Below are 57207 nucleotides of genomic sequence, written 5' to 3' on the forward strand. Positions count from 1 at the left end.
CGAGTGGATCAGCCTGCCGATTTCGCAGGAACAGGCAGATCAGGCGGCAAATCGACAAAACGAGGTTTGCATGGAAGACTGTGTTTATTTCGACATGGAATCCGCCATCCCACAGATCGATGACCAGGTCTTCGACAGCATGGATCACTTTGCCCGGTTGAACCAGATTGCCATGCAGTATCAGGCCATGGACGAACCGGAGCAGATTAAATACAAGGCGGTACTGGAGGCCGAGCCGCACCTGACAATGGAAAAGGCCCTGGAGCTTGCCTCTCATCTTCCAGAGTATGAATTCACACCTCTGCCCTGTGATGAGGCGAACTTTTTCAAAGAATATCTGTCCCATCACTTGGACGCCCGCATGGATCGGAGGTGGCTGTCCACCATTGCAACACAGGCCGAAGGAGCCAGATTGCTGCAAAGTCTGAGCGCATCACAGACAGAATATGGAATCCTATCGGCCCGCGGGCATTCCCTGTACGAATTGGTTCCTTATGGGGAGTCGTCCAGAGAACTATCCACCCAGGCCCTGACGGATGAAAAGCTGGAAGTGGTGGAGGTGCTTGGGCAGACCGCCCTGTTTACCAATGGCCGGGTAACCGAACAGGAGCTTCCGGATGGGCTTTACCGCTATGACCTGCGGGAAGGAGAAAATCTGGCTTTCGCCACCATTGAAAGGAACGTGGCGGTAAATCACGCTGGTACGATCCTGACCAAAGCGCCGCTGGACTTTGGCGGCCAGGAATATTTTGTATTCGATGACGATACCAGACCTAACTTCCTGGGCTACGACCTGACACCGGAGGAATTCCTGCAAACAGATTTTACCCAGACGGATGCCCAGGAGGAAGACACTGCCCCACAGATGGGAGGTATACAGTCATGATGTTTGCTCTGGATTTTGTTCTTGGCCTGATCCTGGGAGCGGCGATTACCGCCCTGGCAGCCATGGCCTTGTTCAGTTATCGGGAATATCAGCGGGAAACCGCTGCGGAAATTGAAAAGCTGAGTAAGCGCCTGAATGAAACCCAGGCGATGATAAACCAAACAGAAATGGAGAGAAGGATTCATGGCAACAATCACTGAAATCAAAGCCGAGCAGCTCCGGCGTCCGGATACTCCGGAAGGGCTGATCCTTCAGGGCTGCGGCGGGGATCTGCAGGAATGGGTAACCGGCATCAATGACATGCTGACGGAGGAAAATATTCTGCTGGACGGGAGCCGGTTTGAACAGGCTTCTGTTTTTGAACATCAGGGCCTGACCAACCTGTTCCTCCCCTTTGACGATGTCAAGCTGGACATGGGAAAGCTGGCGATCTGGCGCTTGAACACCCGTGAGCAGTTCGGGAGCATGTGGTGTTCTGACTACGTGGATAACCGGCTGGGCGGCCCTTTGGAAGAAAACGCCCCGGCACAAAAGCCGGACTGTCCTCTCATTGGGCAGAACGGAAACATCTTCAACCTGATGGGGATTGCCAGCCGGACACTCAAGGAACATGGCATGGAGGAACAAGCCAGGGAAATGCGGAGCCGCATTATGGAATCCGGCAGCTATGATAAGGCCCTGGTAATTATCGGAGACTATGTCAACATCACTTCTATCGATGAGACGGATGAGGATTTCGAGGAAGGGATGGACATGGACTTATAAACCATTTGAAAGGAAGGAGAGGTGAAGAAAGATGGCTGCATTTTTATCTGGAACTGTGGTTGGAGGGATCATGGGGATTGTGATTTTATGCCTCTGCCAAGCGGCATCCCGTGCTGACCGGGAAATGCCAAAACTTTAAGTATCGCTAAAATTACGCCGGTATCAATCGCCCTTTAAGACGGTTGGTACCGGCTTTTTTGCTTTCCGGGCGGTTGGTGCCACCAAGGAGGTGGCGAATATCAAAACACCTGTGAGCTGGGTGGGCAATAAAACGTCCATCCTCCACATTCTCTATGCGCTGTTCCCGATCCGCTATGAGCGGTATATAGAACCCTTCGGCGGCTCCGGCGCAGTGCTGCTTGGCAAGGCTGAGCCGGATAAATTCGAGGTTTACAACGACTACAATGGGAACCTGGTGAACCTGTTCCGCTGTATGCGTGACCGGCCTCTGTCCTTTATCCGGGAGCTGGGCTTTCTGCCCTTAAACGCCAGGGATGACTTCCTGGTCTTAAAGAAGTTCTTTCAGAAGGAAGAATTCACCGATGAATTCTTAAATCAGGAGCTGGATCTGACCACGATTGTCCTGCCGGAGATCAAGGCGGAGGAAATCCGTGAGCTGTATAAAAAGGCCATGCATGATTATGACCTGCGCCGTGCGGTGATGTTCCTAAAACTCATCCGCTACAGCTATTCCAGCTCAGGAAAGAGCTTCGCCTGCCAGCCCTTCTCCGTCCGGAGCCTGTTCGGGCTGATCCAGGATTTCAGCATCCGCATGGAGAACGCTGTCATCGAAAATCAGGACTTTGAAGTGCTGATCAGCCATTATGACCGCCCGGATGCCTTCTTTTACTGTGATCCGCCCTATTTCAGCAGCGAGTATGTGTATGAGTGCGGATTTACCTGGGAGGATCATGTGCGTCTCCAAAGCACCTTGGCGGATGCGAAGGGCAAATGGCTGGTGTCCTATAATGACTGCCCGGAAATCCGGGATCTGTACCGGGGATCGGAATTCTTTGATTTTAAGCGTATCCACTCCATGGTGCAGAAATATGAGGCGGGCAAGGAATTCCCGGAGCTGCTCATCGGCAACTATGACCTGTATGAGAGGGAGCGCCGGAAACCGCATCAGATGACGCTGTTTTCCGATCCCAGCTTCGATTACGAAAAAACCTTAAAGGAGTGTATCATATCATGCAAGAAAAAATTGTAAAGGGATTTATTTTCATGCCTGTACCCGCCGATCTGTTCATGGCCTCCGGCATCGAGCCGCTGTCGCTGCTTCGTTACTCCGCCTCGGAGGGCCGGATCGTCATTGAAGTGATGGATGGCATGGAAGACGATATCGCCTGCGATGGCGATTGTGAGAACTGCCCTCATGCGGATGCTTGCGAGGAAAGTGAGGTGTTCTGATGGGGCCGATGTACCGTGTCCTCGGTAAACGGGGGCGCATTACCATCCCCTTTGAAATCCGCAAGCGTGTGGGCTTTGCCTACAATGACATTCTGTCCTTCACCGAGCAGGATGACCGCACCGTAGTGGTAAAACGGGAAAAGATCTGCGATGAGTGCAAAGCAAAAGAACGGGCCAAGGATGACGAGGTATCGCTGCTGGAATTCCTAAACAGTCTTACCCCGGAGGAACAGCATGCGGCCCTGATCCATCTGTCTGTCAAATGGGCGGAGAAAAAGGGCGGTGATTTTTATGGATAGCCGAAAGCCCCTCTATCGCCATTCTCTGAAGGAGGCTGTCCGGCATGAGGAAAAAGATCTCTGGCGGGAAAGTTATAAGATCAACTGCGACTGCGCCAGGGCCATCGAGCGGATCATTGCCGAAAACTATGATGGCAAGAAGCTGGGGCCGGATCTGGCGGAGCCGATTATCCAGCAGTATGGCTTCAACCGTGTGAACTGGGTGCTGGCCAATACCGTACAGCAGAAAAAAGAAGATGGCCGTATCTCCCCGGAAAACCGGCAATGGGCAGAAACCTTCCCGATTCCCCAGGAGGATCATAACTGGCAGTTTGAAGTAAGTTCCCATCCGGGGCTGACGGATTTGTTCATAGGCGATGTGCGGAAGGCATGGCAGGCCCTGGGCCTGTTTACCGCCGCTCACTGTGTGGAGAACAGCCAGAATCAGGACTATACCGGGAAACTGCTGGTGCTGAACCCTCATATCCTGGGCAGCGCCTACCAGACACCGGAGCGTCAGCTCTTCCTTGCCAAGGATGGATGGGGATGCATCCCCGGCGCTCCCAGGCAGACCGTGTTCGGGAGATTCTTAAGCGAGGAAAAGGATCAGATTACCTTTTTCAACCGCTCCGATTTTATCGGAGTCCTGAGCGCAGAATATCTGCCGGATTGGGCGAAGGAAAAACTTGCGGCAATGGAGGTGCCGGAGACGGAGGAAACCCCGTCCGATGGCATGACTTTGCAATAAATCAAACAGGAGGAAAACCATGGCAACGAAACAATCAGAAAACGGGCAGAAGAAAAAAGCCCCGGCCTTCAGCGCCAAGATCGATGCCCTGTGCGACACCGGCTCCAGCACCAAGGCGTTTGCCAGTGTCTGCATTTCCGGGCGCTTTGTTGTCCGTGACATTGCGGTGATGGAGGGCAAGAACGGACTCTTTGCCCGGATGCCGTGCCGCTCCTACCAGGACAGGCATGGAAACACCCACTATTCGGACACCTTCTTCCCGCTGAACGCAAATGACCGCACTGCCATCAATGAGGCGGTTCTGTCCGCTTATCAGCAGGAGCTGGAACAGAGCGAGGCGGAAGGGCTGGACGAAAGCGAGGACGCATCCGAAGGGATGGCTCCTCAGATGTAAAGTGGCCGGAGTATTCCGGCAAAGTGCGTAACGAAAACTGAATCAGGCAGCATGGAGGGATATATCTGCGGATGCGTCCTTTTTTGTTTGCCAACAAGGAGGAAAAATTAATGTCGAAAACAAGCGTTTTCAAGAGGGGCCTCACCGCATTTATGGCGATGCTTCTGTGCCTCTCCAGTTTTATCGGTCTTGGAACGACCACTGCCTATGCCGCTGGCGAGCAGGCGGAGGTCTATATGATCTCGTTCCCCCGTGACGGGGATGCCAACTATGGCGGCGATTGGGGCCATCCGAACCTCCACTATATGAATGGTTGGACAAGTGGAAGTTCCGACAAGACAACGATCCGGGCCATGGGCTCCTATACGGGAATCGCCTGCTACTGCATCGAGCCTGGTGTCACACAGAACACCGGGGATGTGCTGACCAAGTGGGATGAGAACTTTTGGGATAACTATCCCTCGAATCTCAACAGCACCATCTCGCCGGATGAGATCAAGACCTTTATTGGCCGGATCTTCCAGTATGGCTATACCGGCAACATCTCTTTGGACTGGCGCAGCCAGAATGCAGGTGCGGATAACCTGGCCCACCTGATCGCTACCCAGCTCCTCGTCTGGGAAACCGTGGTCGGGGAACGGGATTCCAACTTCCAGAAGGTGGACACCGGCGGCTATGACGCAGTGCTGGATCAGATCAGCACCGGCCATCCGCTGTATAACCAGATCATGAGCTACTACAACAGCATGGCCACAAACGTACAGAATCACACCAAGCTGCCCAGCTTCATGAGCAAGAGCGCAGACAACGCCCAGACTTTTGAGTTTGAATGGGATGGCAGCCAGTACAAGGCAGTTCTCACCGATGAGAACAACGTAGTGGGATCGTTCAGCTTCTCTGCCAGTGAGTCCGGCGTCAACTGTTCTGTGGAGGGCAACCAGCTCGTCATCACAGCAGCCGAAGCGCCCAGCGAATTCATGACCATCACCGCCTATAAGGAGGCCACCCGCTATGGCGTGATCACCTGGACGGATGGAAATGTGGGCGGCGGTGTTCAGGACGTGGCTACGTTTGCCGAAACGGTCAGCGATTCCGTCCAGGGCTTTGTGAACCTGAAAGTAAGTTACGGTTCCGCCAAGATCATTAAGACCTCTGAGGATGGCATCGTGGAGGGCCTCTCTTTCCAGATCACAGGGAATGGCGTAGACCAGACCGTCCAGACTGGCTCCAATGGGGAAATCCAGATCGATAACCTGAAGCCTGGGGATTACACCATTACCGAGCTGTCGGAAGACCGCTATGTGCCGCAGGATTCCCAGACCGTGACGGTTTATGCCGGTCAGGTGGCCACTGTGGAATTCTCCAATATCCTGAAGAAATTCACGGTGGAGCTTACCAAGAGCGACAGTGAAAAGGGCGAGGCCCAGGGCGATGCAACCCTCGCCGGAGCCAAGTATGGCCTTTACAATGGAGAGGATCTTGTGGACACCTATACCACCGATGAAAATGGCTCCTTTACGACAGCAGAGTACATTTGCGGCCCTGACTGGACGATCCGTGAGATCGAGCCGAGTCCGGGCTACCTGCTGGATGAAACCGTCCATGAGGTGGGTGCTGATGCCGGGAACTTTACCATCGAGCATAATACCATTCCGGTAGGCGTAGGCGAAGATGTGATCAAGGGCGATATTGCCATCATCAAGCACACGGACGATGGCAGCACTCAGATCGAGACACCGGAGGAAGGGGCTGAATTCCAGATTTACCTGAAGTCAGCAGGCAGCTACGATGCCGCCGATCCGGATGAGCGGGATATCCTGACCTGCGATGCCGATGGCTTCGCACAGAGCAAGAAGCTCCCCTATGGGGAATATGTTGTGGAGCAGACCAAGGGCTGGGATGGCACCGAGTATATGCCTGCTTTTACTGTGACCATCGATGAGAATGGAAAGACTTACAAATATCTCATCAACAACGCTGAGTTTGAAGCCTACCTGAAGATTGTCAAGGTGGATGCGGAAACGGGAGAAACCATTCCCTACGCCGGAGCTACCTTTGAAATCTACGATCCCGATGGCAACCTGGTTACCATGACCACCACCTATCCGGAGGTGCAGGAGCATACCCAGTTTGTAACCAATGAGGAAGGCTGGCTCATCACGCCGGAGGTACTTCCCTTTGGCGAGGGCTATTCCATCGTGGAAGTTGAAGCGCCCTACGGATATGTCCTGAATTCCGATCCCGTGTTCTTTGATGTGACACCGGAGAATGCGGTCAGCGAAGATGGCATTGTCCTGGTCATTGCGGAGAAAGAAAATGCCCCGCAGAAAGGAACCATCACCATCGAGAAAACCGGCGAGGTGTTCTCTTCCGTGGAGATCCAGGAAGGAAAGCTGCAGGATCGGTATAAGCCGATTTACGCAGAGTCCGGGCTGGAAGGAGCCGAGTTTGAGATCCGGGCTGCGGAGGACATTACTACGCCGGATGGCACTCTCCGTTACAGCGCAGGCGAGGTTGTGGATACCCTGACCACTTCGGCGGATGGCACTGCCACCAGCACGGAACTGTACCTGGGCAAATACGAAATCGTGGAAACCAAAGCGCCTTATGGCATGGTACTGAATGAGGAACCCATTTCTGTGGAGCTTGAGTACGCCGGACAGGAAGTGGCGGTCACCAGCACCTCCGTCTCTATCTACAATGAGCGCCAGAAAGTCCTGGTGAAGCTCTATAAGGATTTGGAGAAGGATGAACTGTTCGAGATCGGCACCGGCGATGAAATCCTCAATGTTTACTTCGCCCTCTACGCATCCGAAGACCTGACTGCCGCCGATGGCACGACTATCCCGAAGGATGGCCTGATTGAGATCGCTGGCGTACAGGCGGACGGTACCCTGACCTTCTCGGCAGATCTGCCCATTGGCTCCTACTATGTGAAGGAATACTCCACCAACGAGCATTACCTGATTTCTGAGGAAACCTATCCGGTGGTCTTTGAGTATGGCGGCGAGGACACCGCTGTGGTGGAGATCGTGGTCAATGATGGCGATGCAATCCTCAACGAGATCATCCGTGGCAGCATCAGCGGCATCAAGGTGGATGAAAACGGAGAGCCGCTCCCCGGCGCAGTCTTTGGGCTGTTTAAGGCAGACTGCACGGAGTTTACCGAGGAAAATGCGATCCTGACTGCGGAATCCGCGGAGGATGGCAGCTTCTCCTTTACGGATGTGCCTTACGGAATCTGGCAGATCAAAGAGATTTCTACCGTGGAGGGCTATGTCCTTTCCGATGAGATCTTTGAGGTACAGATCGATGAGGACGGCCAGGTCATCGAGCTGGGCAACATTGAGAACAAGCCAATCACCGGCGAGCTGGAAATCACCAAGAAAGACATCGCAGATGGCAAACTCCTGCCGAATGCGGGCTTCCGCATCAAAGACGAGGATGGCAACGTGGTGGCCGAGGGCTATACCGATGAGAACGGGATCGCCCGTTTCACTCTGGAGTATGGAAAATACACTTACGAGGAATTCGATGCGCCGGATGGTTACCAGATTGACACGACACCGCATTCGTTTGAGATCAGAGAGGATGGTGAGATTGTGAAAGCGGAAATGACCAACGAAAAGATCCCGACTGTGGATGTGCCGCAGACCGGAGACAGCAGCATGACTGGCTTCTGGATCGGCCTGGGTGCCATCGCCCTGGGCGGCCTGGTTGCCCTTCTGATTATCCGTAAAAAGAACAAGGATGATGAGTAAGATGAAAAAGGTGTATATCTGCTCCCCGCTGGGCGGCGATGTTTCCGCTAACCTGGAACGGGCCAAGCAGTATGCCAGATATGTATTCTCCTGTGGGGCAGCTCCGGTTGTCCCTCATTTTTATGCCCTTGTTCTGGAGGATGGCAATCCAGAGGAAAGGCAGCTCGGCATGCAGGCCGGAAGGAGTCTACTCTGGCTGTGCGATGAGCTGTGGATCTTCGGGGATCATGTTTCGGCGGGCATGCGGGAGGAAATCCGCTTCTGCCAGAACTTAGGTCTGAAGATCCGGACAATCACGGAGAAACAATTCGCAAGCGGCAAAGCGCCGTAAAATGTAGCTTCGACACAGAGGAATCGTTTTGTGCGGCAGACGTTATAAAGCGGTTCCTGTATGCCGAAGGCGTCTGCCGCCAGACATTCCTCCCCATTTTGATAGGAGGATAATGCAACTTATGAAGAAAAAAACTACGAAGATTCTTCTGTCTGCGGCCATGGTGACCTTGCTGGTGGCAGCCAGCGCCATGCCCGCCTTCGCCGCCGGTGACGTGGCCGGAGCCATTGAACAGACCTGGACGCAGGCCCAGACACAGATCAAAACGGTCGTCAACAACGTGGTCTTCCCGGTGGTGGATATGATCCTGGCTATCCTGTTCTTCGTAAAGGTTGGCACCGCTTACTTCGACTACAGAAAGCATGGGCAGTTTGAATTCGCAGCCCCATGCATCCTGTTCGCCTGCCTGATCTTTACCCTGACCGCTCCCATGTACATCTGGTCGATTCTCTGATGGAAGGGGGCAATTAAGGAATGGTCATATTCCATCGATGTGAGATCCGCTTAAAACCTGGAGAAACCATGCTGGATCTGTTCGTGCCGGACAGCGGAGAATTGGATCAGCACCCGGCGATTCAGGAGATGCTTGCCAGGGAGCAGCCCCGCAGTTTTCAGATCGTAGACCATCCCTGTTGGTATGAAAACGGGGAGCCAAACCGGAACGCTACCCTGGAGGAAATCGCCGCATGGACGAAAGAGGATGCCTATCTGCACATGCCGGGGATGACCGTCCTGCCGCCGACTCACTATTACCGCTACTTTGGCAATCCGGAGGTATTGGATACGCTGCATCCGAAACTGCAGGCAGAATACGAAGCCTATCGGGGCCAGTGGAACACTGCTTTCTCGCAAGGGAAAGATGCCTTCTATGAAAAGCTCCCTGAGATTTGTGTGGTGCAGACCGTCTATCGCAACCTGGAGCAGTGCAGCGCTAGCTACGATCAGGGCTATTTAGCGGCCCTGACAGAAGAAGAAACACCATTGACTACACTGGCGCAGGCATATGACCAGGGCGGATATTTTGAAATCGGCCCTAACGCAAGTCTCCTTTTGGAAGATGTGGAATTAAACCGGGAGAACCTGGCGGAGTATTACAAGCTGGATGAGGTCGCAGTCGGTATGACCGATCATGCGGCCCTTATGGAACTTTTGGATGCCCATCTGGATCAGGAATATGCCGTACTGGAACAGCAATGGTCTTCCCTGGATTTTAACGGAGCGTTGGATCACGCTGTCGAAATGTATACCTTCCGGCAGTTTTATCAGACCTTCCGGTTTGAGAAAGACGAATATCCAGCCAGCAGCCTGGATCTGATGGCGCAATTAAAAGAGCCAATGCAGGAAAATCAGGACTGGATGATTGGGGAACGAGTCTTATATGAGATGAGCCTGGATGAAATCAGCCAGCTCCTGCCTCGGTTATATCCGGATGTTGTCCCGGAGGACGATCCCTGGGGCAGGTTCAGCAACCGGGAACTTTTTACCCGAAAGGATATGTTATCTGATCCGGGAACCAGCTCTGTTCCGCCTTTTTGCATCCGGGATGGAATGGAAAAAAACTATCTGGAACTGAGAAAAGAAAAAGGCAGTGACGGGATCGTCCGCTATGCCGAGCGTTGGAGCCAGATGATGGAACAGGAAATCAAAGGCGGGGCTTCTGTAGCGGAGGCCGCCGAGCGCACCAACCATTCAGCGGATACGGATGGCATCACCGGATATATGTACGGACAGGCAGTCAGGCTCCTGAGTAACTATTGGGAACATGGCGAGGAACTGCGGCAATGGCATAATCAAAGGTTGGGCTACAGCGGAGAGGGCGTTATCAATCCAGCAATCCTGGCTCCTCCAGCAAAGGAGGATGCCTTGCCGGATATGCAACCGGAAGAACCCGGCCCTGCCATGAGCCAGTGAAAAGGCAGAAAGGAAACAGCATGAATTTTTACGAAAAGGAAATGCGGAATTTCTTTGGAAACAGCGAACTTTTACAGGATGCCCACTTCTGCGGGAGAACCTGTCTGGCCCGGTTGGATGAGGATCTGAGGGTAAAGCTACAGCTTACGACCACCGGCATCATAGACCAATACGATGCCATCAATCTGTCCATCATCAACCGGACAGATGGCGTGGTGGATCAGCAGCTTTTCCGATTCTCTGACATCATCGGGAAACAGCTCCGAAACGGAAGGGATGTCATCGAACCGCACATATGGGAATACGATGGCAAGCCCTCCTGGTATCTTCCCATCACCCAGGCAAACCGGACGCAGATCGCGGATACGATCTTTGACTATGTGGGAATGTATCAGGACGAATCCATCGGTATGACCGGACCGGGAATGTAAGTTCAAAAACAGACAACATGGCGGGAAGGCTGCCTGATCCGTAAAAGCAGCCTTTCCCTTTGGAGGTGATTACAATATTTGATTGGTTAGGTGACCTCATCGGCGGGATTGGCGATGCCATTGGCAGCGTGTTCAGTTTCCTCGGTGAGCAGATCTCCAACGTGATCTGGGATACCATGCTCCAGTGGTTCTACACCACCATCTATGATGCGGTGGCGCAGTTCTTTACCATGATGGGAAATATGGGAGCCGAGATCTTTGAGCTGGATTGGGTGCGCGCCACTGTGGAACTGTTTACCCTGTTCGGCTGGGCGCTCTTTGTGGCAGGCGTGGTGGTGGCGGTGTTCGATGTGGCCATCGAGTACCAGCACGGACGGGCCGACATCAAATCCGCCGCCATCAACGTGTTGAAAGGCTTCTTTGCCTGCTCCCTGATCGGCGTGGTACCCATTGAACTATATAAGTTTTGCATCAGCCTGCAGAACACCTTTGCCGGGGATCTCACCCGGATTTTTGCCGGACAACAGAGCCTGGGGCTGGCCGGGGAAAGCACCAACGTGCTGGTAGGCAGTTTTATGATTGGAAATGAAATCAGCGCCAGCCTGTTCAATATCCTGTCGCTGATCGCATTCGCCTACTGTGTGATTAAGATCTTTTTCGCCAACATCAAACGTGGCGGCATCCTGCTGATCCAGATGTCCGTGGGCGCATTGTATATGTTCAGTGTTCCCAGGGGCTATACAGATGGCTTCGTACAATGGATGCGGCAGGTGGCGGCCCTTTGCCTGACCTCCTTTATGCAGACCACACTTCTGTTCTTAGGGCTTTTGACCTTCCCCGGAAATATGCTCCTGGGGCTTGGCATCATGCTGGCAGCCAACGAGGTACCTCGGATTGCCCAGCAGTTCGGCCTGGACAGCTCGGTGCGTGTCAACGTGATGAGCGTGGTTCACGCCACAACCACGGCAGTCAACCTGACCAGGGGGCTGGCCCGCTCCGTAAGATAAGGAGGAAATCGTATGAGTATGAAAATCAAACCAGAAGCTGTGGCCAGCATCCGAAAGATGGCGGCGGTCTGCCAGGGGAAACATCTGTCCACCAAACAGGCCGGACTGGATCGCTTCGTACAAGGATATCTGACCATCTTTCATCTGTGGGAGGATGAAGAAGCCTTAAGAGAAATGGCGGGCTATGTGCCGCCCGGAAGTTTACAGGACGATCTGCTGGAACGGGCTGAAAATTTATCAAGGAATGGAGGAATCTCATGACAACCTATCTTTACCCGCAAAACTTAAAAGCTACCGCCAACCTGTGGCTGTGGGGGCTGCGGGATTTTGCCATCCTGTGTATCGCAACACTGCTGTCGGTGCTGGCCCTGGTGCAGCTCGGCTTTTTTGTCCCGGCTGCGGTTACCCTGTGCTTTGGATTTTTAAGCATCCGGATGGATGACACCACTGTCCTGGACTTTATGCGGTATGCGGTACGTTACTTTATTTCTACCCAGCAATACTTTGAATGGAGGTGATCCCTGTGGCGAAGAAGGAAAAAGGAACCCGCCAGAAAAAGAAAAAAGGGCGCTCCACCCAGGAACTTCTCGGCATCAAAACCTTTACCAAGTATGGGCTTGCGGTGGGGAAATATGAGCTTTTATTTTATATGATTGCGCCCACCAATATCTCCGTGCTGTCCAGGGCCAATATCGAGATCAAGATCCATCACCTGATGATGGTGCTGTCCGCCGTGCCGGATATCGAGGTTACCTGTACCGACTCCTGCGAGTGCTTCGACGATAATAAAACCTATCTGCAGGCTCGGCTTGAGGAAGAAACCAATCCCAAGGTACGGAAGATCATCAAAAAGGACATTGATTTCCTGGATGATATCCAGACAGAAATGGCTACCGCCAGACAATTCCTGCTCATTGGCCGCTGCCGAAATCTGAAGCCGGAACAGGTATTTAATACCGCCAACCGGATCGAAAAGGTGGTCTCTGAGCAGGGCTTTGAAACCCACCGGATGAAGAAGGCGGAGATCAAACGTTTCCTGGCGGTCTACTTTGAAGCATCCATGAATGGTGACCAGATGCCGGACACGGATGGAGAGCAGTTCTTTGACGGGGAGGATTCCGATGAAGAAGAAGCCTAAAATCCCCAGGGCGGTCATCGGCACTGTCCTGGTTTTTGTTGTTCTGCTGTCGGTTTTCATGGCAGGCCATGACCTGTGGAGGCAGAAACAGGCGCAGGATACCTTCGAGGATCTGGCGGATCTGGTCACTGCGCCGGAAGATCCGGAGGAATCACAGGCGGAATCCTCTGCGCCGGAGGAATCTGCAGAAGCTCAGGAGCCGCAGGAGGAACAGAGAAATCTCTCCTTATTGTTCGAGCAGAACGCAGACTGCATCGGCTGGATCTGCATCCCCGGCACAGCGGTGGACTATCCGCTGATGCACACCCCGGAGGATTCTGAGAAATATCTTCGGAAGGATTTCTATGGGGCGTACAGCATAAATGGCGTCCCCTTCCTGGATGGCCGGTGCAGCCTGGAGAGCGCAAACTTAATCATCTACGGCCACAACATGAAGAATGGCACCATGTTCGGGAGCCTGAAAAACTATACGGATGCCAGTTACTATGCTGAGCATCCCACCATTGAGTTGGAAACTGCCGCTGGCAAAGCACTCTATACCATTTTTTCCGTGATGAAGGTGCAGAAGGAGGATGCCTGGTACCGTTTCCTTACCGTGGATACAGAAACGGATTTCCTGCACCATATCCGCTACGCCAGGGAGTGTGCCCTCTATGACACCGGGATTATCCCGACATATGGCCAGCAGCTCCTCACCCTGTCTACCTGTTATGGTTCATCCGGCGGGGATGGGCGTCTGCTCATTGTGGCTGCGAAAACGGAATAACCAATCAACTATCGGTCGTTTTGCATCAGGCAAAGCGGCCTTTTCTGATCCCCTTGCCGGTGCAAAGCGGCGGCAAGGAGGTAAGAAATGTTCAAACGAAAACCCAAGGTGCTGACACCGGAGCAGATGGAGGAAATCCGCACCAAGGACTTCTTCGACTGCATCCTGCCGGGTACCATCAAGTTCCTTTCCGACCACTATATCGTTGGAGACAGTTACCGCTGCGTGTGGGCCATCAGGGAGTACCCGCCCTCCACCGAGGAACAGGCCATCCTTTCCCAGCTTGCTGACCGCAATGGCGTGACGCTTCGGATCTACCACCGGCTGGTGGAGGCCATGGAACAGAGGAAGATCCTGCAGAACGCCACCCGGAAGAACAAGCTGATGAGTACCGGCAGCGATGTGAATGAAACCATTGAGGCCGAAGGGAATCTGCAGGATGTGGTGGAGCTTCTGGCCAACCTTCGGAAAAACAAGGAACCGCTTCTCCATTGCTCCGTGTTCATTGAGCTGAAAGCCAAGGGCATGGATGCCTTAAAGGAGCTGCAGTCAGAGATCGCTATGGAGCTGACTCGCTCCAAGATCACGGTTGACCGGCTCACCCTCCGGCAGAAGGAAGGATATCTTTCTGTTCTGCCTGTGGGGGCCAATCAGTTCGGGGCGCAGTTCGAGCGTGTGCTGCCCGCCAGCTCCGTAGCCAACCTGTACCCCTTTAACTTTTCCGGCAAGACCGATCCACGTGGTATCTACCTGGGCCGGGATAAGTATGGCACCAATATCCTGGTAGACTTTGACCGGCGCAGCGAGGATAAGACCACCAGCAATATCCTGATCCTTGGCAACTCCGGCCAGGGGAAATCCTATCTCTTAAAGCTGATCCTGACCAACTTAAGGGAGGCAGGAAAGCTGGTCATCGCCCTGGATGTGGAAGCGGAATACGAGGAACTGACGGAGGCCCTGGGCGGCTGCTACATCGATTTCATGTCCGGCGAGTACATCGTCAATCCCTTAGAGCCAAAGGCATGGGGCGATGGTACGGAGGGCGAGATCGATGCCACTACACCGCTGGCCTTCCGGAAAGTGACCAGGCTCTCCCAGCACATCGCTTACCTGAAGGACTTCTTCCGGGCCTATAAGGATTTCACGGATGTGCAGATCGACACTATTGAGATCCTGCTGGCCAAGCTGTATGCCCGGTTCGGCATTACCGACAGCACAGACTACAGTGCCAAAAAGCCTACGGATTTTCCTATCATGGAGGACTTCTATAAGCTGTGCGAAGAAGAATTCATGACCTACGACAATCAGCGGAAGTACCTGTACACAGAGGAAACCCTCCAGCAGGTATGCCTCGGCATCCATTCCATGTGCGTGGGATCGGAAAGCAAGTATTTCAATGGCTACACCAACATCACGGACGATGCCTTCCTGTGCTTCGGCGTGAAGGGGCTGATGGATACTAACCGCAGGTTGAAGGATGCCATGCTTTTCAATCTGCTTTCTTTTATGTCCAACCAGCTCCTGGGTAAGGGGAATACCGCAGCCGCCATTGACGAGCTGTATATGTACCTGACCAACCTGACCTCCATCGAGTATATCCGAAACGCCATGAAGCGTGTCCGGAAGAAGGAGTCAGCGATCATCATCGCCAGCCAGAACATCAATGACTTCCTGATGCCGGAAGTCTGCGAGATGACAAAACCGCTGTTTAGTATCCCCACCCATCAGTTCCTCTTTAACCCCGGCCAGATCAACCCGGCAGAGTTTATGGATGCCCTCCAGGTGGAGCCATCGGAGTTTGAACTGATCAAATATCCGGAGAGAGGCACCTGCCTATACCGGTGCGGAATAGAGCGATATCTTTTACAGGTCATTGCGCCGGACTATAAATCGGCCATCTTCGGAAAGGCCGGAGGCCGATGAGCGCCACAGTGGGTGCGGCACTCAAAAAGATTGCCGTATCCCTCCTCACAGATAAAAAGGTACTCAAGGTGGTGGGCGGGATCGTCTTGGGCATCATTATCATCATTGTGATGCCCATCGTGGCTATCGTCTCCATCTTCAACGGTACCATTGAATTTGATACCGCTGAGCTTCAGCAGATGGTGGAACAGAACCTCTCCGCCGAGGAACTCGCCAAGCTCCAAGGCGTAGAGGACACCATGTATGCCATCGAGGATGCCATGACCGCCGCCGGTTATGACTGGCAGAAGGTGCGGGAGGCCCAGGTGCTTTATACGACTGCCCTCTATGAATTTTCCTTTGAGCCGGATTTCGTGAGTAAGTTGGTAGGCTGCTTCGCACCGGATCAGACGGATGAACAGCTCATCGCCGCCGTCAATGCCGCCTTCGGGACGGACATCGATGCGGCAGAGTTTACCCAGCTCATCGTGGGCGTCAATCAGGAGATCGTCTCCGTGGCCCAGTCTCAGCTCGGCAACGAAGGCGGGCAGCCCTACTGGAGCTGGTACGGATTCGAATCCCGTGTGGAATGGTGCGCCTGCTTCGTCTCCTGGTGCGCCGATCAGTGCGGTTACATTGACCGTGGTATCTGCCCGAAGTTCTCCCTCTGCTCGGATGGCGTCAATTGGTTCCAACAGAGAAATCAATGGCTGGCGGGAACAGAAACCCCTTCCCCCGGCATGATCATCTTCTTTGATTGGGCGGACAATGGGCAGGATGGCGTGTCCGACCATGTGGGGATCGTAGCCAGCGTGGAGAATGGAACCGTCCACACCATCGAAGGAAATTCCGGGGATGCCTGCCGGGAGCGATCCTACAGCGTGGGCTATTATGAAATCCTGGGCTATGGCGTTCTGCAGGTGGGCGGCGAAACTGACAACAGTAATACAGAAACACCAACACAATAGGAGGATGTTATGGAACGGAAACGACAAGGAACTCTGGTTTACGATGAGGAAAGCGGACGATATGATATCCGCTTCTCCCTGGAGCGTTACTATGGCGGCCTGCACTGTGGGGAATGCTTTGATGTCCTCATCGGCAGCCGATGGGTGCCTACACGCATTGAAATGGATGAACGCTGGTATCTGGTCGGCGTAAAAACGGATCAGCTTGCGGGGCTTCGAGTACGGATGTGACGGATGAACATGGGGAGCTGCTCACTGCTCCCTGTGGGAAAGGAAGGAAATGCTGTTAAAAGACTTTATATTGAAAACATCAGACATGGTGGATTCCGAAAATAAGACACCGGTGCTTGACTGGATCGAGTTTGCCTGTGATATGGCGGATAGCTGCGGCTCCCGTATGGAGCAGGAACTGGATGACATCTTCCGATCCCTATGCTATGTGAAAAACAATTTCTGTCCGGAAACCTTTCAGGAGAGTCTCCGTATTCTTTGCCTTTCCAATGAGATTATTTATGGGGCCATGTTTTCCGATGCCGGAGTTGCTCCGGAAACGATAAGAAAGCTGGCGGACGATGGCGTCCTGGAGTGCGGATACATCCCAGCGGATACCTGGGAGCTGGCATCCCTCTCCCTGATCCAGATGGAAGAACCGGAAAGTATGCTTTGGATTGTAGAAAATGAAGAACCGCTTCGGATCGAAAAACTACTCCAGCGCATTGCTTTTCAGGCCAGACAGGAACAGGTTCCGCTCAAGGAGCTTTTGGACAATCAGAAGCTGCGGATACAGAAAGTCGGAAATGAAGATCTGGCCCAGGCACTTTTGAATGCCTTTACATCCAGCAGCGCCATTGACAGGCTCTATGTATACCAGCCCCAGGAACATCGATTCTCCCAGACAGTCTGCCCTGCGCTTCGGGAAGATCAGGATTTGGATAAAGAACCTGCTACGGAAGGCCCCGAAAGCATTGCCGGATTTACTCCGGGAATGTGACAGATCGGTTATATCGAAAGCTATCGGGCGGCACGAAAAAGGCCGCCCCATTTTTATGAAATGGAGCGAACAACATGAGTAAGAAAAAACAATTCACGGCCAGAGAGATTGCGGATGTCCTCGTCCGGGAAGGAATCAGCCAGACAACAACTGGCAGGTGGTCAGTAGGCTTCGAGGAAATCCAAAATCGGTTTGGGCTTGACCTCTCCGCCGACAGTGATGCCGGAAGGTTGATAGTGATTGCGTTAAAACAGGAAGAAGAAATCAATGAGCTGATCATGACAGAGGATCATATTGAAATGTCTTACCATCTGGAATACTGTCCGTCCTGTAATCAGGGCGGCGCATCCGGTATGGGGAGTGTATTCTCTCTGCTGGGCTGTAATATCTACGATGACCATCTCCACCAGGAGAATGCAGGTGTACCAGAGAATCCATCAGAACCGGACGCAACCAAGGAACAGACTGAGGACGTGACATCGGATCTTGTTATGCGGTAAAGGAGGTGACAAGAATGGATCTCTATGCTTTTTTCCATCGCAAGGATGAAGAAATCCGCTCTCAGCATTGTGTGGTAGAGAAAGTGTTGGAGCTGTCTGAAAGCGAGTATGCCCGCTTCTACCAATCACCGCTGGCGGAGTATGATTTTATTGCCAAACACCGTGGAGTCATGCGGCAGGATGCGGACGGAACCCGACACTGCCTATTGGTGCTGGGAGAAAACCAGGAGGATGGTATTCTTGTTGACGCAGAGGGATATAACTATGCCCGCTACCATGCTTTTCTTCCCAAGGCCCGCCAGCTTTGTCTCCTGGATCAATATCCTTCGATAGCAAAATTCAATCGGGAGATGGCTGAGATGGCGGAGCAATACACACAGAAAGCCATCACGGATCAGCAGAGCGGAATGTACCGGATACTGACAGATGAGATGGAGCTGGACAAAGTTGAAGCCCAGCTCCTTGTTGAAATGCTGGAGGATCGCCCGGAGATTGCATATCTGGATGACCTGGGCGATGAGCTGTGCATCAAACTGAACCCGGAATATGCCCATGAAGAAAAAGAACTTCCCCGGCTCAGTCAGGAGGATGCCGATGTGATTTGCGCCAAACATGTCCTCTGGCTTCACGATGCGGGTGGCGAACAGGCTGACTTCTCCGGATACGATCTGTCCGGATTGAATCTGAGCCATCGGAATTTAAACAGCGCCATCTTCGCAGGAACCAGAATGTATGAAACGAATCTGGCACAGGCGGAGCTGTGCTTCTCTGATTTTACAGAGGCAACCTTGTTCTCCTGTGATCTCAAGGGCGTCACTGCTGAGGAAACATGCTTTAAAAAGATGGTGGCCGATGGCTGTACCTTCCGGGGAGCCATCTTTACACACAGCAACTTTTCCGGCGCACTGATCCAGAATTGCCGCATGGAACAGACCGACTGGACGAACTGCTGTACAGACAGTACCGTGTTCCATCAGACACCTATGGGGCAGGCAAAAATGAATCATGTAAGTGATAATGAGCAGGACTGGAGCCAGGACTCCGGGCCTGCTCTTTCCATGTGAAGGAGGAACCTATGAAGAAAACCAATGTAACAATTTCCTTTGATGAGGAAAAACTGACTGCGCTCCGGCTCTACATGGAGCAGAAAGATCTGCAGCTTGAAGATGAGCTTACCAAAGCCATGGAGGGATTCTATGGCAAACATGTCCCGTCCAATGTGCGGGAATTTATTGAGATGCGCTCTGGCGAACCAGCAGATCCTGCGCCCAGAGCAAGGCGGCCCAGGCCGGAGAAAAAAGAACAGGCGCCGGCAGATACAGGAGAGAGTCCTTAACAATGCATCTGAAGGATCAATGAATAACGAATCGAGAGGTGATTGACATGCGAAAAGTTCTGTAATAGGAAAATCAACGGGAATCCGGCTGCGTCTTGGAAGCCTGTTCGATGGGATCGGTGGATTTCCTTTATCTGCTGTCCGGAACGGAATCCTTCCGGTATGGGCCAGTGAAATAGAACCTTTCCCGATCCAAGTAACCATGCAGCGGTTCCCGGAGATGCTCCATGTGGGCGATATTACGAAATTAAAAGGGACGGAACTTCCGGCTGTAGATATCATCACGGGCGGATCACCCTGTCAGGATCTGAGCATCGCAGGAAAGCGCGCAGGCTTGTCCGGTGAGCGTTCCGGACTTTTTATGGAGCAGATCCGGATTGTAAAGGAGATGAGAAAGTCAGATGCCAAAAGACAACGAGGAAATGAAACAGTTAACCCTTGCGGAATTGTTCCCCGATTCATGGTGTGGGAAAACGTCCCTGGAGCATTCTCATCTTCAAACGGAGAAGATTTCAGAGCGGTCCTGGAGGAAATCTGCAGGATCGCCGACCATACCATATCTGTTCCTCGACCTCCGGCCGGGAGGTGGAAATCTGCTGGGGCCATATTGGGAAGTGGATTCTCTGTCGCTTGGAGAGTCCTGGACGCTCAATACTGGGGAGTCCCCCAGAGACGTAAAAGAATCTTTCTTGTCGCAGATTTTGGAGGAACATCCGCCCCGGAAATATTATTTAAGCAGGAAAGCCTGCTTGGGTATCCTGTGGCGGTCAGCGGAACGGGGCAAGAAACTTCCGGAAAAACTCAAAAAAGCACTGGAGATCCAGGTGGGGATCAAATAGATACGGAAGGATTCATGGCTTTCCATATCAATCAAAGAGAGGAAACGATCAACCTGGGCCATGTTTCCGGCGCATTGATGGCAACAAGAAATATGCAGATGCAGACCTTTATTGCCGGACTCCCTGACCAACAGAAAGATCCAACTCTCTGCCTGAACGATCAGGGCGGCCAAGTGATGGATTGCAGTGTAGATGTGGCAGGAACACTTCGGGCGCAGATGTCCGGCCATCCTCCGCTGGTTTTTGATAACCACGGGCAGGATCTTAGGTTCACCGGCCCCGTGGAAAAGGCGCAGGCGGTAACAGCATCCTACGGGATGGGAGGCAATACACAATCCCTGGTGCTATTTGAAAACCACGGAATCGATGGACGTTATACCGGACCGCTGCCGGTATCCCCGACACTGTCAGCCAGAAGCGGCACAGGCGGCAACAATCTTCCTTTGATCGCGGAGGAACCGGACAGCTATTGTATTGCCGGGAATATCATTGACCGGCAAAGTAAAAATGGAGGGAATGGGTTTGGCTATCAGGAAGATATCAGTTACACCCTGAATACAACAGACCGGCATGCGGTCTATAGCCGCCAGCGAGTGGATGAATTCCAGGAAAGCAAAGTCGCTGGCACAGAAAGCGCCAGACAATATAAAGATGCAACTGATCTGATCTGCCAGCCTGAGGTAAACAGAAATCTGATCCGCCGTCTCACTCCTCTGGAGTGTGAGCGGCTGCAGGGTTTCCCGGATGGCTGGACTTTGATCGATGGGGCATCTGACTCGGCAAGGTATAAAGCCCTGGGCAATAGTGTGGCAATCCCATGTGTTACTTTTGTTCTGCGTGGGATTGTCCTGATTATGGAGAAAGAGTTTGCGGAGGAACAGAAAAACGGAATCGAAGATTGGAGGCATAACCAATGAATGATATAGACGTTACCGTATATTTTAATGAGCATCGACTCGCTGCTCTGGACGAGATCCTGACGGATCAGGGACGTACCATCGAAGGCGTGCTGCGGAAATGTTTTGAAGAAACCTATGCGTCTCTCGTTCCGGAAGAAAAGCGTGAGGAAATCGAATCACTGATCCGTCAGGAAGAAGCGAAAGCACAACGTGAGGCTGAAGCTGCCAGACGGTTTGCTGTGATCCATTTCCATGAGGACGGGGATGATTTTCATTTCACTTCCGACCTGCGGAACAACTTCTACAGTGCGGCTTATCTCTATCGGAATTTTATGCGGGAGAATGAGGGCAGGTTGACCTTGGATAGTCTGGCACTTTCCTTTGGAGAACATCAGCCTATTGATGATCTGACCTTCTCTGTCTTATGCGACGCTATGGAGCATGATGATCGAATCACTGCGCTCCTGGAATTTGATTTTGACGATGGAACGATTAGCGTAAAAGAGCAGGGAGATCCGGAGTGGCGGACTTATCGTCTGAAAGATGTTTCTACTGCGGTCTATCGTGCTGAGCGCAAATCTACAATCCCAATAGCAGCAAAAGAGCTGATCTTCGAAGAAGCATTGCGGGATCGTGAGATTGACTGGCATTCTTCCGAACAGGCAGAAGCAACAACGCCGCCGGTTCAGGAGATGTGATGCGAAAAGGAACGCCCCGGTGAGCCGCCTGTTGGCCCCGTGTTGCGGTTTTGTGGGCGAGGTCGAGGAAGTATCCCTCCCCGCCGGTTTGCGAGGCGTTTGCGGCCCGTGTGAAGGCAGGCCCCTACCCATAGAGAAGCAACGGTTCCCCGTGCGGATACAGGGTCGAAAATCAAGCAGGAGAAAGGGGCGGTGCCGCATGGCGGCTCTGCCCCAGCTCACTGCGTCCGGCAGTGCCGGCCGCTTCAAGGCTTTCTGCCGATTCTGAACGAAATGGCATTACGGTGCCGGATTTGGACAAAAGGTTCCTGGACAGGTGCTTCCATTCCCTGAAAACCAGAGATTTCAAGGAATGTTGCGGTGCTTTGGCAGGTTCCTATGAATAAGAAGGAGGATTTCAGACATGCAGGATACAGAGGCAGAAAAGAAAGAAATCAAACGCCGCTTCCAGCTCTGGATCAGACCGTCCACCCTGGAGCTGGCGGACACTCTCTATGAAAAAGACAACTGCGACAGCCGGAGTGAATTCATCGAAAAAGCAATCTTGTTTTATGCTGGATACCTTTCCGCAGAGGACAACAAAACCTATCTCCCCAATATCGTCACATCCACACTGAAAAGCATTGTAGCGGAGAGCGATCACCGGCAGAACCGGATGCTTTTCAAGCTGGCTGTGGAGATGGCGGTCATGATGAACGTGGTCGCAGCGAATAACAATATCGATCCGGTGTCACTGGAACGACTGCGGGGAGAATGTGTCAAGGAAGTCAAAAGGCTGAATGGCTCCTTCTCTTTTGATGATGCGATGAGCTGGCAGAAAGGATGGGAAGAAAACGAGTAGCAATTGAAAACGAATTGCAATCCCCGGTTCCTCTTGATATAATAATGGTTAGATATTACTAACTTGTTTGCATATTAGGAGGATAGATAGCCATGTCCGAATTTGGTATAGTAGAAGATACAATGTTTATTCCTATGGTGGGAAGGATTTACGCCACCGAAAAGTTTCCGGGTATTTTATATGATAAAAAAGCACTTTCATTAAAAGAAAAGTTGCCATCCGCACTGTTGGAAACAGGAAACCAAAGTCAATACACGCTTCTGGCTTCTGCATCCCGTTCCGCTAATATGGATCGGCATATCCAGAACTTCCTGAAACGTAAACCGGATGGTGTTGTTATACAGTTGGGCTGCGGACTGGAGACAACGTATGATCGCAATGAAAATGGACAAACCCAATGGTATGCTGTAGACCTTCCGAATGTAATCGAATACCGGCGCAGTTTGCTCCCGGAACCTGAGAAGGAAACTTATCTTTCAGGGGATGCTTTTTCAGACGGATGGCTCAGGCAGATCCGAAGGAACATGCCTGATACGCCTCTTCTGGTTACTGCAGGAGGTCTGTTCCATTACTTTCAAGAGGAAAAAGTTCTTGGCCTTTTGCAGATGCTGAAAGGTTTCGGGAATATAGAGCTTGTGTTTGATACGGTAAATAAAAGCGGCATGAAAATGTTGCAGAAGAAATATATGAAGCAGATGGGACATGAAAATGCCCGAATGTTTTTTTATGTGAATTCGGCTGAAGATCTGGTTACCACCTTGGGTGGCGGTGTCAAAGTATTGGCGGATGAACCATATTACAAGTTTATCAAACGAGATGGATTAAAAATCATTACAAAAATCAGTATGGATATTTCAGATCGATTTGGAATGCTCAAAATGATCCATCTGGAGTGGAGGTAATGTAAATATGGTGGTCATGATAGAAAGTCTGATTGGTATCTTATTATTCACAATCCTGATTGTGTCGCCGACGCTGAAAAATCCCCTTGCCTCAGTGGGAGATTATCCCCGGCCATAAGGGAGAAATGTATGGAATTAGGATTGATCGAAAAAAGAGAACAACGTTTCCCAGGTCAGATATCATCTAGAAAGGAATCGCCCTGCTTGCTTTTGTGTTCATCTTCGCTGTTATCCTGAAACAGTTTAATGGAGCGGATACATTCTGGAAAGGGGTTCGGGATTCCTACATGATCTGGCTGATCATTGATTGGTATGATGCTCTTGTACTCGATAGCATCTGGTTTTGCCATTCGAAAAAAGTCAGGATACCAAGCACAGAGGATATGGAAGAATATAAGGATTACTGTTTTCATATTAAGCAGTCCTGTATTGGTATGCTTCTTGGCTTGCCCGCCTGTCTTGCAGTGGGAGTGATTACAGCAATCCTCTGATCAGCCATCAAATGATATAAAACAGAATATGATTCGCATTCAGTAGGAAATCTCTTACTATGTCTCCTGCTCTTCCTTTACTCTAAAATGGAAGGAGGTTTCTCATGACCCGCCATGTCACTATCAAATGATTAACAGGTAAAAAATGAATTGCAGTCCTATACGTCTCCTGATATAATATTAGTTAGTTATCACTAACCTATTTGCGCATAGGAGGGTACATCCATGTTTACTGTTCGTCCATATAAGGAAGAAGATGCTGCGGCCTGCGGGGATTGCTTCTACGAAGGATTCTTTTCATGCTCTGTGGATCAGAACGATAAAATACTTTTGCGTGACTACGCACAGATCCTGATTGAAAAATGCAATTTCACCTATGTTGCGGAAACGGAGGATCATCAGGTCGTAGGATTCATCTGTGGAAAATATGATAAGCGTTTCAGCAAGGCTCTGGCAGCTCAGTATGAGACAAAAAAGCACTATGGCCGTTGGTGTAAAATGTTCCTCAAGTTCTATCTGAAAAGATATAAAATGTCAGCACCATTCCAGAAGCAGTTTGATGCCTTTTTCCGTCAGCTACAGGAAAGGGATAAGGAAACCGTTGGGAAATGCGATCTGGAACTCGTTGCCCTTTCGTCCAGAAGGAATTACAGAAAGGGGTTGGGAACCGCATTGGTCACAAAATTTTTGAATCGGGCAAAAGCTGATGGAGCAGATCGTGTGCGGCTTTTTACGAACACTCTTGCATCGTGGGAGTTTTATGAAAAACGTGGATTTAAGAAAGTGGCAGAGAAGCCCTTTCAGGATGGCTCCGGCAATCAGTCCCTCGTTTATGAGTACGTTTTGAAGGAGTATGAATATGAAAAACACCATCTGTGAAAAACTGATGTGGTCAGCGATGACACCTGCTATTTTCAAATATATCGCAGCCAATTGCAAAAATACGGATACATTCAGGGTGAAGAAGAAATCGCGTAAAAACTTTAAAGATATGTTGGCGAGGACACCCGACATAGGCGGTTTTACGAAAAATCCTCAGCGAATCTGTCTTTCCGGCGGAATTGTCTGGATGGCAGTTTATAAGGCAATGGATGGGGCGATGAGCCATGAGCAGTTCGGGGAAATGGTGACAGCCACGATGCAGGCGTCGCTCATTAAAAAAGCTTTCGGGAGTAAAAATCCATTTGATATGGAATATCAAAAAAAGAAAGTCAAGAAGGACAGGATTGCAAATGCCATATCCGACAGCGAATTCAACTGGATGACGGAGACGATTCCCGGAAGGGATGCAGACGAATACACCATCAACTATCACAGGTGCGGCCTGTGTGCGCTTGGAAAACAGGAGCATTTGGAAGAACTGATACCCTATATGTGTGCCATGGATTTTATTTCTGCTGATCTCATGGGCGGCGTGTTATACAGGACAGGTACACTTGCAGAGGGCGCAGAAAAGTGTGATTTCTATGTTTGCAAAAAGGACTCTAAATGGGATAAAGAAAGAAAATACGGACAGCAATCCAAGCTGCAAAAACAGGGAGAGTTGGGAAAGTGGAATATGTGACGGTTGCACAGGAGGGCTTCTATGGACTTTATCATGCCCCTGTTAAGGATCATGATCCCAAAAAGGTCGTCATCGTAGTAGGCGGCAGCGAAGGGAATGAAAATATCCCGATGAATGTGGGTGCTATGTTTGCCAGGTGCGGCATCGCCGCGTTAGGTATTTGTTACTGGAACGTAGACGGGCTGCCGAAAGAACTGGTTCGGGTGCCTGTCGATCCATTTGAAAAAGCGATCCTGTGGCTGAAAAACAAAGGATATGAAAAGATTATCATGTATGGCATTTCAAAAGGCGCTGAACTGGTATTGCTTTGCGCTTCTCTTATGCCGGATATCTGCGGCGTTGTTGCCCTCTCCCCGATCCACTGTATATGGGGAGGCATGTACGGGAATAAAAGCATGGCATCGAAAACTTTTTCATCTGCCTCCGAATTCACATACAGGGGAAAAGATTTTCCGTGTATGACAGCGCATCTGAAATATGGGCCGGCAATCCGGAACCTCATCCTCCATCAGCAGTTCGAGTTATCCTACATCTACGAAGAACCGCTGAAACATTTTGATGAGGATACAGCCATTCATGTGGAGAACATTCAGGGAAACATTTTATTTATTTACGCAAAGGAAGATCTCATGTGGCCCAGCAAAGAGGCGGTGGCATATATGGTAAACCGCCTGGAAAAATACCGGTTTGCTTTCCGGGTGGATGTTCTGGAATATGAAAAAGCAAGCCACATTCTTGTCCCATTAAATCCATCTAAGCTGAAAATGTTTAAAATTGAGAGACAATATCCGGAAGATTGCAGGCGCAGCCGTGAAGACGCTTTCCATAAAACGATAAAATGGATATCGGAGGTAAAGTGAATATGGCGGTCATGATAGAAAGTCTGATTGGTATCTTATTATTCACAATCCTGATTGTGTCTCTGACATTGAAAAATCCCCTAACCTCGGTAGGAGATTATCCCCCGGTCATACGGGAGAAATGTATGGAATTAGGATTGATTGAAAAAAGAGAACAACGCTTCACCAGGGCAGATATCCTCCGAAAGGGGATTGCCCTGCTTGCTTTTGTGTTCATCTTCGCTGTTGTCCTGAAACAGTTTAATGGAGCGGATACATTCTGGAAAGGGTTTCGGGATTCCTACCTGATCTGGCTGATCATTGATTGGTATGACGCTCTGGTGCTTGATTGCATCTGGTTCTGCCATTCGAAAAAAGTCAGGATACCAGGCACAGAGGATATGGAAGAATATAAGGACTACCGTTTTCATATTAAGCAGTCCTGTATTGGTATGCTTCTTGGCCTGCCAGCCTGTCTTGCAGTGGGAGCAATTACAGCAATCCTCTGATCCGCCATCAAATGATATAGAATAGAATATGATTCGCATCCAGCAGGAAATCTTTTATGTGAGGTCTCCTGCTTTTTCTTTACTCTAAAACGGAAGGAGGTTTCCCATGGCCCGTCTGGTCACCAAGTTCAAATACCTAAAGCCGGATCAGGAAAAGCCCATTGGCGGGTATGCCACCTACATTGCCACCCGTGAAGGTGTGGAGAAGATAGATGAGTCTTTCAAGCTGGCTCCCGCAACAGTGAAACAACAAAAGCTCATTGAAAAGATCCTGAAGGATTTCCCGGATAGTGCCACGATGCTGGAGTATGAGGACTACCAGAGAGAAAAGACTGTGGGGGCCGCCTCTGAATTTATCACCCGTGCCATTGAGGATAATGCCCATGAGATCCTGAACCAGAAAACCTATGCCGACTATATTGGCACCCGGCCTGGTGCGGAACGCTTTGGTAGTCATGGGCTGTTCACGGATGATGGCGTTCAGGTAAAGCTGAAAGAGGTATCCCAGGAGCTGAATGCTCATCAGGGAAATGTGTGGACGCTTATTATTTCTCTGCGCCGGGAGGATGCGGAGCGCCTTGGTTTCAATACCGGCATCCGATGGAGGGATATGCTCCGGACGCAGACACAGGCCCTGGCTGACAGCCTGAAGATCCCCATGGATCATCTGAAATGGTATGCTGCCTTTCACAATGAGAGCCATCATCCCCACATCCATCTGCTGGCGTACTCTACCGTCGAGAATGAAGGTTTCCTTACCAAACAGGGTGTGGCAAAGATGCGGTCTTCCCTGGCCAAAGATATCTTTGAGCAGGATCTGCTCTGCATTTATGAAAAGCAGACGGTTCAAAGGGATGAGCTGCGCCTGCACAGCAAGGAGCTGATCGTAGAGATTGTCTCCCACATCAATGCCGGAACCTATGATAATCCCAAGGTAGAGGAACTGCTCCTGCGTTTGGCTGACCGGCTTTCTAAAACTAAAGGGAAAAAGGTCTATGGCTACCTGAAAGCGGATGTGAAAGCGTTGGTGGATGCCATCGTGGATGAGCTGGTGGCAGATGAAAAGATTGCCGCTCTTTACAATCTGTGGTACGAACAGAAAGAAGAAGCACTCCAGGTCTATACAGAAGCACTTCCACAGCGAGTGCCGCTCTCACAGAATAAAGAATTTAAGCCGATCAGGAATGCAGTGATCCAGGAGACCCTGGGCCTTCATGCAGACCGGCAGGATGTGGAGGAACCGGCTCAGGCCGATGCTCCTGATTTGGAAATGCCAGAAGCTCCGGAATCAGATTCTCAGGCGGACGATCCCATCGAGCCAGATCTGCCTCCCGCCTTTCGCTCTTATTCTGGCGGAAGGGGCCGGAAGAAAGATACCTGGTGGACGGATGAATATAAGGCGGCCCGTGCCTTCCTCTATGGCACGAAGACATCCAAACCGGATTTTGAACAGGCTCTGGCCGCTCTGAAGAAAGAAGCTCTGCGTGGCAATGGTTTTGCCATGCATGATCTTGGCAAAATGGTTCTGGCCGGTCTTGGCTGTGAAAAGGAGGAAGAACAGGCACAGGAATGGTTCCGAAAAGCATTCTCTGCTTTCTGCGCCAGAGAGCCAAAGGAGGAAAAGCCAGGGTATCTCCGATACCGGATCGGCAAGATGTACGCCTTCGGCTATGGCGTGGATCAGAACTATCTGAAAGCTGCCGAGTGGTATGAAAAATCGGTTGCAGAGGGAAATCCCTTCGCTGCCTATGCCTTGGGCAGTCTGTATCACCGAGGCCAAGGCGTGGATCAGGATGAAGAAAAAGCGTTTGATCTGTTTACCATGGCGGCCACAGATGAGAATAAGCCGAACGCTTACGCTCAGTATGAGCTGGGCCGGATGTGCCGGGATGGGATTGGCACTGCGCCGGATCAGGCGGCATCGGAACAATGGTACAGCCGAGCGTATCAGGGATTCCTGGAAATCGAACAAAACATGGCGGATGACAAGCTGTACTACCGTCTGGGCCAGATGAACCTTACCGGCACAGGAACAAAGAAAGATCCAAAGCAGGCCAGAATGTACTTTGAAAAGGCGGCGGAGCTTGGCAATGCCGACGCCATGTATGGCCTGGGGAAACTGTATCTGAGCAGAGATTTCTCTGGCCGGGATGTGAAAAAAGCAATCGACTATCTCATGGGCGCAGCGGGGAAAGACCATGATTATGCCATGTACACTCTCGGCAAGTTGTTTCTGGAAGGAAAAGAGATCCCTAAGAATCCGGAGTACGCTTTGCGCTGGCTGGAAGAAGCCGTGGAGAAAGAGAATCCCTATGCGGAATACCTCTTGGGGAAAACATTGCTTCAAGGTGTGGATCTTCCCCAGAACATTCCCCGTGCGGTTTCTCTTCTGGAACGAGCAGTGTCACGGAATAATCCCTATGCGGCGTATGCCTTGGGGAAGGCCCTGCTGGAAGGAACCGTTCTTCTACAGGATCTTCCAAGAGCTATGGAGTTGCTTGCTTTCTCTGCGGATCGAGGATTCTCCGCAGCACAGTATCTGCTGGGCAAGATCTTCTCCAATGGAGAACTGCTCCCGAAGGACATTCCCAGAGCGGTACGTTACCTGACGAGCGCCGCCGAGCGGGATCACGAGTACGCACAATATCTTCTTGGAAAACTCTATCTGGCTGATGAAGGTATCCCCAAGGATGCGAATGCGGCTCTCTATTGGTTTACCAGGGCGGCAGATCAGGGAAACGCCTTTGCTCAATATCAACTCGGCAAGCTGTTCCTGTATGGCCGGGAGGTGGAGCAGGACATGGAAAAAGCCATTTCCTATCTGACCGCCTCTGCCGATCAGGGGAATGTCTATGCTGCCCAGCTTCTCCAAAGCGTCCACAGCAACCGGAATTGGTCGGCGGCCCTGGGCAGCCTGCGGCTGTTGCAGCATCTGGCACGGATCATCCAGAACCGGATCGAGGATGAGCGCAAAGGCGGTAAGGGCGGGATCGACAGAAAGTTAAAGCGCAAGATCGATGAAAAGAAACAGGCCCATGGTCTGAAACAGGGCTGAGAAAGGAGGCTCCATGGCGACAACTTATATTCACTTTACAGAAGAACAAAAAGATCAGGCCCGCCGCACGGATCTGCGGTCTTTCCTTCTTGGACAGGGTGAAAAGGTGGAGCGATCCGGATCGGAATACAAGTGGAATCATGGTGGAGAAAAAATCACGATCCGGGGAAATCTATGGTTTAATCAGTATGAACCAGATAGTGGAGGTGGTGATGCTATTGCCTTTGTCAGAGAATTTTATGGTCTGGATTTTCCGGAGGCGGTACAGTTCCTGTTGAAACAGCAAGGCGTTGCCATCCTTCCACAAAAGAATATACCGGAAAAGGAGAAAAAGCCTTTTGCCCTTCCAAAGAAGAATGAGGACATGCGAAGGGTTTATGCGTATCTTTTGAAAGCAAGGTTTCTGGATCGGGAGATTGTGAACGCCTTTGTCCGGTCGGGCCTGCTCTATGAAGATGCGGAATATCACAATGCGGTTTTTGTAGGTGTCGATGAAAATGGGATTGCCCGCCATGCCCACAAACGCGGAACCTATTCGGACAGCGGCTTCAAGGGCAACGTAGATAGCAGCAATCCCGATTACAGCTTTCACCACATCGGGAAAAGCAACCGGCTGTATGTGTTCGAGGCCCCCATTGATATGCTGTCCTATCTTTCTCTGCATAAGGAGAACTGGCAGGAACACAGTTATGTGGCACTCTGTTCCACAGCCACTTATGGGGCAATGCATATCCTGAAGGCGAATCCGCAGATTGATACCGTAATCACCTGCCTCGATCATGACAGTGCGGGTATCGAAGGGAACTACCGTCTGAAAGAAGAAATCCTCCGGCTTGGGGCCTATACGGTCATTGCGGAGCAGCCCCGTTTTAAAGACTGGAACGAGGGCCTTAAAAGCGAGCATGGGTTGGAACCCATCCCCGGTACAGAGCATCCCGGCCTTCAGCGGATGCAAGGACTCTGCAAAGATTTATCCTCCACATTTACCGGCTGTAAGTGCTTAAAATATCCGCTGGATGAGCTGCAGAAACGACATTGCAGAATCCGGGAATTGAAACAGAATAATTGGGAAGAACTGTTCATGCAATCCTACGAAATGGCGGGGATTGCTTTTTTATTGGGCCAGAAACAATTCGCTTCACTGGAGAAGTCCTACACAGCAGAACAATATGGGAAGATCCTGTTCCGTCTCTATGCGCCTCATCATGATAAGATCGGATACAAAGCCCGTATCTCTGAGATTGGGGATCGCCTGGGAGAAATCCGGCAGGCTTTTCAGAAAAATGAGATTCTGCCGGAATCCGCACAGATGGAACAGATCAAGAATACGCTCTCCCTGTCCGTGGACTGCCTGCGGCTGTATGCTTATGTAGAGCGTGAGCAACTGGAAATGCAAAGGAGGGAATCATCATGCCAAAACGAATCTTTATCAATGGCAATGCAGCAATGAAAATCTGATTGAAAAGGAGTGATAAAGAAAACAGGAAAGCGTGTTGTCCTATGGATAATATCGCAACTTTAATTCTTGTGGCTGTGGTAATGCTTGGCATCCTGGGCGGCGTCTCGTTGATTGCCCACATGTACACGCTCAATATCAAGAGCAAGACCGTTGGCAATGGCCAGCACGGAACTGCGAGGTGGGCTACGAAATCGGAGATCCGGAAAACCTATAAACACATCCCCTTTGAGCCGGAGCAGTGGCGGCAAGGCAAACACTTGCCCAAGGATCAGGGAATTGTGGTGGGATGCACCAGCTCCAGGGGCGGAACCACAGCCCTTATCGATACCGGCGATGTCCATGCCCTGATGATCGGCGCCGCCGGTGTCGGTAAAACTGCCTATTGGCTTTATCCCTGCATCGAATACGCCTGCGCTTCTGGTATGAGCTTTCTCTCAACAGATACCAAGGGCGATGTCATGCGGAACTATGGAACCATCGCCAAAGAGCATTATGGCTATCAGGTATCGGTGATCGACCTGAGAAATCCAACCCGGAGCAATGGCAACAATCTGCTCCATCTGGTAAACAAGTATATGGATCTGTACAAAGAGCATCCGAAAGAGCTGGTCTACAAGGCCCGCTGTGAGAAGTATGCCAAGATCATCAGCAAGACCATCATCCTCTCCGGGATGGATGCGGCCAGCTTTGGCCAGAACGCCTATTTCTATGATGCGGCGGAAGGTCTGCTGACTGCGACCATCCTATTGGTCGCTGAGTTCTGCGAACCGGAGAAGCGTCACATAGTCTCCGTGTTCAAGATCATCCAGGAGCTGTTGGCTCCCTCGCAGAAAAAGGGAAAAAATCAGTTCCAGCAGCTCATGGAGCTTCTGCCGGATGACCACAAAGCGAAATGGTTTGCCGGTGCTGCTCTCAATACTGCCGAACAATCCATGGCCAGTGTTATGAGTACAGCCCTATCCAGATTGAATGCTTTTCTGGACTCCGAGCTGGAGCAGCTCCTATGCTTTGACACGGAGATTGATGCGGAGAAGTTCTGCCGGGAGAAATGTGCCATCTTCCTGATCATGCCGGAGGAAAATCCCAATACCTTCTTCATGATCTCCCTGATCATTCAACAGCTTTACCGAGAGATCCTGGCCGTGGCGGATGAGATGGGCGGGAAACTGGAAAACCGCTGTGTGTTCTTCTGCGATGAGTATGGAACCCTTCCAAAGATCGAGAGTGCTGAAATGATGTTTTCTGCCTCCCGTTCCCGCCGCCTGCAGATCGTGCCGGTCATCCAGTCCTTTGCCCAGCTTGAAAAGAACTATGGCAAGGAAGGGGCAGAGATTATCGTGGACAATACCCAGCTCACCATCTTCGGCGGCTTTGCGCCCAACAGTTCCTCGGCAGAGGTGCTATCCAAGGCCCTGGGGAGCCGGACGGTCATGTCCGGATCGGTCAGCCGGGGGAAGAATGATCCGTCCCAATCCCTGCAGATGATGGAACGGGCGCTGATGACACCGGATGAACTCAAAAGCATGCCCAAGGGTCAGTTTATCGTCATGAAGACCGGTTTCTATCCCATGAAGGTCAAACTGAAGCTGTTCTTCAAATGGGGCATCCAGTTTGAAGAAGAATATGCTGTGGAGGAAAAGGGCAATCGTAAGGTGGCCTATGCCGAGAAGCAGGAGATCCTGGACGGGATCGTGAAGAAGTACCATCCGGAGTGGCTGATGGAGAATGCTCCGCCAGCAGAGGCCATCCCACCAGCAGGAGGGCAGGCACAGGCCATGACAGAGCGAAATCAGCCATCCTCCAGGGAAAAAGGAAAGGGCGGCGGCACAGGACTGCGGACTGCGCCAAGAGCCGCCAGACCGGAACGTAAGGCGGAGGAAGGCATACAGGAGAGTCGGATGCTCCATCTGCCAAAAACTGCGGAGGTGAGTGAGGATGGGCAGGCTTGATTTCCTCTACCGCATGGAACTACCACACCGGGCTGTGGCAGTTTATTTGTATCTTTATGACCGGGCCAATTGGGATGGGGAATGCTGGCCTTCCATCCCGACCATTGCCCGTGAACTGAAACTGTCAGAATCAACTGTGAGACGGGCGATTCAGGACTTAAAAAAGGCGGAGCTTCTCGTGACTGAGCAAAGGTACCGTGCCAGGGGCGGCAAGAGCAGCCTGCTTTTTCAGATCCGGAAACTGTGACCATGTAAAAATACCACCTTCCGCCAAGGGGCAACTGCGCCCTTTTGGTGAAAGGTGGCACCTGGCATGATGACAGGAGAAGGTGAACTTCCCACTGTAAGAGAGATTTACAGCAGAAAAAGAAGAACAGCAGCCTGAATGGATCAGACTGCTGACTCTTATTTCTCTGCTTGTATCTCAAAGCAATATCCAACTTCCCGGACAGATCGGATGGTAAAGGGAGCATTGGGTGCTGCCTGGTACAGTTTCTCCCGTAGGTTGCAGATGTGAAAGCCGATGGTGTTGCGCTCGTTGCCTGTGGGGAAATCGTTCCATATTTTTTCGTAGATCTGATTATAGGTCAAAACCCACCCTTTATTGGTAACCAGCAGAAGAAGAATCTCATACTCTTTATGCGTTAGCTGAATCTCTTGATGATTACGGAAAACTTTCCTTCTACGTGGATATATGTCCAGACCGGGAAACGAGAGTATCGGCTCATCAATCATCGTCCATTTTTTCAATTCCGGATGGCTACGCAAAACAGATAAAATATCTTGAAAAGCTGTTGAGTCCTGTGTTGGCAGTTCAATCATAATAACATGTCCGATACTATCACCTCCAAGGACAAACTATCTAAAATATGGCTGAAGGATTGCTACTTGGCAAGTACTCTAACGTCTTTTATTCTTCCTTTTCCCGGAATCCCCAAGCCTCAAAATCCGTATCGTCCTCCTCCGGCTCCACCTCATCGGTATAATCGGAATCGGTGGCCTCTGCCGGGGGATTGAGCATATAGGGAGTGACCCGTACCGGCGCTTCGTTCTTGAGCGCCAGCACCTTGGGGACTGCCTTGCCGCAAAACACCATGGCGGCGGCAAAGGCGAAATACTGCACACAGCTTGTAAGATAGAGATTCACAATGGCCAGTTCATTTCCCTGCACAGGGACACCCTGCTCAAGCTGCCGGGAAATGTTTTGGTGGCAGGCTGCCAGGGAAACAAAAGCTGTAATCAGCAGCACCACCGCAAGAACATAAAATGCGACGGAAAGGATAGCCCCTTTTTTCGAGGGCTTTGTGATCGGATTGCTGTCTATCTCCATCAATGCGCCCTCCTTTCACTGTGGGGAGCGTTGTTTCTGCGGGATTGGGACTGGGCGGCTCCATCTTGAACACGCTCCAGCACCTGCAGCTCACCCTTTTTCAGCCGAAATACCACATCAGCCTGTTTCGCCAACTCATTAGAGTGAGTAACGACCACCACACACTTGTTCATCTTGTGGGCGCTCTCTTTAAGAATTTCCGTGATGTCCTGGGCAGTATCCTCGTCCAGATTGCCGGTAGGCTCGTCCGCCAGGATCACCGGAGCCTCGCTTGCCAGGGCACGGGCGATGGCCACACGCTGCTGCTGGCCGCCGGAGAGCTTCAGCACATTGCGCTTGGCTTCTTCTTTCGTCAGCCCCAGCCGCTCCAGAATGGGCAGCGGCGGCAGCTTGGAAGTCAGCGACACATTCTCTGCGGGGGTCAAGTAGTCGATCAGGTTGTACGCCTGGAAAATAAACGCCACATGGTTTTTCCGGTGGTCGGAAAGGCCAGTCTTGGCAATGTCCTGCCCATCGAAGTAAATCTGGCCGCTGCCGGGGCTGTCCAGGCCGCCGATCAGGGAGAGCAGGGTGGTTTTGCCGCAGCCGGAAGGACCCAGGATGGCGTAGAGTTTGCCCTGTTCCATTTCGGCGTTAACGCCTTTTAAGACTTTCTTTTTATTATCGTAGGAATATCCCACTTGTTTGATTTCCATGATACTCATAGTGATTACCTCATTTCGTTATTTTAGGGGGTGGATAGTCTTATTCCATCTGCGCCAAAATCTGCTTGGGCTTCAACCGCATAGTCGAGATACTGGACACCAGCACCGCCGCCACCAGCAGAATGCCGCCCACAATGGCCACCAGCATGAAATGCTCCGGCGTGACGATGACATTCTCCGCCGCTTTGCCGAACAGCGTTCCCAGTGCCCCGGCCACTTGCTTACTGGATAGGTAGGCCAGCGGGAAGGCCACCACCGCAATCAGCAGGGTTTCCAGCACATATTGGAGAATGACCGCAGGCTTGGCGATTCCAACGGCCAGCAGGATTCCGGTTTCCCGTTTCCGGCTGCGGATGGACATGGAGAGAATCAGGATAATCAGCACCATGCTCACAGCGGTAATGACAACAATGAGGGTAGTAATCAGGGTATTGGTATCGGAGAGTGCGTTGGAAATATTCTGATATACCTCATCGTTGGCGGAAATAATAAAGTTGTTCCAGTTAATGGAAGAAATGTTCTGCACTCTTTCAATGATGCTGTCCAGTTCAGCAGCGTCTTCCACAAAGAAATGGGCTTCTGTAGGGTTATAACCATCACCATATTTTATAGCCATTTCCTTCATCGCATTGAAGCTGCAAAAAGCGTAATCGGTATAATCCCACAGTGTAGCAGCATCATACATAGTAGCCTCATCATCTTTATCGGCAATGACATCAAAAAAACCTACTATCTCCATATCAACTTCAGGATCGTCATTATTAGGATCATTGATTCCAGTAATTTTATCACCTATTTTTAACCCATTCCGTTCAGCGTTTTCTTTACTAATGATAAGGCCATTTTTTACATTTTCTGTAATATGCGAACCTTCTACCAGCTCAAATCTTCCGGATGAAAAAAGTTGATTGTATTCCGTATTTATGGAACCATAGGTATAATAAATATCAACCACATTATCATTAACAAGTGCTTCACCGGATTCGTTATAATAATGGGGCATAGCAACAAGCGCCGCATCATATCCTGCAATCCCATCTACGGAAGAAATTTCCTGAAGCATTTCGTCCGTGATAAATTCTTGTGTGCTATAAGAACCGCCATTGCCGCTGGCCCAGCCTCCTGTGGACAGGTTTCGTTCCACGGTAAAGCTGGCCCCGGTGGTCCCCCGGACTTCCTCGGCCTGTTCTTCCTGAGCGTCGGCAATCGCCAGCCCGGAAAGCACCAAAGTGGTAATGGCCAAGAGCAGGAAGAACACCAGCAGCGTCTTTTTCCATTTCCGTGCGCTGTATAAAATCGCTCGTATTCCTAAATTCGTTTTATGGTTCATATTGCGCCTCCTTTACTCCATCTGCGACAAAATCTGCTTGGGCTTTAACCGCAGGGTCGAGATACTGGACACCAGCACTGCCGCCACCAGCAGGACGCCGCCCACGATGGCTACCAGCATAAAGTGTTCCGGCGTGACAATGACATTCTCGGCTGCCTTGCCAAACAGCGTCCCCAAAGTTCCCGCCACTTGCTTACTGGAGAGGTAGGCCAGCGGGAAGGCCACCACCGCAATCAGCAGGGTTTCCAGCACATACTGGAGAATGACCGCGGGTTTGGCGATACCAACCGCCAGCAAAATCCCGGTTTCTCTTTTTCGGCTGCGGATTGACATGGAAAGGATAAGAATAATCAGCACCATGCTCACAGCAGTAATAACAACAATGAGGGTGGTAATCAGGGTGCCAGTGTCAGAAAGGGCGCTGGAGATATTCTGATACACCTCGTCATTGGCGGTGATATTGAAATTGTTCCAGTTGATAGAGGAAATCTTTTGTACTTCCGCAATTACGCTATCTAACTGAGCAGCGTCGGAAACATAGAAGTTTGCTTCTTCAATCTCGTCGGTTCCCCATCCTTCAACCAACTGGACCATTGCCCCCATACTGCAAAAGGTATAATCGGAATAATCAAAGTAGGATGAGGCGTCATACATATTAACCTGATCGTCCTTGTCCGCTACCACATCAAAAATACCAACGAGTTGCATATCCACTTCCGGGGTATTGTTTTCTGGGTAGCATACACCTGTTATTGTGTCGCCAATTTCCAGCCCATTTTCTTCTGCGAGTTCCCGGCTGATGATAATTCCATTGTCTATATCGTCTGTAATATGCGACCCTTCTACAATCTCCAGTTTCCCTGACAGGAACAACTCGCTATATTCAGAATTGATAGTGCCATAGGTGAAAAAGCTGTACACCTTTGCAGGCAGTGCTTTTCCGGTTTCATCATAGAAAAACGGCATCAAAATAAATGAAGCGTCATATCCTTCGATTCCGTCCACAGACGCAATTTCCTGAATCATATCTTCGGAGATAAACTCCTGCGTACTATAAGTGCCATCGCTGCCATTTGACCAACCACCAGTAGATAAGTTTCTCTCCACCGTAAAGCTGGCCCCAGTGGTTCCCCGGACTTCCTCAGCCTGTTCCTCCTGAGCGTCGGCTATGGCAAGGCCGGACAGCACCAGGGTAGTAATAGCCAGGAGCAGGAAGAACACCAGCAGCGTCTTTTTCCACTTTCGTGCGCTATATAAAATCGCTCGTATTCCTAAATTCATATCGTCTGCACCTCCTTAACTCATCTGCGACAAGATACTCTTGGGCTTCATCTTCATGATCGGGTAGGCCGCCAGTGCGGTAGAGGCCACACACAGCACCATGCCGAAAGCCCATACCAGTGCGTAATCCTCGGCGGAAACAGCCACCTCGATCTCGGCAAGGCCCAAATCCTCGGTGGGTTCTTCTTCCGCAGTGTCGCTTTCCCCGGTCAAGTCCACCGTTTCATAGGTTTCGCTTGTCACCTGGGAGAGCAGGCTGCTCCCGATCTGATGGGAAATGGCTGTGCTGGTGCCGAAGGAGATGACCAGGGCGATGGCCGCCACAAGAATCACTTCCAGCAGGTATTGCAGCAGCACCGAGCCTTTGGAAATGCCCATTGCCAGATAGACGCCGGTTTCATGGATTCGCCCACGGAGCCGCAGCGTCAGGAACAGGGCCAGCACCAGGAAACAGATCACCGATACCACCGCAATGGCGATAAAGACGATGTTCTGCAAGCCCTCCAAGGATTCCTTGGCGTTCTGATAGTCGTTGTCATAGCGGGTCAGGGTGCAGCTTTCCCAATCCACGCCTTCCAGTTCCTGCACATCGGTCATAATGCGCTCCAGCTCGTCCGGGTCGTTCACATAAAAATCCCCGTATTGGACATTGGTGGTTCCCTCTGTGCCGTAGAGCAGGAAAGAGGCGGTGGAGAGGTCGGTGAAAACGATATTGTCGTAAAGGTCATAGGACGGGGCCATGCCGATGGAATCCTGTTCCTCGGTGTTGGTGAAGATCCCGGCCACCGTCACGGGGATAGTCTTATCTTTGTCCTCCACATTCCCCAGCAGCATGGTGTCGCCCACAGACAAGCCGTTGCGCTGGGCGAATTTCTCATGGATCAGCACCTGGCTGCCGGTTTCGGTGGTGATAGGGTTGCCCTCCACCATCTCAAAGCCGCCATCGGTGAAATAGCTGTCCTCCTGAGAATTGGAGTTTGCCACCACCCGTCCGGCGTTCTCATAGCCCTCCGGCACCTGGGCGGCGCCCTCGGTGTTGATCTCCAGAAGGTTCCCGTCTGCGTCAAAGTAAGTAGCGTAGGTGTAGGAGCGCAGGGTATACCTGCCGCTCAAACCATCCACATCAAGAATCTGGCTCACCGTATCCTCCGGGATACCGTTTTCCAGCGTCTTGGCGTTGATGGTGAAATAGCCCAGCAGGGCTTTTTTAATATTGGCGTTGGCTGTTTCCGTGGCCGATTGGATGGAAAGGCAGGTCAGCATCAGCGTGGCCATGACCAGCAGAAACGCCAGCAGCGTGAGGGTCTTGCCCTTTTTGCGGATGGAATACAGGCAGGCCCGTTTGCACAGGTTCATGTCTGAGCCACCTCATTTCTTTCGAGTAAAACCAGTGGGTTCACTTGTGTACCTCCTAACGTAGTTTTTTCGGGGCATTTCTCGCTCCGGTGGTATCCCCGTCTGCCGGGAACACCCTTATGGTACACTACGAAGGTGGAGTTGAGGTGGAGTTGAGATATTTTTTAGGTGGAGTTGGGGATAGAGCGCAAAAAAGCCGAGGGGCTTTCGCAAGGAAAACCTCTCGGCTGTGTAGAATAAATTTATTCGATTATCTATCCCGAAAACTTAGGATTTACTTATATCTATTCCTATAAAAGTGTCAATATATATCCGTCTATCAGAGCAATTAGCAGATACATAATAAAGGCTCTGATAAACGCTTCTATATGCTTTTTCGGATTTTGATACAATTCCTTTTCTGGTATTTTTCTTAAACGAACACGCTTTGTATTCCGCCACCATAAAAGGTCTACAATAAATAAGTCAAAGATATTCAATCCCTGTCCTATAATACATAAACAAAGAAAATTATGTGTGAAGCCATTTTCTTTGATAAACAACCCTAATATAAATAGTACGAACAGAAATAACAGAAAATTGGATATAAATGTAACCACTTTATTGCTTTCCTTAAATTTTCCTTGATATTCTGCAATACTCTTTATTCGATTTTGCACTTCATCTGGATAAGATGAATAGCTTTTTAAATTTTTGTTATCTGTACCTGTTTCCCAAAAACATATTAGAAAAAACGCGATACATAAAATTACGGTTTCGATTATTATAATCATTCTGTTTCACTCCAAATTAGGATTTGTCTCTTTGATTATACCAAATTAAAGCTCCCAATTCTACCAGAGAGGTTTAAAATCTCTAAGAGCAGGCCATAAAATTTCTCGCTCTATATTAAATATGTTAATACCAAACCAAAACTATTTTTCGAACAGTCTGAGGCTAAGATTTCCCTACCGCCAGATAGCGCACAAACAGAGGGTTGCTCCTACATTGCTGCCTTCGGGAAGATAGCCGTAAATCGTACTCCATCCTCCGTATTCACCATGCTGTGCTGTATTCCATGGTGATCCAGGATGGTTTTAGTGATATACAGCCCCAGGCCGCTGCCGCCGCTGTTCCGGTTCCGGGATTTGTCCACCCGGTAGAAGGGCGTGAAGATACGCTCCAAATCTTCCTCGGCAATGTGGACGCCGGTATTCTCCACAGAAAACGCCTCATCCTTTTGGGTAACAGTAATCACCGCGCCCACCGGTGAATAGGCTACGGCGTTTCCGATCACGTTGGTGAACACCTTCTCCATGAGCCGCCGGTCCCCCTGGTAGTGATATTCCGGCTGGATGTCCATGCGAAGCTCCATCTGCTTGTCCTCCATCCGGCCACGGAACTGCTGGCAGACCTTTCGCAGCATTTGGCTGATGTCCAGGTCGGTGCGCTCCAGGTGGAAATCGCTGCCGCCCATCCGGGCCGCCGACAAAATCTCCTTGACCAGCGCCTCCATGTCATTGGTGGTTTTCATACACCGGCGCAGGTAAGTATCGCGGTCTTTGTATTCGCCAACCTGATAGATCATACCCTCCAGTTGCCCCTTGATGATGGCGATGGGGGTTTTCAGCTCATGGGAGACGGCGGTGAAAAATTCCACGCGCCGCTTTTCCTGCTCGCGTTCCCGCTCAATATCTTTCTTCAACTGCAAGTTTGCCGCCTTCAAGCTGTCCATCGTATCGCTCAAACGCTGGGCCATTTCATTCAGGCTGGCGGCCAGCACACCGATCTCGTCTTGCCGGTTGACTTCACACTTCCAGGTCATATCCAGGGTGGTCATCCGTTTCGCCACATTGCTGATGCTGACCAGCGGCTTGGAGTAGTACCGGGAACAAACCACCGCCCCCATGACGGAGATCAGCAGGATCACAACGGCGATAAAGGGGATGAGTTTCAGCAGGATGTCATAGGACTGCGCCACCGCGACCAAGGCGGCATTGGCAAATACATGGTAGGTCTGCCCACCTTGCTGGAATGTTGCGGAACAGCTCATAGAGGGGGCGGAAGTGTCCAGGTTCTCTATATCGGCAAAATTCACGGAAAACAGATTATTCCCATAATTATCGTTGACTTTCACCGAAGCGTTGTTCCTCATGGAAAATTCCATCAAACTGTCCGAACTGGCCTCCCAGCCGTTCCGTTCCAGGACTGCCATCAAGTCATAAAAATCGGAAGTGACCTGGCCTTCCAGCTCCGTATGGTAATTTCTCGGCAGGAAAATCATCACCATGCCGTAAATGAGGATGCAGCAGACCACCAGCAGCGCCAGCATACTGAGGAAGGTCTTGGCCTGAATGCTCCCGCTAATCTTCCTTTTCAATTTTATATCCCGCCCCTCTCATGGTTTCTATGTAGTCCACACCCAGCTTCTTGCGGATATTCTTGATGTGGGTGTTTACGATTTTTTCGTCGCCAATATAGTCGTAGCCCCAAACCGTATCCAGCAGCCTTTCCCTGGACACCACCCGGCCCTGGTTCTCCAGAAGGAGCTTCAAAATCTCAAATTCCCTGGTGGTCAGGGAAACGCTTTCTGTTCCCACAAGGACGGAAAGGCTGTCCGTATCCACCGTGATTTCCTTATAACGGATCACGGTATTGGGCGCAGCGCCGCCCTGTTTGGCCCGACGCAACACCGCTTCGATGTGCTTCATCACCACCGGCATGGAAAAGGGCTTGGTGATATAGTCATCGGCCAGGGCGTCAAAGCCCTTCATCTGACTGTCGTCATCGTCCAGAGCCGTCAGCATGATGATGGGAACACGGCTTTCTTTCCGCAGGATCTCACACACGGCAAAACCGTCAATTTTCGGGAGCATTAAATCCAGAAGCACCAGGTCAGGCTTGTTCGCCCGGAACTGTTCGATCCCTTCCATGCCATCCGCGGCCAGGATCACCGTGTAGCCGGCGTCCTCCAGGAACGCCTTGATAATGTTCTGAATGGATTCTTCATCCTCTATGATCAAAATCATTTTTGACATTGCTTGCACCTCCAAGGGTAGTGTACCATACGAAGGTGGAGTTTTGGTGGAGTTAGTGTGTCTTTTGTACAAAATAGAGAAAAATATTTTTGTTTTCGCAAGCTGATAATTACAGGATTTTAGAGGAAGATGGGCAGGTTTGATTTTCTCTATCGTATGGAGCTGCCGCACCGGGCTGTGGCAGTCTATCTGTATCTATATGACCGGGCCAACCGGGATGGGGAATGCTGGCCCTCCATTCCGACCATTGCCCGTGAACTGAAACTGTCAGAGTCTACGGTAAGACGGGCAATTCAGGATTTGAAAAAAGCGGAGCTTCTCGTCACTGAGCAAAGGTACCGTGCCAGGGGCGGCAAAAGCAGCCTGCTTTTTCAGATTCGGAAATCATGACCGTGTAAAAATACTACCTACCGCCAAGGGGCAACTACGCCCTTTTGGTGAAAGGTGGCACCTGGCATGATGACAGGAGAAGGTGAAATTCCCATTGTAAGAGGGATTTACAGCAGAAAAAGCAGAACAGCAGCCTGAGTGGATCAGACTGCTGACTTTTATTTCTCTGCCTGTATCTCAAAGCAATACCCAACCTCCCGGACAGATCGGATGGTGAAGGGAGCATTAGGAGCTGCCTGGTACAGCTTTTCCCGCAGATTGCAGATGTGAAAGCCGATGGTGTTGTTTTCATTGCCAGAGGGAAAGTCTCCCCACACCTTCTCGTAGATTTGGCTGTATGTAAGCACATGCCCCGTGTTGGCCGTAAGCAATAGAAGTATTTCATATTCCTTTACAGTAAGCTGAATTTCTTGGCGGTCACGAAAAACTTTCCGCTTGCCTGGATAGATCTCCAGCCCAGGGAGGAATAACATCGGCTCCCTGGGCAATTCGTATGTTTCTATCTCCGGATGGCATTTCAGGATGGAAAGAATCTCATCGAATACTTCAGAGTCTTGTTCTTGCAGATCTAAGATGATTACTCGTCCGATGGTACCACCTCCTGGTTGTTGTTTTTAAAAGACTTTTTAAGGTGTTCAAAACTTTCTGCGCTGATAACATGTTCGATTCGGCAAGCATCGGTCTCTGCGGTTTCAGGATTAACGCCTAATGCTATAAGTCGTTCTGTAAAGAAGCAGTGGCGCTCATAGATTTTTTCAGCCACCTCGCGGCCCACATCGGTCAGATGGAGAAAGTGATCCTCGTCCATCGTGAGAAAGCCGCCGTCCCGCAAGGTAGCCACTGCATGGCACACGCTGGGCTTCGACACCTCCATGTGCCGGGCAACATCTACGGAGCGCACCATGCCGAGTTCCTTTTGGAGAACAAGGACGCTTTCCAGATAGTCTTCTCCGGACGCATGAAGTTTCATCTGAACCTCCTTTATGCAGATAATTTCTGTTCGGCGTTCCACATGGCTGCATACTTTCCGTCTTTAGCCAGCAATTCATCGTGAGTACCGACTTCAGCAATTTTCCCATCAGATACCACAAGGATTTGATCTGCATTTTTGACGATGGAAAGGGTATGAGCAATCATTACCACAGTCTTTTTCTCTTTCAGAAGATTGGCTATGGCCTGCTTAACTGCCAGCTCGTTCTCGATGTCAAGGGATGCTGTTGCCTCATCCAAAAGCAGGATCGGGCTATTTTTCAGAATAGCGCGGGCGATTGAAATTCTCTGGCGCTCACCGCCAGAGAGAAGGTTTCCGTTTTCGCCGGTCGGCGTATCGTATCCTTTTTCCATCTTGCGGATGAAGTCGTCACAATTAGCCTCCCGGCAGGCAGCCTCGATTTCCTCGTCCGTGGCGTTGGGGCGGGCGTGCCGGATGTTCTCACGAATGGTATCATCAAAGAGAAATACATCCTGGTCTACCATAGAGATTTGTTCCAGTACACGCTCTGCGGCCACATGGTTGATTGGTTTGCCTCCGATGAAAATAGTTCCCCCATTCGTCTCGTAGTATTTTGCAATCAGGTTCAGAATAGTGGATTTACCGGAACCGGAGTCCCCGACAATGGCCGTGAGCTTCTGGTCTGGCACCGTAAAGGTGGCGTGTTTCAGCACCGGCTCTCCAGGTACATACGAGAAGTCCACATTGTCAAAGGTAATTTCATGTGTGGCAGTATGAAGCGGCTCCATACTGCCGGTTTCCTCTGGTTCTTCAATAATGTCTACAACTTTATCTTTGGAGATTTTCAAGTTTTTGTAGCTCATCAGGCCACGGGAGATGGAGTCCGAAAGTTTTGCAAGCAGCATGGGCAGCATACAAATCAACAAATAGGAAATCGGGTCCAGTTTCCCGGACAGCATAGGGATAGAAGCCGCCCATATCATTACAGGTAGTCCGATCCACAAAAAAATACATTGTATTGCATTTGTCGGAATACCATGTTTCTCGTAGTTGTAGCTCACATCACTGAAATGTTGTAGAGTAGATGTTACCGTCTCATTTTTTGTCCCGCCAATACCATAAGCCCGAAAGGTCTGAATACCCGTGGCATATTCCACAATGCTACTGACTGTTTCGGCGCTGACAGCGTTTTTCTCTGTACCATACTTGCGGACAACCCGGAAAGAGAGCCAGAGGAATGGAATTAAAACCAATTCGACGCAGGCAAGGATGATGCCTCCCGGCAGCCAGATACAGCCTACAAAAATAACCATCATCGTGCAGAAGGTAATATGTTTCACAATATCCCCAACTGTATGAGTAAGGATTTTTTCATAGTTATTGACATCGCTGGTAACGATGTTGATGTATTGTCCAGTCTGGCCTTGCGTAAATCTGGACAGAGGTATGCGCTTTATTTTATCTCCCAGGAATAGCCGGGTACGGTTGCTGACCGCTGCACCACCGATCTGACTTTGTGTATAACCAACGCTGTAAATCACAATACGCAGAATGAAAATGCCGCCTAAAAACAGAGAAAGCCGGAGCAGAGAGGGCGAGTTGATTGTACCATTCCACAGCATTTTCATTGCTTCATAAAGGAGCAGAAAGTTAAAACCGGACAGCATACCTTCCACAACATTTAGAACCATACCAAGATAAAACCGGCTATTTTTCTTTAATGGCTTTTCACGCATGATCTGCACCTCCTTCCAACTGATAAGTAATATTGCGGGCCGTTTCATAATCTGTCCAAGCCTGGTTGTAATAAGCATTATCCTGCCGGACTTCATCATGTGTTCCTACACTCGTAATCGTGTGATTTTCGACAACGGCTACCCGATTGCACATTTTCAAGGCCCCCAAACGGTGAGCAACAACGATTACCGTCTTGCCTTTGCACAGGTTTTCAATAGCCTTATCAATCTCCACCTGATTTTCGGGGTCTGCAGCACTTGTAGCCTCGTCTAAAATCAGAATAGGTGCATTTTTCAAGATAGCACGCGCTATTGCAATCCGCTGCTTTTCGCCGCCGGAGAAGCGGGAACCGAAACTCCCTACCTTCGTATCGTAACCGTCCGGCAAAGACATGATAAAATCATCAATCTGAGCTTCTTTTGCGGCAGCCCGCACTTCTTCCAGAGTGGCATTGCTGCCCATACGGATATTTTCAAACACGCTGTCACGGGTAAGAAAGGTCTTTTGGAATACAATTGCTATATTCTGCAAAAGTGTTTCGTAGTTGATCTCCTTGACATCCTTACCGCCTATCAGTACCTCGCCTTCCTGCACATCGTAAAAACGGGAAATCAATTCAATCACAGTGCTTTTTCCTGCGCCAGAGCGACCTACCAGAGCCATACGCTCTCCATTTTTGACTTTTAGATTACAATGTTCCAGAACATTTACCTTACCATCGTAAGAAAACCGCACATTCCGCAGTTCAATGTCGTGTGCCTGGGGAAAATCACCGCCACCCTCATAAATCGGCAGCTCTAAAATTTCCTCTGTTTTTGTAACCGCCTTAAGTACCTGCGCCATATTGCTGGATATTTCCTGCAAAGGACGGATCTCCGTCAGGTACATGGAACCGACAAAAGCAAACAACAGGAATACACTGGCTGTAATGGAACCATTCAGGAAAAACATACCGCCCAGCGGCACCAGCAACAGCATCCCGCACTCAATCACAACGATAAAAGAAGCGTAAAATGGCCCCATCCGTTTAGACATTTCATTCCAAACATCATTTTCCTCTTTTACAGCAGCAGAAAATTTCTGAAATGATTTACTTCCCATGTTATAGGCTTTTATCAGCTTCATACCGCTGATATACTCCACCATTACGGAGTTCAGATTAGCAACAGATTGGTTAGCACGCCCCATCATGCTGGATGCTCCCATAAACATCCCGCACATGACGAATAGCGCCAATATCAAAGGCACCAGCGATACCAATGCCAAAGGCACATTGACAGTCAGAAGGTAAATAAACACCACCACCGGCCCTATAAGGTAACAGATCAATTCAGGCACATTGTGGGCCAGAAACAGTTCCAGCTTTTCAATGTCCTCATTCAGAACCGTTTTAATCTCGCCGGTGCTGCGTTCATTCAGCGCACCAAGAGGTACTTTTGCCATGTGGTCGATCACCATACAGCGCACCTTCAGCAATGCACGATAGGCCCCTTTGTGAGATGCCACACCAGATGCACCAAACAATAAAAACCGGATAACGATACCGCCAGCGATTATGCCAGCATCCCGAATAACAAATTCTGTGGTACAGGTTCCTGTATAGACAGCACTCATCAGACTGTAAATCCCGTAATAAGGGATCATGGTACAAATTCCGCTGAAAAAGGATAGGATGACCGCCAGATACATCCAATATTTTTCTTTTCCAGCCCATTGGAGCAAGAGCCTGATTGAACTGCTCTTTTTCTCCTTCTGCATAAACTCACTCCTTTCATATCCATTCAACGGCTATATAGAAAATAGCTTTTTTAGATTTTCTTCATTATCCGGAACCAACGGAAGATCATCGCACTGCTCTCCGTGGTCAATATGAAGAACGCGGGAACAGGTACGGCAGACAAATTCATAATCGTGGGTTACGACAAAAATTACTTTCCCCATAGCAGAAAGCTTTTGGATCAGCAACGCAACCTGCTCCATACTATCGAAATCCAAACCGCTTGTGGGTTCATCAAATACCAAAAGCTCTTTTCCACAAATCATGCTGACAGCAACCGCCACCCTCTGCTTTTGTCCCCCGCTGAGTGTGTTCGGATGATGGGTGCGATAGGGTAATAAGCCCAGGCTATCCATTGTTGTTTCAATTAGCGATTTGTCTGGATTGCGGATACCAAAGGAGCATTCCGCTTCTACACTATCAGCAAATAATTCAAAGTTGACATCCTGCATGACCATGTAGGAGCGGCGCAGCCTTTCTTTCCCGTCTTGTGCTTTTTCATTCCACAGGAATTGTCCACTGGCTTCTTTATGTAATCCACACAGAGTACGGGAGAGAGTTGTCTTTCCTGCACCGTTATGGCCGACAACACCGATGATTTCTCCAATTCCTGCTGAAAGGTTGATATGTTCCACAATGGCCTGTTTCTTATAATACAAGCCCACATCCTGCAATTTCAGGATTTTATTCTCTGTCGCGCCTGGACTTGTGAATTGCGGATGTACTTCATGGAGATCCACGGCCCGGAGTCCCATGCGTTTCCGCTCGTCTTTTTCAATAGCCCTGAATTGCTCTGGCGTGTAAATCCCAGCGATTTGTCCCTGCTCCATATAGACAATACGATCCACAACATCCATCAAATAATAGAGTCGATGTTCCGCAATTAAAATGGTCTTTCCCTGTTGCTTAACAAGTTTCAGATGCTTTCTTAAATCTTGTATGGCATCCATATCCAGATTAGAGGATGGCTCGTCCAGCAAGTAAATGTCCGGGTTCATAGCATAAACTGAGGCGAACGCAACTTTCTGCTTTTCGCCGCCGGACAATGCGTGTAGGGAACGATTACGCAGTGACTGGATTTCTAAATCCGCCGCTGTGGTTTCTACTCTTTGGCGCAATACCTCCGTTGGCATTCCTTGATTTTCAAGGCCAAACGCAATTTCGCTGTCACTGTCAGTATTGAAAAATTGTGTGCGTGGGTTTTGGAATACGCTTCCTACCTTTTCTGATATTTCATACATAGTCAGGTCAGCAATATCTTTGCCATCAATCACAACCTGGCCTGTTAATTCTCCGTCATAAAATCGGGGGATGAGTCCGTTTACAAGTCGAGTGATTGTTGTTTTTCCGCAGCCGCTTCGCCCGCACAGCAGGATGCACTCTCCATTTTTGACAGTCAGGTTAATATTCCGCAAACCGCCTTGCTCCCGTCTCTCGTATGAGAAAGTTATGTTTTTCAGTTCAATCATTCAAAACACCTCCCCATAGAATTGCCCCACAAGAAACATGGCAAGGAAGGCAAGGACAACTATGAGGTCGGCTATGCCAAAGCCAATCCTTACATACGAAGTCCTTTGTGTGGGATTTTCAATTCCTCTTGTTACAGATGCGACCGTCAATTCGTCTGCTGTTTTGGATGCAGCCATCATCAGCGGAACATAGATACACTCGATTGTCATAGCCGGATGTAATATAAAATTTTTGAGATTAGGTGATACATCCCGCATCCGCATAGCGTCTTTGATAAAATGCCAGTCCTCCCGAATTGTAGGTACATAGCGCAGCATGACCGCAACAGGAATTACAATCTTCTGTGAAATATGGCTTCGGTTCATGGCAGAGAGAAATTCCCCCACTTTTGTCGTTGAAATGATAATGCCGGACAAAATGCCACAAGGATAAACCTTATGAACCAGCCCCAGGAACGCAATCAACATTACCTGCACATTGCCGGACGGCATCTGCAACACCGCCTGTGTCAGCAGATAGAAGCCACCATAGACAATAACACCGATAATGGAGTAGCGTACTTTCCCACAAACAATCCCAAAGCAGGCTACCAGTGCAACAACAAGCATTTCATAAAGAAGGGATGGAGCCATCGTTGCCGACAGGACACATAAGAGCAACAGCAGTATTTTTGTGCGGGGGTCTATCCAAAGACCTCTGCGTTTTTCCCCATTGCTCATGCGGTAATCCCCGCTTTTTCAAACTGCTTTTTGAGCAATTTCTTTCCTACAAGGCCGCTGATAATTCCCAGTACGATAGTTCCCAAAAGGATAACCGGCAACATTCCCGCAGGTGCAGAAGCCGTCATCATGTCAATGTATTCCTGCGAAGTTCCGTTGTCCAGCATTGTTTCAGCCCACGCAGCAGGATCGGCGAAATAAGCCAAAAATACACCGGCAGGCCCAAGGCAGAATAGAGAAAAAGAAGCAATATTCCACTTGATGTTTCGATAACCTTTAGCACCTGCGACGATTTCAGCCACGATACCCATGACGACATATCCCAAATCCATTGCCCAGTGCATTCCGAGTACATACCAGATAATACCATTGATAATGCCCAAAACGACGATACCACCACGCTTTGGTACTTTTGCTACCATCAGAAGATACACAGGTCCGCAGAGCAGGGCGATCCCAAACGGCTGATAGAAAGTAAGCGCAGGGTTTGGAGCAAACGGAAGGGAGCCGATAAGCTCAAACACGAAAAATAGTGCAGTAAAAATACCAATAGTTACAAGGTCCTTGACTGTAAGACCTTTCTTGTTCAGATACGATGATTGCGCAGACATATCCAAATCCTCCTTTTCAGAGAAGCGTTGCCTTGACGCTCCCCATTTCTTATGTTATATTTAGGTTAGGTGCTGCTAACCACAAATCAAAGATACTCTATTCACATCCTTCTTACAATAGCTTGGAAGGATGTTTGCGTTATCAAGATATAAGTTTGCGCTATCGTGGCAAAGGAGCGAAATGCGTTATGAAGAATAAGATTGAAGATTTCTATGTAACACAATTTGCGGAACGGGGTTTTACACCGGCTCCGAATAGTCTGGACTATTGTGAGGTCGGAACCACCTGGCAGCTAAATGACAAAATTGGGACGGGAACATTCTGGATTTATAACAGACAGGACCTTTTCGACATCAAAATCCACGACTTCTATCTCAACGAGGACACTATTCTGGATTTTAACTGGCCAGAGTGTTTAAGCATCATGCAGTTTGACTCTATCTCCGGTGAGGAATTATCCCCTTATCGCCGGTTAGAAGCTGGGAGTGTGAAAAGTTTTATTGGCGGCTATTCCACATACAAAGTTCTCATACATAAAAAAATTCCAATCCGTACTGTTGGAATTGAAATAATGCCTGCTTATTATGAGGATTATTTAAAAGAGCAGTATCCTGATGAATATGCAAATCCTCTCAAAGCATTTGAAGCCGTTGGACAGACAGCGGATTTTCCTGAAATGTCCCGCCTATTAAAACAAGTAGAGGCATACAAAGGCAGCGGCATTTCTGCGGGCTTGTTTTATGAAGGGAAAGTGGCCGAAGCTATCTCACTTATTGTAGAATGGAGCCGCTTACAACAGCAAAGAAAAGAAGTCCGAAAAAAACTATCCGTTCAGGATGTTCAGCAATTAGAAAACCTAACACTGTATCTCAACGATCACTGTATTCAGGATATTCCTTTAGAACAGATCGTGCGTATATCTTGCATGAGTGCCAGAAAACTTCAGACAGCTTTCAAAGAATATCACGGATGCACAATTACAGAATACATACAGCAACGGCGAATGAGTCAGGCAGAAACCCTTTTAGCGAAAACAGATTTATCTATTGGTCAAGTCGCACAAAGCGTTGGATATACAAGCGCGAGTAGATTCGCGGAGTTATTTCGGAAGAGTACGGGCTTATTGCCATTGGAGTATAGACGAATGTCAAAAAGAGAGAAGAAATAGATATTTTCTATTTCTTCTGAATCTACCGTTAAGACGGGCAATCCAAGAGTAAAAGGGCAGAGATTCTCGTCACTGAGCAAAGGTACCGTGCCAGAGGCGGTAAGAGCAGTCTGCCTTTTCAGATCCGGAAACCATGACCGTGTAAAAATACCACCTTCCGCCAAGGGGCAATTGCGCCCTTTTGGTGAAAGGTGGTACCTGGCATGATGACAGGAGAAGCTAAACTTCCCACTGTAAGAGAGATTTACAGCAGAAAAAGAAGAACAGCAGCCTGAGGATCAGACTGCTGACTCTTATTTCTCTGCTTGTATCTCAAAGCAATATCCAACTTCCCGGACAGATCGGATGGTAAAGGGAGCATTGGGTGCTGCCTGGTACAGTTTTTCCCGTAGGTTACAGATGTGAAAACCAATGGTGTTGCTTTCACTACCAGATGGGCAATCTCCCCAAACCTTCTCATAAATCTGATTATAAGTAAGTACATGCCCCTTGTTGGATGCAAGCAATAGAAGGATTTCGTACTCCTTTGTGGTGAGCTGGATTTCCTGACGGTCACGGAAAACTTTCCGTTTGCTTGGATAGATCTCCAGACCAGGGAGGGATAGCATCGGCTCCCTGGCCAATTCATATGTTTCTATCTCTGGATGGCATTTCAGGATGGAAAGAATCTCATCGAATGCTTCAGAGTCTTGTTCTGACAGATCTAAGATGATTACTCGTCCGATGATATCACCCCCTGATGATTTTTAAGGCTGCCTCTTTCAGCCGTGAAAAGCTCTCGTCGCTGATAATGTGTTCAATCCGGCAGGCATCGGCCTCCGCAATTCTGGGGTCAACGCCTGCTGCAATAAGCTGCTCAGTAAAGAAGCAATGGCGCTCGTAGATTTTTTCGGCAACCTCGCGGCCCACATCGGTCAAATGGAGAAAGTGATCTTCATCCATTGTGAGAAAGCCGCCGTCTCGCAAGGTAGCCACTGCATGGCACACGCTGGGCTTTGACACCTCCATGTGCCGGGCAACATCCACGGAGCGCACCATGCCGAGTTTCTTTTGGAGAACAAGGATGGTTTCCAGATAGTCCTCCCCGGACGCATGAAGTTTCATAAATATTTCCCCTAATTGATTTGCCAACCGGCTGTGGTCTGCTGAATATCCCACAAATGCCGATATAGACCATGATTATCCATCAGTTCCTTATGTGTACCTACTTCTTTTACCTCGCCCTGATCCAATACAATAATTTGATCTGCCCCAGCAATCGTTTTCAATTTATGGGCAATCATTACCACAGTACGGTCTTTCACGAGTTCTTCGATAGCCTGTTGAACTTCTACTTCATTCTCCGGGTCAAGAGAAGAAGTTGCCTCATCCAACAACAGCACAGGGGCATCCTTCAAAATTGCGCGGGCGATAGAAATTCGTTGTTTCTCGCCGCCTGACAACGTGGAGCCGCCTTCGCCAACCATTGTGTCATAGCCATCCGGCAGAGCCATAATGAAATCGTGACAATGGGCCAGTTTTGCGGCTGCTTCAATTTCTTCTTGTGTGGCATTTTCCCGGCCATAGCGGATGTTGTTGCCGATGGTGTCCTGGAACAAATATACATCCTGAAAAACCACGGATATTTTAGACATCAGTTTTTCCGGATCAACCATTTTTTCGTCAATACCTCCAAATCGGACAGTACCAGCCTGCGGGTCATAGAATCTGGCAATCAGCCGCAGCATTGTGCTTTTCCCGCTACCGGAAGGCCCGACAATAGCTGTCATTGAGCCAGATGGGAAAGAAGCACTCACATTATGCAAAACCATATCTTTTCCATATCCAAAATCCACATGCTCAAATTGAATATCGTGCTGTGCAGGAGCTTCTCCTTCGCCGGACATAATTGGCTCATCCATTAAATCTACAATACGCTGTCCGGCAGCTTTTTTATAAACAAAAACCGGGAGTTGCGTTATAGCGCCCACCAATGGATCAAAAAGTCGTGTTCCAATAAATAAAAACATAACAAAAATCGTAATATTCAATGTCCCGCCCATTAACAGATAGACGCCTGCCATTGTAATAAAGGAAAGACCGGATTGCAGGAAAGAAACAGCAACCAAATAAAATGGACCGGACACACATTCTAATTTAATGCTTTCTTCCGTAAAGCGTTTGAACGCTTGTTCCAATTTTTTGAAATTAGAACCTCGCAGGTTGTATGCTTTAATCACTTTCATACCAGTAAGATATTCCTGCAACCGGTTTGTCTGTTCGATTCTTGCTTTTGTATGTGCGGCACCACGACGCTTATCAATCGTTTGTACTCCCCAGATAATCAAGAGAGTCACAGGGAATCCTGCGAACATCGCTACTGCCAATCTCCAATCGACGAATGACATACCGACAAATCCAAGAATTGCAGTAATAAAACCACCAATCAACTGAGGCAAAACATGCGTTACGGCTTCTTCAATTTGTGCAAAATCATTCATCATGGTGTTTCCCAATTCACCGGGATCTTTGCACATTAAGAACCCAAGCGGCAGTTTGCGAATATGTTCGGCAAGCTGTACTCGGCCTTTGGCACTGGCGTCATAACCATCATGGTAGGTTGCATGAACCGCTTTCCGTTCAAAGAAATATAGAATAATAGCAAGAACCGCCATACCTCCCCAAACTATCCAAAGAGTACGAATATCCAGACTTTCTAATGTTCCTCCAAAATATAGATAAATACTGCTAACAGCAAGGGTTAGTAAGCCAAACGGGAACAAGTTGACTAAGTCAGCCAGCACCGTCCACACAACAGGCTTTATAACCTTTTTAGGATTTCCTGCTGTAATACAATAAAGAGAGCCTGTTTTTTTCATAGCTTTGCCACCTCCTTTTTCGCTGCAATCTGCCAGTCGGATGAAACAGTATAGGCCTTCCACATAGCAGAATAGGTTTTACTATTCTGCAAAAGAAATTCATGTGTTCCAGCACTTTCAATCTGTCCGTCTTTTATAACTTCTATTTTGTTGGCGTTCTTAATCGTAATAAGACGATGAGCAATAATCAGCACTGTTTTATTTTTGATAAGTTCCTGCAGAGCCAACTGCATTTGACGTTCATTCTCTGGATCAGCATAGGCGGTAGCTTCATCAAGAATCAGGATCGGCGCATTTTTTAAGATAGCCCTTGCCACGGAAACACGTTGTTCCTCACCTCCCGATAAATAGACGCCGCCCTCACCAATCAAAGTATCATATCCTTGTGGTAGCCTTTCTATAAACTCGTGACATTGTGCTGCTTTTGCCGCAGCATATACTTCTTCCTTTGTGGCACCGGACTTTCCAACCGCTATATTGTTATAAAGCGTGTCGGAAAACAGAAAAGAATCTTGGAAAACAAAGGACATACAAGACATCAAATCCTCCGTCTTTATCTCCCGAATATCCACGCCTCCAATTTTAATTTTTCCGGCTCCCACATCCCAAAAACGGGGAATCAGTTGGGCAATCGTTGATTTTCCAGATCCTGACGGGCCTACAAGAGCAGTAATTTGTCCCTGTTCAGCGCAAAAACTAATATCTTTTAACACGAGCGGCCCATTTTCTCCGCCATAGGAAAATGAAACATTTTCAAAGGTTATATCATAGTCTTGCGGTTTTTTCCCTTCTGCCGGCTCTTGAATAGGAATCTCTGTCATAATCTCATCAATTCGTTTAACTCCTTCTGTAATGTTATTCATACTGGAGCCAAGGTTGTTAAACTTAAATACCGGCGTGGAAATACCGGGCGCAAAAATCAAGAAGAATAAGAGTGTAATCGCAAAAGCCATATTCTGCGGATCGCCTGAGAAAAGGAATATCCCAATCGCCAAAATAAATGTAGCAAGCGACAAAACCAAAACTCGGAACAGGCAGTATATAGGCTCATAATTATCGGCATATTTCGTACTGAAATCCCGGTAACTCATGATGTCCTGATAAAACTTCCGAAAAGAATGAACCGTCTGGCCAAAAATTTTAATAGAAGGCATACCACGGACATACTGGACAGAAGATGTGCTGATATTTTCCAAAGCGTCATAATACTCAATCAACCCCTCCTGCGCTTTCTTTCCAAACATCATGGAAAATTGTGCTACGAACCCTATAATGATTGGCACAATGCACGCCAGTGCCAGCCACGGACTAAGGCTGAACATAATAATTACCATAACACCCAGCAAAACGATGGTATTCACCATATCAGGGAATTGATGTGCAATAAATTTTTCAATCTGCTCTACATCCTGTTCTGCAATCTGTTTCACTTTGCCAATAGCATTTCTGTTAAACCATCCCAAAGGAAGTTCGCTGATATGTTCCGATAGCCGCATACGGATTCCGTAGAGAGTACGATAAGCTGCTGTATGTCCCAACATACCCCCAAAATACATAAAAGTATAGGCAAGCAATAGTCCGATAATCCCCCTCACAGCCCAAGATACCATAAACTCGGCATTTGCTTGAGATAGATCTGCTGCGTTTCGTAGCAACTCGGCCATAATATTATATACTGCCAGATAAGGTATTAATTGGCAAAACACATTTGCTGTTGAAAGGATACATCCCCATACCAACAATGTTTTCTTTTCGCCTGCTAACTCTAACAGACGTGGAATCCCACTTTTTTTATTTTTGTTTTTTCCCATTTGTCTTTCCCCCTTGAGTAGCCAGTCGTTTTATAACAATCTTTTTACCCCATAAATAACCGAGTATTGCACAAATCAATGTTATGACAGTAAGTGCAATAGCAAGCGGTGTACTAAGGAGTTCAATAGCCTTCATTCCAACATCGCTTGTGAAGCTACCTTCATAAAGTGCTTTGAAAGCTTCTTTCATGTAACAGAGAGGAATATATTCTCCTAATGCCAAGCCAACCATAGGCAGAGAAACTCCAACTGCTTTCGCTTTATCGCTTTTTTTGCCCGCTGTATCATAAACAATTTCTCCAAGCAGACCGCCGATAGCAGTGCAAATAAATAACATTCCATAAGGAACCATTGTGAATAAGCAAAGGCCGAAGATAAAAGAAGGAATAAAGATTCCACCTCGTGTATTCATTTTAGAAAGCAATACTACATAGATTACAGATCCGGCAACAGCAAGTATGCATGGGAGTATCACTAAGATTGGCGGAAAGAAACCAATCGTACACGCAATAATCCAGCCCATTGCAATCCACAGGGCGGTAAATATGCCGATGCGGATGAAGTCACGAATTTTTTTGCTTTCTTTTGTTTTGGTAGCCATATTAAGATTCCTCCAATTCAAATAATTTTGATAAGATAGATGATTGATATTGTTCGGGCGCAATTCGTTTTACAAAATGATCGTCCTGAACAATCAAAAGTGAAGTAAAAAGTGTGGCTGCAAATTCATAGTCATGGGTGATAACAAATACCACACAGCCATTCTCGGCTTGCCTTTTAATTGTTTCCCGTACAAGCTGCATATTTTCTGCGTCAAGTCCACTGGTAGGTTCATCGAAATATAGAAAGGGCATATCACCCATACAGGATAATGCAATGGAAAGCCTCTGTTTTTGTCCACCCGAGAGTGTCGATGGGTGGACATTTTGGTAATCTTCCAAATTAAAATTTTTTAGAATCTCTTTTGCTTTTTCCAGTGCGTTCCATTCTTTTTCATGCCCGGAAAGCATTTCTTCTAAAACACTTCCTGCAAAAAATTGGTAATCTACATCTTGCATAACATAAAAGGATTTTTTTCTTCTTTGTTGCCGGGAAGCATACTTCCCGCATAGATTGATTTTTCCACC

Annotated in this window: 62 protein-coding genes and 1 pseudogene (2 of these 63 running past the window's edge); 41 read left to right on the plus strand and 22 right to left on the minus strand. The window is 49.3% G+C overall.

The window, feature by feature from the left end; translation table 11 throughout:
* The 39 genes and pseudogenes from B5F08_RS01475 to B5F08_RS01665 form a co-directional block, all read left to right on the plus strand.
* Window positions 1-886, plus strand: the 3' portion of a protein-coding gene (locus B5F08_RS01475) for an LPD28 domain-containing protein (protein WP_087376055.1). Its footprint begins 704 nt before the window's first position; only the last 886 of its 1590 coding nucleotides appear in the window; its start codon lies off the left edge, out of view; its stop codon occupies window positions 884-886.
* Window positions 883-1086, plus strand: coding sequence for a hypothetical protein (locus tag B5F08_RS01480; RefSeq protein ID WP_087376056.1), 204 nt, complete (start codon window positions 883-885; stop codon window positions 1084-1086). The genes B5F08_RS01475 and B5F08_RS01480 overlap by 4 nt, the downstream gene beginning before the upstream one ends.
* Entirely contained in the window at window positions 1070-1651 is a 582-nt protein-coding gene (locus B5F08_RS01485) for a hypothetical protein (RefSeq protein WP_087376057.1), read from the plus strand. Before B5F08_RS01480 ends, B5F08_RS01485 begins: the two co-directional genes overlap by 17 nt.
* A gap of 31 nt (window positions 1652-1682) precedes the next feature.
* A complete protein-coding gene (locus tag B5F08_RS13735; RefSeq protein WP_087376058.1) occupies window positions 1683-1790 on the plus strand; it encodes a DUF3789 domain-containing protein in 108 nt (35 codons plus the stop codon).
* A gap of 90 nt (window positions 1791-1880) precedes the next feature.
* Window positions 1881-2861: a DNA adenine methylase gene (locus tag B5F08_RS01495; protein ID WP_330395795.1), complete on the plus strand. Its 981-nt coding sequence runs from the start codon at window positions 1881-1883 to the stop codon at window positions 2859-2861.
* Window positions 2843-3061, plus strand: coding sequence for a hypothetical protein (locus B5F08_RS01500; protein ID WP_044940743.1), 219 nt, complete (start codon window positions 2843-2845; stop codon window positions 3059-3061). The genes B5F08_RS01495 and B5F08_RS01500 overlap by 19 nt, the downstream gene beginning before the upstream one ends.
* The gene (locus B5F08_RS01505; protein WP_087376059.1) at window positions 3061-3360 is read left to right on the plus strand and encodes an AbrB/MazE/SpoVT family DNA-binding domain-containing protein; all 300 of its coding nucleotides are present in this window, start codon (window positions 3061-3063) and stop codon (window positions 3358-3360) included. Before B5F08_RS01500 ends, B5F08_RS01505 begins: the two co-directional genes overlap by 1 nt.
* Window positions 3353-4087 carry a DUF3849 domain-containing protein gene (locus tag B5F08_RS01510; RefSeq protein ID WP_087376060.1) on the plus strand — a complete coding sequence of 245 codons (735 nt, stop codon included), beginning with the start codon at window positions 3353-3355 and terminating at the stop codon, window positions 4085-4087. Before B5F08_RS01505 ends, B5F08_RS01510 begins: the two co-directional genes overlap by 8 nt.
* 19 nt (window positions 4088-4106) lie before the next feature.
* Complete coding sequence (locus B5F08_RS01515) at window positions 4107-4481, plus strand: SpoVG family protein (protein WP_087376061.1); 375 nt, start codon at window positions 4107-4109, stop codon at window positions 4479-4481.
* 71 nt (window positions 4482-4552) lie between these two features.
* Window positions 4553-8242: a SpaA isopeptide-forming pilin-related protein gene (locus tag B5F08_RS01520; RefSeq protein ID WP_242968167.1), complete on the plus strand. Its 3690-nt coding sequence runs from the start codon at window positions 4553-4555 to the stop codon at window positions 8240-8242.
* A 1-nt stretch (window position 8243) separates the two neighbouring features.
* Complete coding sequence (locus tag B5F08_RS01525) at window positions 8244-8573, plus strand: DUF7768 domain-containing protein (RefSeq protein WP_087376063.1); 330 nt, start codon at window positions 8244-8246, stop codon at window positions 8571-8573.
* 121 nt (window positions 8574-8694) lie between these two features.
* Window positions 8695-9027, plus strand: a complete 333-nt coding sequence (locus B5F08_RS01530; RefSeq protein WP_044941137.1) for a DUF3852 domain-containing protein — start codon at window positions 8695-8697, stop codon at window positions 9025-9027.
* Between the two features lie 20 nt (window positions 9028-9047).
* On the plus strand, window positions 9048-10484 hold the full coding sequence (locus B5F08_RS01535; protein WP_143256342.1) for a hypothetical protein: 1437 nt from the start codon (window positions 9048-9050) through the stop codon (window positions 10482-10484).
* Window positions 10485-10504: 20 nt separating this feature from the next.
* Window positions 10505-10915, plus strand: coding sequence for a hypothetical protein (locus B5F08_RS01540; protein ID WP_087376065.1), 411 nt, complete (start codon window positions 10505-10507; stop codon window positions 10913-10915).
* A gap of 65 nt (window positions 10916-10980) precedes the next feature.
* The gene (locus tag B5F08_RS01545) at window positions 10981-11922 is read left to right on the plus strand and encodes a conjugal transfer protein TrbL family protein (RefSeq protein WP_242968188.1); all 942 of its coding nucleotides are present in this window, start codon (window positions 10981-10983) and stop codon (window positions 11920-11922) included.
* Window positions 11923-11934: 12 nt separating this feature from the next.
* Entirely contained in the window at window positions 11935-12183 is a 249-nt protein-coding gene (locus B5F08_RS01550) for a hypothetical protein (protein ID WP_087376066.1), read from the plus strand.
* Window positions 12180-12440, plus strand: a complete 261-nt coding sequence (locus B5F08_RS01555) for a hypothetical protein (RefSeq protein WP_044940729.1) — start codon at window positions 12180-12182, stop codon at window positions 12438-12440. The genes B5F08_RS01550 and B5F08_RS01555 overlap by 4 nt, the downstream gene beginning before the upstream one ends.
* A gap of 5 nt (window positions 12441-12445) precedes the next feature.
* Window positions 12446-13060: a hypothetical protein gene (locus B5F08_RS01560; protein ID WP_087376067.1), complete on the plus strand. Its 615-nt coding sequence runs from the start codon at window positions 12446-12448 to the stop codon at window positions 13058-13060.
* The gene (locus B5F08_RS01565; RefSeq protein WP_158096177.1) at window positions 13044-13826 is read left to right on the plus strand and encodes a class B sortase; all 783 of its coding nucleotides are present in this window, start codon (window positions 13044-13046) and stop codon (window positions 13824-13826) included. Before B5F08_RS01560 ends, B5F08_RS01565 begins: the two co-directional genes overlap by 17 nt.
* An 87-nt stretch (window positions 13827-13913) precedes the next feature.
* The gene (locus tag B5F08_RS01570; protein ID WP_087376069.1) at window positions 13914-15749 is read left to right on the plus strand and encodes a VirB4 family type IV secretion system protein; all 1836 of its coding nucleotides are present in this window, start codon (window positions 13914-13916) and stop codon (window positions 15747-15749) included.
* Between the two features lie 464 nt (window positions 15750-16213).
* Window positions 16214-16696: pseudogene (locus B5F08_RS13485) on the plus strand (CHAP domain-containing protein); the annotation flags it as partial.
* 9 nt (window positions 16697-16705) lie between these two features.
* Window positions 16706-16927, plus strand: coding sequence for a DUF5348 domain-containing protein (locus B5F08_RS01580; RefSeq protein ID WP_044940721.1), 222 nt, complete (start codon window positions 16706-16708; stop codon window positions 16925-16927).
* Between the two features lie 49 nt (window positions 16928-16976).
* On the plus strand, window positions 16977-17687 hold the full coding sequence (locus B5F08_RS01585; RefSeq protein ID WP_087376070.1) for a hypothetical protein: 711 nt from the start codon (window positions 16977-16979) through the stop codon (window positions 17685-17687).
* A gap of 236 nt (window positions 17688-17923) precedes the next feature.
* Window positions 17924-18187 (plus strand): hypothetical protein, encoded by a 264-nt coding sequence (locus tag B5F08_RS13105; RefSeq protein WP_143256344.1) that lies wholly within the window; start codon window positions 17924-17926, stop codon window positions 18185-18187.
* Window positions 18188-18201: 14 nt separating this feature from the next.
* On the plus strand, window positions 18202-19251 hold the full coding sequence (locus tag B5F08_RS01595; RefSeq protein ID WP_087376071.1) for a DUF6329 domain-containing protein: 1050 nt from the start codon (window positions 18202-18204) through the stop codon (window positions 19249-19251).
* Window positions 19252-19262: 11 nt separating this feature from the next.
* Window positions 19263-19523: a DUF6103 family protein gene (locus B5F08_RS01600; protein ID WP_087376072.1), complete on the plus strand. Its 261-nt coding sequence runs from the start codon at window positions 19263-19265 to the stop codon at window positions 19521-19523.
* Window positions 19524-19605: 82 nt separating this feature from the next.
* Entirely contained in the window at window positions 19606-21279 is a 1674-nt protein-coding gene (locus B5F08_RS01605) for a DNA cytosine methyltransferase (protein ID WP_242968191.1), read from the plus strand.
* Window positions 21276-21959: a hypothetical protein gene (locus tag B5F08_RS01610; RefSeq protein WP_087376074.1), complete on the plus strand. Its 684-nt coding sequence runs from the start codon at window positions 21276-21278 to the stop codon at window positions 21957-21959. Before B5F08_RS01605 ends, B5F08_RS01610 begins: the two co-directional genes overlap by 4 nt.
* Window positions 21960-22362: 403 nt before the next feature.
* Window positions 22363-22800: a hypothetical protein gene (locus B5F08_RS01615; RefSeq protein WP_087376075.1), complete on the plus strand. Its 438-nt coding sequence runs from the start codon at window positions 22363-22365 to the stop codon at window positions 22798-22800.
* A gap of 92 nt (window positions 22801-22892) precedes the next feature.
* Complete coding sequence (locus B5F08_RS01620; protein ID WP_087359974.1) at window positions 22893-23702, plus strand: class I SAM-dependent methyltransferase; 810 nt, start codon at window positions 22893-22895, stop codon at window positions 23700-23702.
* 287 nt (window positions 23703-23989) lie between these two features.
* Complete coding sequence (locus tag B5F08_RS13365; RefSeq protein ID WP_204245148.1) at window positions 23990-24193, plus strand: hypothetical protein; 204 nt, start codon at window positions 23990-23992, stop codon at window positions 24191-24193.
* A gap of 225 nt (window positions 24194-24418) precedes the next feature.
* Window positions 24419-25072 carry a GNAT family N-acetyltransferase gene (locus tag B5F08_RS01630; RefSeq protein ID WP_087376076.1) on the plus strand — a complete coding sequence of 218 codons (654 nt, stop codon included), beginning with the start codon at window positions 24419-24421 and terminating at the stop codon, window positions 25070-25072.
* Window positions 25053-25757, plus strand: coding sequence for an L-2-amino-thiazoline-4-carboxylic acid hydrolase (locus B5F08_RS01635; protein ID WP_087376077.1), 705 nt, complete (start codon window positions 25053-25055; stop codon window positions 25755-25757). The genes B5F08_RS01630 and B5F08_RS01635 overlap by 20 nt, the downstream gene beginning before the upstream one ends.
* Entirely contained in the window at window positions 25745-26617 is an 873-nt protein-coding gene (locus tag B5F08_RS01640) for an acyl-CoA thioester hydrolase/BAAT C-terminal domain-containing protein (protein WP_087376078.1), read from the plus strand. The genes B5F08_RS01635 and B5F08_RS01640 overlap by 13 nt, the downstream gene beginning before the upstream one ends.
* Before the next feature lie 2 nt (window positions 26618-26619).
* Window positions 26620-27105 (plus strand): hypothetical protein, encoded by a 486-nt coding sequence (locus B5F08_RS01645; RefSeq protein ID WP_087376079.1) that lies wholly within the window; start codon window positions 26620-26622, stop codon window positions 27103-27105.
* A 106-nt stretch (window positions 27106-27211) separates the two neighbouring features.
* On the plus strand, window positions 27212-30160 hold the full coding sequence (mobP3, locus tag B5F08_RS01650; protein ID WP_087376080.1) for a MobP3 family relaxase: 2949 nt from the start codon (window positions 27212-27214) through the stop codon (window positions 30158-30160).
* A 13-nt stretch (window positions 30161-30173) separates the two neighbouring features.
* Window positions 30174-31610, plus strand: coding sequence for a DUF3991 domain-containing protein (locus tag B5F08_RS01655; protein ID WP_087376081.1), 1437 nt, complete (start codon window positions 30174-30176; stop codon window positions 31608-31610).
* Window positions 31611-31660: 50 nt separating this feature from the next.
* Window positions 31661-33568: a type IV secretory system conjugative DNA transfer family protein gene (locus B5F08_RS01660; protein WP_087376082.1), complete on the plus strand. Its 1908-nt coding sequence runs from the start codon at window positions 31661-31663 to the stop codon at window positions 33566-33568.
* Complete coding sequence (locus tag B5F08_RS01665) at window positions 33555-33815, plus strand: helix-turn-helix domain-containing protein (protein ID WP_087376083.1); 261 nt, start codon at window positions 33555-33557, stop codon at window positions 33813-33815. The genes B5F08_RS01660 and B5F08_RS01665 overlap by 14 nt, the downstream gene beginning before the upstream one ends.
* 158 nt (window positions 33816-33973) lie before the next feature.
* On the opposite strand, the gene B5F08_RS01670 is transcribed toward B5F08_RS01665, so the two are convergent.
* From B5F08_RS01670 to B5F08_RS01710, 9 genes are all read right to left on the minus strand, one after another.
* On the minus strand, window positions 33974-34390 hold the full coding sequence (locus tag B5F08_RS01670; RefSeq protein ID WP_087376084.1) for a winged helix-turn-helix domain-containing protein: 417 nt from the start codon (window positions 34388-34390) through the stop codon (window positions 33974-33976).
* 88 nt (window positions 34391-34478) lie between these two features.
* A complete protein-coding gene (locus B5F08_RS01675; protein WP_204245149.1) occupies window positions 34479-34898 on the minus strand; it encodes a hypothetical protein in 420 nt (139 codons plus the stop codon).
* Window positions 34898-35602, minus strand: a complete 705-nt coding sequence (locus B5F08_RS01680; RefSeq protein ID WP_087376086.1) for an ABC transporter ATP-binding protein — start codon at window positions 35600-35602, stop codon at window positions 34898-34900. The genes B5F08_RS01675 and B5F08_RS01680 overlap by 1 nt, the downstream gene beginning before the upstream one ends.
* Before the next feature lie 40 nt (window positions 35603-35642).
* A complete protein-coding gene (locus B5F08_RS01685) occupies window positions 35643-36932 on the minus strand; it encodes an ABC transporter permease (RefSeq protein ID WP_087376087.1) in 1290 nt (429 codons plus the stop codon).
* A 12-nt stretch (window positions 36933-36944) separates the two neighbouring features.
* The gene (locus B5F08_RS01690; protein WP_087376088.1) at window positions 36945-38213 is read right to left on the minus strand and encodes an ABC transporter permease; all 1269 of its coding nucleotides are present in this window, start codon (window positions 38211-38213) and stop codon (window positions 36945-36947) included.
* 15 nt (window positions 38214-38228) lie between these two features.
* On the minus strand, window positions 38229-39569 hold the full coding sequence (locus B5F08_RS01695) for an ABC transporter permease (RefSeq protein WP_087376089.1): 1341 nt from the start codon (window positions 39567-39569) through the stop codon (window positions 38229-38231).
* A gap of 290 nt (window positions 39570-39859) precedes the next feature.
* Window positions 39860-40342, minus strand: a complete 483-nt coding sequence (locus B5F08_RS01700) for an ABC transporter permease (RefSeq protein ID WP_087376090.1) — start codon at window positions 40340-40342, stop codon at window positions 39860-39862.
* Between the two features lie 209 nt (window positions 40343-40551).
* Window positions 40552-41928 carry a HAMP domain-containing sensor histidine kinase gene (locus B5F08_RS01705; protein WP_204245150.1) on the minus strand — a complete coding sequence of 459 codons (1377 nt, stop codon included), beginning with the start codon at window positions 41926-41928 and terminating at the stop codon, window positions 40552-40554.
* Window positions 41912-42586, minus strand: a complete 675-nt coding sequence (locus B5F08_RS01710; protein ID WP_087376091.1) for a response regulator transcription factor — start codon at window positions 42584-42586, stop codon at window positions 41912-41914. The genes B5F08_RS01705 and B5F08_RS01710 overlap by 17 nt, the downstream gene beginning before the upstream one ends.
* 156 nt (window positions 42587-42742) lie before the next feature.
* On the opposite strand from B5F08_RS01710, the gene B5F08_RS01715 reads away from it, so the two are divergent.
* Window positions 42743-42976 (plus strand): helix-turn-helix domain-containing protein, encoded by a 234-nt coding sequence (locus B5F08_RS01715; protein ID WP_330395800.1) that lies wholly within the window; start codon window positions 42743-42745, stop codon window positions 42974-42976.
* Window positions 42977-43134: 158 nt separating this feature from the next.
* Here the strand turns inward: B5F08_RS01715 and B5F08_RS01720 are convergent, their stop codons facing one another.
* The 7 genes from B5F08_RS01720 to B5F08_RS01750 form a co-directional block, all read right to left on the minus strand.
* A complete protein-coding gene (locus B5F08_RS01720; RefSeq protein ID WP_242968169.1) occupies window positions 43135-43449 on the minus strand; it encodes a winged helix-turn-helix domain-containing protein in 315 nt (104 codons plus the stop codon).
* A gap of 104 nt (window positions 43450-43553) precedes the next feature.
* Window positions 43554-43946, minus strand: a complete 393-nt coding sequence (locus tag B5F08_RS01725) for a metal-dependent transcriptional regulator (protein ID WP_087376094.1) — start codon at window positions 43944-43946, stop codon at window positions 43554-43556.
* Between the two features lie 11 nt (window positions 43947-43957).
* The gene (locus B5F08_RS01730; protein WP_087376095.1) at window positions 43958-45664 is read right to left on the minus strand and encodes an ABC transporter ATP-binding protein; all 1707 of its coding nucleotides are present in this window, start codon (window positions 45662-45664) and stop codon (window positions 43958-43960) included.
* On the minus strand, window positions 45657-47423 hold the full coding sequence (locus B5F08_RS01735) for an ABC transporter ATP-binding protein (protein ID WP_087376096.1): 1767 nt from the start codon (window positions 47421-47423) through the stop codon (window positions 45657-45659). The genes B5F08_RS01730 and B5F08_RS01735 overlap by 8 nt, the downstream gene beginning before the upstream one ends.
* A 30-nt stretch (window positions 47424-47453) precedes the next feature.
* Window positions 47454-48911, minus strand: coding sequence for an ABC transporter ATP-binding protein (locus B5F08_RS01740; protein ID WP_087376097.1), 1458 nt, complete (start codon window positions 48909-48911; stop codon window positions 47454-47456).
* Window positions 48912-49631: an energy-coupling factor transporter transmembrane component T gene (locus tag B5F08_RS01745; protein WP_087376098.1), complete on the minus strand. Its 720-nt coding sequence runs from the start codon at window positions 49629-49631 to the stop codon at window positions 48912-48914.
* Complete coding sequence (locus B5F08_RS01750; RefSeq protein WP_087376099.1) at window positions 49628-50242, minus strand: MptD family putative ECF transporter S component; 615 nt, start codon at window positions 50240-50242, stop codon at window positions 49628-49630. The genes B5F08_RS01745 and B5F08_RS01750 overlap by 4 nt, the downstream gene beginning before the upstream one ends.
* Before the next feature lie 188 nt (window positions 50243-50430).
* On the opposite strand from B5F08_RS01750, the gene B5F08_RS01755 reads away from it, so the two are divergent.
* On the plus strand, window positions 50431-51411 hold the full coding sequence (locus B5F08_RS01755; RefSeq protein WP_087376100.1) for an AraC family transcriptional regulator: 981 nt from the start codon (window positions 50431-50433) through the stop codon (window positions 51409-51411).
* A 293-nt stretch (window positions 51412-51704) separates the two neighbouring features.
* Here B5F08_RS01755 and B5F08_RS01760 read toward each other — a convergent pair whose 3' ends face one another.
* The 6 genes from B5F08_RS01760 to B5F08_RS01785 all read right to left on the minus strand — a co-directional run.
* Entirely contained in the window at window positions 51705-52019 is a 315-nt protein-coding gene (locus tag B5F08_RS01760) for a winged helix-turn-helix domain-containing protein (protein ID WP_242968175.1), read from the minus strand.
* Window positions 52020-52140: 121 nt separating this feature from the next.
* The gene (locus B5F08_RS01765; RefSeq protein WP_087376102.1) at window positions 52141-52515 is read right to left on the minus strand and encodes a metal-dependent transcriptional regulator; all 375 of its coding nucleotides are present in this window, start codon (window positions 52513-52515) and stop codon (window positions 52141-52143) included.
* 11 nt (window positions 52516-52526) lie between these two features.
* Window positions 52527-54269 carry an ABC transporter ATP-binding protein gene (locus B5F08_RS01770; protein WP_087376103.1) on the minus strand — a complete coding sequence of 581 codons (1743 nt, stop codon included), beginning with the start codon at window positions 54267-54269 and terminating at the stop codon, window positions 52527-52529.
* Window positions 54266-56080 carry an ABC transporter ATP-binding protein gene (locus B5F08_RS01775; RefSeq protein ID WP_087376104.1) on the minus strand — a complete coding sequence of 605 codons (1815 nt, stop codon included), beginning with the start codon at window positions 56078-56080 and terminating at the stop codon, window positions 54266-54268. Before B5F08_RS01775 ends, B5F08_RS01770 begins: the two co-directional genes overlap by 4 nt.
* The gene (locus B5F08_RS01780; RefSeq protein ID WP_087376105.1) at window positions 56061-56681 is read right to left on the minus strand and encodes an MptD family putative ECF transporter S component; all 621 of its coding nucleotides are present in this window, start codon (window positions 56679-56681) and stop codon (window positions 56061-56063) included. Before B5F08_RS01780 ends, B5F08_RS01775 begins: the two co-directional genes overlap by 20 nt.
* A 1-nt stretch (window position 56682) precedes the next feature.
* Window positions 56683-57207, minus strand: partial view of an ABC transporter ATP-binding protein gene (locus tag B5F08_RS01785; RefSeq protein ID WP_087376106.1) — the 3' end only. It continues 975 nt past the right edge of the window; the window shows 525 of its 1500 coding nt (coding positions 976-1500); its start codon lies beyond the right edge, outside the window; its stop codon occupies window positions 56683-56685.

The organism is Anaeromassilibacillus sp. An172 (genome assembly GCF_002160515.1).
GTDB lineage: Bacteria > Bacillota > Clostridia > Oscillospirales > Acutalibacteraceae > Limousia > Limousia pullorum.

Excerpts from the sequence above, each read along its gene's own strand:
- B5F08_RS01610 (WP_087376074.1), top strand. The coding sequence starts at position 21,276 with ATGAATGATATAGACGTTACCGTATATTTTAATGAGCATCGACTCGCT.
- B5F08_RS01740 (WP_087376097.1), bottom strand. The coding sequence starts at position 48,911 with ATGATTGAACTGAAAAACATAACTTTCTCATACGAGAGACGGGAGCAA.
- B5F08_RS01695 (WP_087376089.1), bottom strand. The coding sequence starts at position 39,569 with ATGAACCTGTGCAAACGGGCCTGCCTGTATTCCATCCGCAAAAAGGGC.
- B5F08_RS01725 (WP_087376094.1), bottom strand. The coding sequence starts at position 43,946 with ATGAAACTTCATGCGTCCGGAGAAGACTATCTGGAAAGCGTCCTTGTT.
- B5F08_RS01600 (WP_087376072.1), top strand. The coding sequence starts at position 19,263 with ATGAAGAAAACCAATGTAACAATTTCCTTTGATGAGGAAAAACTGACT.
- B5F08_RS01620 (WP_087359974.1), top strand. The coding sequence starts at position 22,893 with ATGTCCGAATTTGGTATAGTAGAAGATACAATGTTTATTCCTATGGTG.
- B5F08_RS01480 (WP_087376056.1), top strand. The coding sequence starts at position 883 with ATGATGTTTGCTCTGGATTTTGTTCTTGGCCTGATCCTGGGAGCGGCG.
- B5F08_RS01780 (WP_087376105.1), bottom strand. The coding sequence starts at position 56,681 with ATGGCTACCAAAACAAAAGAAAGCAAAAAAATTCGTGACTTCATCCGC.
- B5F08_RS01775 (WP_087376104.1), bottom strand. The coding sequence starts at position 56,080 with ATGGGAAAAAACAAAAATAAAAAAAGTGGGATTCCACGTCTGTTAGAG.
- B5F08_RS01660 (WP_087376082.1), top strand. The coding sequence starts at position 31,661 with ATGGATAATATCGCAACTTTAATTCTTGTGGCTGTGGTAATGCTTGGC.
- B5F08_RS01550 (WP_087376066.1), top strand. The coding sequence starts at position 11,935 with ATGAGTATGAAAATCAAACCAGAAGCTGTGGCCAGCATCCGAAAGATG.
- B5F08_RS01680 (WP_087376086.1), bottom strand. The coding sequence starts at position 35,602 with ATGAGTATCATGGAAATCAAACAAGTGGGATATTCCTACGATAATAAA.
- B5F08_RS01645 (WP_087376079.1), top strand. The coding sequence starts at position 26,620 with ATGGCGGTCATGATAGAAAGTCTGATTGGTATCTTATTATTCACAATC.
- B5F08_RS01760 (WP_242968175.1), bottom strand. The coding sequence starts at position 52,019 with ATGCTATCCCTCCCTGGTCTGGAGATCTATCCAAGCAAACGGAAAGTT.
- B5F08_RS01585 (WP_087376070.1), top strand. The coding sequence starts at position 16,977 with ATGCTGTTAAAAGACTTTATATTGAAAACATCAGACATGGTGGATTCC.
- B5F08_RS01530 (WP_044941137.1), top strand. The coding sequence starts at position 8,695 with ATGAAGAAAAAAACTACGAAGATTCTTCTGTCTGCGGCCATGGTGACC.
- B5F08_RS01690 (WP_087376088.1), bottom strand. The coding sequence starts at position 38,213 with ATGAATTTAGGAATACGAGCGATTTTATATAGCGCACGAAAGTGGAAA.
- B5F08_RS01655 (WP_087376081.1), top strand. The coding sequence starts at position 30,174 with ATGGCGACAACTTATATTCACTTTACAGAAGAACAAAAAGATCAGGCC.
- B5F08_RS01555 (WP_044940729.1), top strand. The coding sequence starts at position 12,180 with ATGACAACCTATCTTTACCCGCAAAACTTAAAAGCTACCGCCAACCTG.
- B5F08_RS01730 (WP_087376095.1), bottom strand. The coding sequence starts at position 45,664 with ATGCGTGAAAAGCCATTAAAGAAAAATAGCCGGTTTTATCTTGGTATG.
- B5F08_RS01540 (WP_087376065.1), top strand. The coding sequence starts at position 10,505 with ATGAATTTTTACGAAAAGGAAATGCGGAATTTCTTTGGAAACAGCGAA.
- B5F08_RS01755 (WP_087376100.1), top strand. The coding sequence starts at position 50,431 with ATGAAGAATAAGATTGAAGATTTCTATGTAACACAATTTGCGGAACGG.
- B5F08_RS13735 (WP_087376058.1), top strand. The coding sequence starts at position 1,683 with ATGGCTGCATTTTTATCTGGAACTGTGGTTGGAGGGATCATGGGGATT.
- B5F08_RS01735 (WP_087376096.1), bottom strand. The coding sequence starts at position 47,423 with ATGCAGAAGGAGAAAAAGAGCAGTTCAATCAGGCTCTTGCTCCAATGG.
- B5F08_RS13365 (WP_204245148.1), top strand. The coding sequence starts at position 23,990 with ATGATCTGGCTGATCATTGATTGGTATGATGCTCTTGTACTCGATAGC.
- B5F08_RS01635 (WP_087376077.1), top strand. The coding sequence starts at position 25,053 with ATGAAAAACACCATCTGTGAAAAACTGATGTGGTCAGCGATGACACCT.
- B5F08_RS01745 (WP_087376098.1), bottom strand. The coding sequence starts at position 49,631 with ATGAGCAATGGGGAAAAACGCAGAGGTCTTTGGATAGACCCCCGCACA.
- B5F08_RS01665 (WP_087376083.1), top strand. The coding sequence starts at position 33,555 with ATGGGCAGGCTTGATTTCCTCTACCGCATGGAACTACCACACCGGGCT.
- B5F08_RS01630 (WP_087376076.1), top strand. The coding sequence starts at position 24,419 with ATGTTTACTGTTCGTCCATATAAGGAAGAAGATGCTGCGGCCTGCGGG.
- B5F08_RS01765 (WP_087376102.1), bottom strand. The coding sequence starts at position 52,515 with ATGAAACTTCATGCGTCCGGGGAGGACTATCTGGAAACCATCCTTGTT.
- B5F08_RS01510 (WP_087376060.1), top strand. The coding sequence starts at position 3,353 with ATGGATAGCCGAAAGCCCCTCTATCGCCATTCTCTGAAGGAGGCTGTC.
- B5F08_RS01715 (WP_330395800.1), top strand. The coding sequence starts at position 42,743 with ATGGAGCTGCCGCACCGGGCTGTGGCAGTCTATCTGTATCTATATGAC.
- B5F08_RS01595 (WP_087376071.1), top strand. The coding sequence starts at position 18,202 with ATGGATCTCTATGCTTTTTTCCATCGCAAGGATGAAGAAATCCGCTCT.
- B5F08_RS01570 (WP_087376069.1), top strand. The coding sequence starts at position 13,914 with ATGTTCAAACGAAAACCCAAGGTGCTGACACCGGAGCAGATGGAGGAA.
- B5F08_RS01750 (WP_087376099.1), bottom strand. The coding sequence starts at position 50,242 with ATGTCTGCGCAATCATCGTATCTGAACAAGAAAGGTCTTACAGTCAAG.
- B5F08_RS01485 (WP_087376057.1), top strand. The coding sequence starts at position 1,070 with ATGGCAACAATCACTGAAATCAAAGCCGAGCAGCTCCGGCGTCCGGAT.
- B5F08_RS01535 (WP_143256342.1), top strand. The coding sequence starts at position 9,048 with ATGGTCATATTCCATCGATGTGAGATCCGCTTAAAACCTGGAGAAACC.
- B5F08_RS01770 (WP_087376103.1), bottom strand. The coding sequence starts at position 54,269 with ATGAAAAAAACAGGCTCTCTTTATTGTATTACAGCAGGAAATCCTAAA.
- B5F08_RS01675 (WP_204245149.1), bottom strand. The coding sequence starts at position 34,898 with ATGGAGATAGACAGCAATCCGATCACAAAGCCCTCGAAAAAAGGGGCT.
- B5F08_RS01580 (WP_044940721.1), top strand. The coding sequence starts at position 16,706 with ATGGAACGGAAACGACAAGGAACTCTGGTTTACGATGAGGAAAGCGGA.
- B5F08_RS01500 (WP_044940743.1), top strand. The coding sequence starts at position 2,843 with ATGCAAGAAAAAATTGTAAAGGGATTTATTTTCATGCCTGTACCCGCC.
- B5F08_RS01710 (WP_087376091.1), bottom strand. The coding sequence starts at position 42,586 with ATGTCAAAAATGATTTTGATCATAGAGGATGAAGAATCCATTCAGAAC.
- B5F08_RS01670 (WP_087376084.1), bottom strand. The coding sequence starts at position 34,390 with ATGATTGAACTGCCAACACAGGACTCAACAGCTTTTCAAGATATTTTA.
- B5F08_RS01565 (WP_158096177.1), top strand. The coding sequence starts at position 13,044 with ATGAAGAAGAAGCCTAAAATCCCCAGGGCGGTCATCGGCACTGTCCTG.
- B5F08_RS01505 (WP_087376059.1), top strand. The coding sequence starts at position 3,061 with ATGGGGCCGATGTACCGTGTCCTCGGTAAACGGGGGCGCATTACCATC.
- B5F08_RS01700 (WP_087376090.1), bottom strand. The coding sequence starts at position 40,342 with ATGATTATAATAATCGAAACCGTAATTTTATGTATCGCGTTTTTTCTA.
- mobP3 (WP_087376080.1), top strand. The coding sequence starts at position 27,212 with ATGGCCCGTCTGGTCACCAAGTTCAAATACCTAAAGCCGGATCAGGAA.
- B5F08_RS01515 (WP_087376061.1), top strand. The coding sequence starts at position 4,107 with ATGGCAACGAAACAATCAGAAAACGGGCAGAAGAAAAAAGCCCCGGCC.
- B5F08_RS01615 (WP_087376075.1), top strand. The coding sequence starts at position 22,363 with ATGCAGGATACAGAGGCAGAAAAGAAAGAAATCAAACGCCGCTTCCAG.
- B5F08_RS01520 (WP_242968167.1), top strand. The coding sequence starts at position 4,553 with ATGCGTCCTTTTTTGTTTGCCAACAAGGAGGAAAAATTAATGTCGAAA.
- B5F08_RS01720 (WP_242968169.1), bottom strand. The coding sequence starts at position 43,449 with ATGTTATTCCTCCCTGGGCTGGAGATCTATCCAGGCAAGCGGAAAGTT.
- B5F08_RS01685 (WP_087376087.1), bottom strand. The coding sequence starts at position 36,932 with ATGAACCATAAAACGAATTTAGGAATACGAGCGATTTTATACAGCGCA.
- B5F08_RS01525 (WP_087376063.1), top strand. The coding sequence starts at position 8,244 with ATGAAAAAGGTGTATATCTGCTCCCCGCTGGGCGGCGATGTTTCCGCT.